The organism is Streptomyces antioxidans (assembly GCF_000968685.2).
GTDB lineage: Bacteria > Actinomycetota > Actinomycetes > Streptomycetales > Streptomycetaceae > Streptomyces > Streptomyces antioxidans.
The window spans coordinates 55,650-112,232 of sequence record NZ_LAKD02000076.1; the positions used below are offsets into that span (position 1 = coordinate 55,650).

51 protein-coding genes (2 of these 51 running past the window's edge) are annotated in these 56,583 nt (G+C 71.6%); 16 read left to right on the forward strand and 35 right to left on the reverse strand.

Going from position 1 to position 56,583, the window contains the following annotated elements; translation table 11 throughout:
- Positions 1-740 carry the final stretch of an ABC transporter permease gene (locus tag VT50_RS26200; RefSeq protein ID WP_046085578.1) on the forward strand. The gene continues 1,792 nt to the left of window position 1, outside the view, so the window shows 740 of its 2,532 coding nt (coding positions 1,793-2,532); the start codon falls outside the window, past its left edge; the stop codon is at positions 738-740.
- Positions 741-927: 187 nt separating this feature from the next.
- Here the strand turns inward: VT50_RS26200 and VT50_RS26205 are convergent, their stop codons facing one another.
- Positions 928-1,482: a TetR/AcrR family transcriptional regulator gene (locus VT50_RS26205; RefSeq protein ID WP_046085598.1), complete on the reverse strand. Its 555-nt coding sequence runs from the start codon at positions 1,480-1,482 to the stop codon at positions 928-930.
- Between the two features lie 51 nt (positions 1,483-1,533).
- Positions 1,534-2,007 carry a nuclear transport factor 2 family protein gene (locus tag VT50_RS26210; RefSeq protein ID WP_046085579.1) on the reverse strand — a complete coding sequence of 158 codons (474 nt, stop codon included), beginning with the start codon at positions 2,005-2,007 and terminating at the stop codon, positions 1,534-1,536.
- Positions 2,008-2,264: 257 nt separating this feature from the next.
- On the opposite strand from VT50_RS26210, the gene VT50_RS26215 reads away from it, so the two are divergent.
- Positions 2,265-3,596 carry an FAD-binding oxidoreductase gene (locus tag VT50_RS26215; protein WP_240529317.1) on the forward strand — a complete coding sequence of 444 codons (1,332 nt, stop codon included), beginning with the start codon at positions 2,265-2,267 and terminating at the stop codon, positions 3,594-3,596.
- Here the strand turns inward: VT50_RS26215 and VT50_RS26220 are convergent.
- Both VT50_RS26220 and VT50_RS26225 read right to left on the reverse strand, forming a co-directional pair.
- Entirely contained in the window at positions 3,580-4,920 is a 1,341-nt protein-coding gene (locus VT50_RS26220; RefSeq protein ID WP_046085581.1) for an MFS transporter, read from the reverse strand. The genes VT50_RS26215 and VT50_RS26220 overlap by 17 nt on opposite strands.
- A gap of 239 nt (positions 4,921-5,159) precedes the next feature.
- Positions 5,160-5,951 carry a thioesterase family protein gene (locus VT50_RS26225; RefSeq protein WP_046085582.1) on the reverse strand — a complete coding sequence of 264 codons (792 nt, stop codon included), beginning with the start codon at positions 5,949-5,951 and terminating at the stop codon, positions 5,160-5,162.
- A gap of 108 nt (positions 5,952-6,059) precedes the next feature.
- Between VT50_RS26225 and VT50_RS26230 the strand changes: the two genes are divergently transcribed.
- Positions 6,060-6,716: a YceI family protein gene (locus VT50_RS26230; RefSeq protein WP_046085583.1), complete on the forward strand. Its 657-nt coding sequence runs from the start codon at positions 6,060-6,062 to the stop codon at positions 6,714-6,716.
- Between the two features lie 104 nt (positions 6,717-6,820).
- On the opposite strand, the gene VT50_RS26235 is transcribed toward VT50_RS26230, so the two are convergent.
- A complete protein-coding gene (locus tag VT50_RS26235; protein WP_046085584.1) occupies positions 6,821-7,195 on the reverse strand; it encodes a winged helix-turn-helix transcriptional regulator in 375 nt (124 codons plus the stop codon).
- A gap of 143 nt (positions 7,196-7,338) precedes the next feature.
- On the opposite strand from VT50_RS26235, the gene VT50_RS26240 reads away from it, so the two are divergent.
- The 3 genes from VT50_RS26240 to VT50_RS26250 all read left to right on the forward strand — a co-directional run bounded on the left by VT50_RS26240 (position 7,339) and on the right by VT50_RS26250 (position 11,770).
- Positions 7,339-8,307, forward strand: a complete 969-nt coding sequence (locus tag VT50_RS26240) for an NADP-dependent oxidoreductase (RefSeq protein ID WP_046085585.1) — start codon at positions 7,339-7,341, stop codon at positions 8,305-8,307.
- An 85-nt stretch (positions 8,308-8,392) separates the two neighbouring features.
- Positions 8,393-9,667 carry a glucarate dehydratase family protein gene (locus tag VT50_RS26245; protein WP_046085586.1) on the forward strand — a complete coding sequence of 425 codons (1,275 nt, stop codon included), beginning with the start codon at positions 8,393-8,395 and terminating at the stop codon, positions 9,665-9,667.
- 240 nt (positions 9,668-9,907) lie between these two features.
- On the forward strand, positions 9,908-11,770 hold the full coding sequence (locus VT50_RS26250; protein WP_079343890.1) for a glycoside hydrolase family 9 protein: 1,863 nt from the start codon (positions 9,908-9,910) through the stop codon (positions 11,768-11,770).
- Positions 11,771-11,868: 98 nt separating this feature from the next.
- Here VT50_RS26250 and argG read toward each other — a convergent pair whose 3' ends face one another.
- The 9 genes from argG to VT50_RS26295 form a co-directional block, all read right to left on the reverse strand.
- Complete coding sequence (argG, locus tag VT50_RS26255; RefSeq protein WP_046087966.1) at positions 11,869-13,317, reverse strand: argininosuccinate synthase; 1,449 nt, start codon at positions 13,315-13,317, stop codon at positions 11,869-11,871.
- Between the two features lie 127 nt (positions 13,318-13,444).
- On the reverse strand, positions 13,445-15,637 hold the full coding sequence (locus VT50_RS26260) for a discoidin domain-containing protein (RefSeq protein WP_046087967.1): 2,193 nt from the start codon (positions 15,635-15,637) through the stop codon (positions 13,445-13,447).
- Between the two features lie 55 nt (positions 15,638-15,692).
- The gene (locus VT50_RS26265; protein WP_046087968.1) at positions 15,693-17,291 is read right to left on the reverse strand and encodes a glycoside hydrolase family 13 protein; all 1,599 of its coding nucleotides are present in this window, start codon (positions 17,289-17,291) and stop codon (positions 15,693-15,695) included.
- 30 nt (positions 17,292-17,321) lie between these two features.
- Positions 17,322-18,197 (reverse strand): carbohydrate ABC transporter permease, encoded by an 876-nt coding sequence (locus tag VT50_RS26270; protein WP_046087969.1) that lies wholly within the window; start codon positions 18,195-18,197, stop codon positions 17,322-17,324.
- Complete coding sequence (locus tag VT50_RS26275) at positions 18,194-19,150, reverse strand: carbohydrate ABC transporter permease (protein ID WP_046087970.1); 957 nt, start codon at positions 19,148-19,150, stop codon at positions 18,194-18,196. Before VT50_RS26275 ends, VT50_RS26270 begins: the two co-directional genes overlap by 4 nt.
- A 4-nt stretch (positions 19,151-19,154) precedes the next feature.
- The gene (locus tag VT50_RS26280) at positions 19,155-20,498 is read right to left on the reverse strand and encodes an ABC transporter substrate-binding protein (RefSeq protein WP_046087971.1); all 1,344 of its coding nucleotides are present in this window, start codon (positions 20,496-20,498) and stop codon (positions 19,155-19,157) included.
- Positions 20,499-20,682: 184 nt separating this feature from the next.
- Complete coding sequence (locus VT50_RS26285; protein WP_206269486.1) at positions 20,683-21,699, reverse strand: LacI family DNA-binding transcriptional regulator; 1,017 nt, start codon at positions 21,697-21,699, stop codon at positions 20,683-20,685.
- A gap of 120 nt (positions 21,700-21,819) precedes the next feature.
- On the reverse strand, positions 21,820-22,251 hold the full coding sequence (locus tag VT50_RS38650; protein WP_046087973.1) for a hypothetical protein: 432 nt from the start codon (positions 22,249-22,251) through the stop codon (positions 21,820-21,822).
- Positions 22,252-22,341: 90 nt separating this feature from the next.
- On the reverse strand, positions 22,342-23,196 hold the full coding sequence (locus tag VT50_RS26295) for a LysR family transcriptional regulator (RefSeq protein WP_046087974.1): 855 nt from the start codon (positions 23,194-23,196) through the stop codon (positions 22,342-22,344).
- Between the two features lie 68 nt (positions 23,197-23,264).
- Here VT50_RS26295 and VT50_RS26300 point away from each other — a divergent pair, with 68 nt between their 5' ends.
- Positions 23,265-24,206: an EamA family transporter gene (locus VT50_RS26300; RefSeq protein ID WP_075200437.1), complete on the forward strand. Its 942-nt coding sequence runs from the start codon at positions 23,265-23,267 to the stop codon at positions 24,204-24,206.
- 139 nt (positions 24,207-24,345) lie between these two features.
- Here VT50_RS26300 and VT50_RS26305 read toward each other — a convergent pair whose 3' ends face one another.
- The 5 genes from VT50_RS26305 to VT50_RS26325 form a co-directional block, all read right to left on the reverse strand.
- Entirely contained in the window at positions 24,346-25,131 is a 786-nt protein-coding gene (locus tag VT50_RS26305; protein ID WP_420822226.1) for a nucleotidyltransferase domain-containing protein, read from the reverse strand.
- Between the two features lie 149 nt (positions 25,132-25,280).
- On the reverse strand, positions 25,281-26,387 hold the full coding sequence (locus tag VT50_RS26310) for an SDR family oxidoreductase (protein WP_078840822.1): 1,107 nt from the start codon (positions 26,385-26,387) through the stop codon (positions 25,281-25,283).
- Between the two features lie 35 nt (positions 26,388-26,422).
- Positions 26,423-26,875 (reverse strand): MerR family transcriptional regulator, encoded by a 453-nt coding sequence (locus tag VT50_RS26315; RefSeq protein ID WP_053048671.1) that lies wholly within the window; start codon positions 26,873-26,875, stop codon positions 26,423-26,425.
- A gap of 33 nt (positions 26,876-26,908) precedes the next feature.
- Positions 26,909-27,775, reverse strand: coding sequence for an MFS transporter (locus tag VT50_RS26320; RefSeq protein WP_078840823.1), 867 nt, complete (start codon positions 27,773-27,775; stop codon positions 26,909-26,911).
- Positions 27,776-27,841: 66 nt separating this feature from the next.
- Entirely contained in the window at positions 27,842-30,241 is a 2,400-nt protein-coding gene (locus VT50_RS26325; RefSeq protein ID WP_046087977.1) for a beta-L-arabinofuranosidase domain-containing protein, read from the reverse strand.
- A gap of 143 nt (positions 30,242-30,384) precedes the next feature.
- On the opposite strand from VT50_RS26325, the gene VT50_RS26330 reads away from it, so the two are divergent.
- The gene (locus VT50_RS26330; protein WP_046088007.1) at positions 30,385-31,173 is read left to right on the forward strand and encodes a class I SAM-dependent methyltransferase; all 789 of its coding nucleotides are present in this window, start codon (positions 30,385-30,387) and stop codon (positions 31,171-31,173) included.
- Between the two features lie 171 nt (positions 31,174-31,344).
- Here the strand turns inward: VT50_RS26330 and VT50_RS26335 are convergent, their stop codons facing one another.
- On the reverse strand, positions 31,345-32,547 hold the full coding sequence (locus VT50_RS26335; protein WP_046088008.1) for an FAD-dependent monooxygenase: 1,203 nt from the start codon (positions 32,545-32,547) through the stop codon (positions 31,345-31,347).
- Between the two features lie 152 nt (positions 32,548-32,699).
- Here VT50_RS26335 and VT50_RS26340 point away from each other — a divergent pair, with 152 nt between their 5' ends.
- Entirely contained in the window at positions 32,700-33,212 is a 513-nt protein-coding gene (locus VT50_RS26340) for a MarR family winged helix-turn-helix transcriptional regulator (protein WP_046087978.1), read from the forward strand.
- Positions 33,213-33,293: 81 nt separating this feature from the next.
- On the opposite strand, the gene VT50_RS26345 is transcribed toward VT50_RS26340, so the two are convergent.
- From VT50_RS26345 to VT50_RS26385, 9 genes are all read right to left on the reverse strand, one after another.
- Entirely contained in the window at positions 33,294-33,767 is a 474-nt protein-coding gene (locus tag VT50_RS26345) for an SRPBCC domain-containing protein (protein ID WP_046087979.1), read from the reverse strand.
- A 196-nt stretch (positions 33,768-33,963) separates the two neighbouring features.
- The gene (locus tag VT50_RS26350) at positions 33,964-34,710 is read right to left on the reverse strand and encodes a succinate dehydrogenase/fumarate reductase iron-sulfur subunit (RefSeq protein WP_046087980.1); all 747 of its coding nucleotides are present in this window, start codon (positions 34,708-34,710) and stop codon (positions 33,964-33,966) included.
- Positions 34,707-36,674 carry a fumarate reductase/succinate dehydrogenase flavoprotein subunit gene (locus tag VT50_RS26355; RefSeq protein ID WP_046087981.1) on the reverse strand — a complete coding sequence of 656 codons (1,968 nt, stop codon included), beginning with the start codon at positions 36,672-36,674 and terminating at the stop codon, positions 34,707-34,709. Before VT50_RS26355 ends, VT50_RS26350 begins: the two co-directional genes overlap by 4 nt.
- 2 nt (positions 36,675-36,676) lie before the next feature.
- Positions 36,677-37,405 (reverse strand): succinate dehydrogenase, encoded by a 729-nt coding sequence (locus tag VT50_RS26360; protein WP_075200439.1) that lies wholly within the window; start codon positions 37,403-37,405, stop codon positions 36,677-36,679.
- Between the two features lie 96 nt (positions 37,406-37,501).
- A complete protein-coding gene (locus tag VT50_RS26365; RefSeq protein WP_046088009.1) occupies positions 37,502-38,194 on the reverse strand; it encodes an alpha-ketoglutarate-dependent dioxygenase AlkB family protein in 693 nt (230 codons plus the stop codon).
- 41 nt (positions 38,195-38,235) lie between these two features.
- Positions 38,236-38,964, reverse strand: a complete 729-nt coding sequence (locus tag VT50_RS26370) for a 2OG-Fe(II) oxygenase (RefSeq protein WP_046087983.1) — start codon at positions 38,962-38,964, stop codon at positions 38,236-38,238.
- A 14-nt stretch (positions 38,965-38,978) separates the two neighbouring features.
- Positions 38,979-39,485: a methylated-DNA--[protein]-cysteine S-methyltransferase gene (locus VT50_RS26375; RefSeq protein ID WP_046087984.1), complete on the reverse strand. Its 507-nt coding sequence runs from the start codon at positions 39,483-39,485 to the stop codon at positions 38,979-38,981.
- Between the two features lie 162 nt (positions 39,486-39,647).
- Positions 39,648-40,268 (reverse strand): hypothetical protein, encoded by a 621-nt coding sequence (locus VT50_RS26380; RefSeq protein WP_079343891.1) that lies wholly within the window; start codon positions 40,266-40,268, stop codon positions 39,648-39,650.
- Between the two features lie 136 nt (positions 40,269-40,404).
- Positions 40,405-43,080, reverse strand: coding sequence for a SpoIIE family protein phosphatase (locus VT50_RS26385; RefSeq protein WP_046087985.1), 2,676 nt, complete (start codon positions 43,078-43,080; stop codon positions 40,405-40,407).
- A 66-nt stretch (positions 43,081-43,146) separates the two neighbouring features.
- On the opposite strand from VT50_RS26385, the gene VT50_RS41050 reads away from it, so the two are divergent.
- Both VT50_RS41050 and VT50_RS26390 read left to right on the forward strand, forming a co-directional pair.
- Entirely contained in the window at positions 43,147-43,272 is a 126-nt protein-coding gene (locus VT50_RS41050) for a hypothetical protein (RefSeq protein WP_276207325.1), read from the forward strand.
- 40 nt (positions 43,273-43,312) lie between these two features.
- The gene (locus VT50_RS26390) at positions 43,313-44,254 is read left to right on the forward strand and encodes a S1 family peptidase (protein WP_075200438.1); all 942 of its coding nucleotides are present in this window, start codon (positions 43,313-43,315) and stop codon (positions 44,252-44,254) included.
- Here the strand turns inward: VT50_RS26390 and VT50_RS26395 are convergent.
- On the reverse strand, positions 44,248-45,750 hold the full coding sequence (locus VT50_RS26395) for a PepSY-associated TM helix domain-containing protein (RefSeq protein ID WP_046087987.1): 1,503 nt from the start codon (positions 45,748-45,750) through the stop codon (positions 44,248-44,250). The genes VT50_RS26390 and VT50_RS26395 overlap by 7 nt on opposite strands.
- Before the next feature lie 252 nt (positions 45,751-46,002).
- Between VT50_RS26395 and VT50_RS26400 the strand changes: the two genes are divergently transcribed.
- The 3 genes from VT50_RS26400 to VT50_RS26410 all read left to right on the forward strand — a co-directional run bounded on the left by VT50_RS26400 (position 46,003) and on the right by VT50_RS26410 (position 48,487).
- The gene (locus tag VT50_RS26400; RefSeq protein WP_046088011.1) at positions 46,003-46,698 is read left to right on the forward strand and encodes a hypothetical protein; all 696 of its coding nucleotides are present in this window, start codon (positions 46,003-46,005) and stop codon (positions 46,696-46,698) included.
- A 164-nt stretch (positions 46,699-46,862) separates the two neighbouring features.
- On the forward strand, positions 46,863-47,516 hold the full coding sequence (locus VT50_RS26405; protein WP_046087988.1) for a sigma-70 family RNA polymerase sigma factor: 654 nt from the start codon (positions 46,863-46,865) through the stop codon (positions 47,514-47,516).
- A gap of 146 nt (positions 47,517-47,662) precedes the next feature.
- Positions 47,663-48,487, forward strand: a complete 825-nt coding sequence (locus VT50_RS26410) for a MerR family transcriptional regulator (protein WP_046087989.1) — start codon at positions 47,663-47,665, stop codon at positions 48,485-48,487.
- A 49-nt stretch (positions 48,488-48,536) separates the two neighbouring features.
- Here VT50_RS26410 and VT50_RS26415 read toward each other — a convergent pair whose 3' ends face one another.
- The 4 genes from VT50_RS26415 to VT50_RS26430 are packed head-to-tail and all read right to left on the reverse strand — an operon-like array spanning position 48,537 to position 52,966.
- Positions 48,537-49,952, reverse strand: coding sequence for a hypothetical protein (locus VT50_RS26415; RefSeq protein WP_046087990.1), 1,416 nt, complete (start codon positions 49,950-49,952; stop codon positions 48,537-48,539).
- 50 nt (positions 49,953-50,002) lie between these two features.
- Positions 50,003-51,556: a hypothetical protein gene (locus VT50_RS26420; RefSeq protein ID WP_046087991.1), complete on the reverse strand. Its 1,554-nt coding sequence runs from the start codon at positions 51,554-51,556 to the stop codon at positions 50,003-50,005.
- Positions 51,531-52,280 (reverse strand): hypothetical protein, encoded by a 750-nt coding sequence (locus tag VT50_RS26425; protein ID WP_046087992.1) that lies wholly within the window; start codon positions 52,278-52,280, stop codon positions 51,531-51,533. The genes VT50_RS26420 and VT50_RS26425 overlap by 26 nt, the downstream gene beginning before the upstream one ends.
- Entirely contained in the window at positions 52,277-52,966 is a 690-nt protein-coding gene (locus tag VT50_RS26430; RefSeq protein ID WP_046087993.1) for a hypothetical protein, read from the reverse strand. Before VT50_RS26430 ends, VT50_RS26425 begins: the two co-directional genes overlap by 4 nt.
- Positions 52,967-53,318: 352 nt before the next feature.
- Between VT50_RS26430 and VT50_RS26435 the strand changes: the two genes are divergently transcribed.
- On the forward strand, positions 53,319-53,996 hold the full coding sequence (locus VT50_RS26435; RefSeq protein WP_240529314.1) for a 4Fe-4S cluster-binding domain-containing protein: 678 nt from the start codon (positions 53,319-53,321) through the stop codon (positions 53,994-53,996).
- 205 nt (positions 53,997-54,201) lie between these two features.
- On the opposite strand, the gene VT50_RS26440 is transcribed toward VT50_RS26435, so the two are convergent.
- Complete coding sequence (locus tag VT50_RS26440) at positions 54,202-55,266, reverse strand: macro domain-containing protein (RefSeq protein ID WP_240529315.1); 1,065 nt, start codon at positions 55,264-55,266, stop codon at positions 54,202-54,204.
- A gap of 256 nt (positions 55,267-55,522) precedes the next feature.
- On the opposite strand from VT50_RS26440, the gene VT50_RS26445 reads away from it, so the two are divergent.
- Positions 55,523-56,583: the 5' end (the start) of a protein kinase domain-containing protein gene (locus VT50_RS26445; RefSeq protein WP_046087996.1), read on the forward strand. The gene runs 1,426 nt beyond the window's last position; the window shows 1,061 of its 2,487 coding nt (coding positions 1-1,061); the start codon lies at positions 55,523-55,525; its stop codon lies beyond the right edge, outside the window.

Sequence of the window (56,583 nt, forward strand, 5' to 3'; positions counted from 1 at the left end):
GAGGCAAGAGCCTGCTGATCGACACCTCCCTTGCCGACAGCTACGGATGGGCCACCGGACAGCGGGTTCCGGTGGTCTACGACGACGGCGTCCGGGGCTCACTGGAGATCGGCGGCGTCTACCACGACGACGAATACCTCCCGTCCACCATGATGCCGCTGGCCACGCTGCAGCCCCATCTGAAGGAGACCGAGGACGCCTCGGTCCTGGTGCGCACCAAGTCCGGTGACGGCGACACGGCACGCTACTCCCTCCAGCGCACCCTCGACCAGAACCCCGTCATCCAGGTGCGGAACACCGACGACCTGGCCGAGGCGGCCGGTGGCGAGGCCATCACCCTGCTCCTCAACGTCCTCTACGGGCTGCTCGCCATGGCGGTGGTGATCGCGGTCCTGGGAGTCGTCAACACCCTCGCGATGTCCGTGTTCGAGCGCACCCATGAGATCGGGATGCTGCGCGCGGTGGGGCTCCAGCCCGAGCAGACGAAGCGGATGATCCGGCTGGAGTCCGTGCTCATCTCGCTGTTCGGGGCCCTTCTGGGCATCGGCGCGGGCATCTTCCTCGGCTGGGCCGCGGGCGAGCTCGCCGCCGACAGCATCCAGGGGTACGAGATGGTCATCCCCTGGGGCCGTATCGCCGTGGCCCTCGTGGGCGCCGCGCTCGTCGGAGTGGTCGCCGGACTCTGGCCCGCCCGCCGCGCGGCCCGGCTGGACATCCTCACGGCCCTCAAGGCGGACTGAGGCCCCGTCGTCCCCGTGTGCGGGCGCCGCGCCACCGCGCGGCGCCGCTCAGGGGTTTCCGCAGGCCGCCAGCCCGGTCGTGCCGCCGTCCAGCCGCATCGTGGTAGGCGTCGCACAGGCGTCAGTACGGCGGGGGGAGCGCAACGGCCGTGCTCTCGAGGGCAATGGCTCGCCTTGAGGGCGCTGGCTATGCCGCCTCCAGCAGGACGCGTGCGGCCGCCTTCGCCCGAAGTGCGGGTTCGGCGCTGCCGGTGATCGCCGCGGTGGCGATGGCGCCTTCGGCCAGCAGGGCCAGGTGGTCGCCCAGCGAGGCCGGTTTGCCCGCGGCTGCCGTCAGCTCGCCGAGGTAGCGGAAGAACGCCTCCTTGTGTGCGCGGGCCGTCTCGGCGACGGCCGAGGAGGTGGCGCCGAGCTCCCCGAAGGAGTTGCTGAAGGCGCAGCCGCGGAAGTCCGGCTCGCCGAACCACTCGTGGAGCCAGTCGAAGACCGCCAGGACCCTCTCCTCGGGGGTGGCCTGAGCCTCGGCGTACGCGGCCAGCTTCCGGCGCCAGCGGATGTCACGCCGCCGCAGATACGCCTGTATGAGCTCACCCTTGGACGGGAAGAGCTGGTAGAGCCGCTTGAGGGAGACACCTGACGCGGAGCGGATCTCGGCCATGCCCACCGCCTGGATGCCCCGTCCGTAGAACAGGGCCTCGGCGGCGTCGAGGATCCGGGGCTCCGCGGTTTCGGGACTGATCATCTCGCCGATCTCCTGATGCCGTGCCGTGCCGTGCCGTGCCATGTCAGTTAGTCAGAGGCCGAGGTCGCTCAGCCCCGGGTGGTCGTCGGGGCGGCGCCCGAGCGGCCAGTGGTAGAGGCGCTCCGACTCCTCGATGGGGAGGTCGTTGATGCAGGCGTAGCGCAGGCGCATCAGACCGCTGTCGTCGAATTCCCAGTTCTCGTTGCCGTAGGAGCGGAACCAGTTGCCGGAGTCATCGTGGGATTCGTAGGCGAAGCGCACGGCGATGCGGTTGCCGTCGAAGGCCCACAGCTCCTTGATGAGCCGGTAGTCCAGCTCCCGCCTCCACTTGCGGGTCAGGAAGGCGACGATCTCCTCGCGCCCGGTGATGAACTCCGCGCGGTTCCGCCAGCGCGAGTCGACGGTGTAGGCCAGGGCGACCTTCTCCGGGGCTCGCGAGTTCCAGCCGTCCTCCGCCTGCCGGACCTTCTCGATGGCGGTCTCGCGGGTGAACGGGGGGAACGGAGGACGTGCGGCGTCGGTCATGTCGACTCCTCGACTCGGGGAGGGGAGAGAGAGGGGGGAGGGAGCGGAGAACGGGCGTTCTCGCCATCCGGCACGACACTAGGAGAACGATGGTTCTCACACAAGCACCGACCCGCCGCCATCCCGGTGGCAGGGGGTGGCGATCACGCCTTCCGATGGCGGTGGGTACCGTGCGAGCGGAAGCACCGTGCGCGACGACAGGGCAGGGGACCGGCGTGTTGATCGATGATCTGCGGCAGGAGCTGCCGGACGGCCGGATGGTCGAGGACCCCGGCGTCGCCGCCGGGTTCGTCCACGACGAGGCGGAGTGGGCGCCGTACGGCACACCCCGCGTGGTGGTGCGGCCGCGCACGGCGGCGGAGGTGCGCTCCGTGGTGCGGGCCTGCGTGACCCACGGCGTTCCATTGGTCACCCGGGGCGCGGGCACCGGTCTCTCCGGTGGCGCCAACGCCGTCGAGGGCTGTGTGGTGCTCTCCACCGAGGCCATGGACACCATCCACGAGATCGACCCCGTGGAACGTCTCGCGGTCGTCGGGCCCGGGGTGGTCAACGACGATCTGCGGGCCGCCTGCGCCGAGCGGGGGCTGTGGTACCCGCCGGACCCGGCGAGCGCGCCCTGGTCCACCATCGGCGGCAATGTGGCGACCAACGCGGGCGGTCTTTGCTGTGTGAAGTACGGCGTCACCCGCGACTATGTGCTCGGCCTTGAAGTGGTGACCGGCACCGGTGAGCTGGTGCGGCTCGGCCGCAGGACCGCCAAGGGCGTGGCCGGATACGACCTGGCGGGGCTGATGGTCGGCTCCGAGGGCACCCTGGGAGTGATCACCGAGATCACGGTGCGGCTGCGGCCCCGGCGCGAGGCGGAGCGCACGGTCGCCGGATACTTCTCCTCGGTCGTGGCGGCGGGGCGCGCGGTCGCCGCGATCGGGGCCGCGGGGCTCACCCCCTCCGCGCTGGAGCTGATCGACCGGCACTGCCTGGCGGCGGTGGACAAGTGGAAGAACATGGGCCTGTCCATGGACGCGGACGTGGTGCTCCTCGGGCGTACGGACGCACCCGGCCCGGCCGGGGACCAGGAGGCCGAGCGGATGCTCGCCTGTTTCGAGGAGGCGGGGGCGACCTGGGCCGCGCAGTCCACGGACCAGGAGGAGGCCGACGCGCTGTTCGCGGCCAGGCGGCTCGCCTATCCGGCGCTGGAGCGGCTGGGCCCGGTGCTCACCGAGGACGTGTGCGTGCCCAAGGCGGCCGTACCGGAGATGCTGGCGCGCATCGAGCGCGCCGCCACCCGCCATGACACGCTCATCGCCAACATCGCCCACGCCGGTGACGGCAACCTCCATCCGCTGCTGATCACCCAGCCCGGCGACACGGCGGCGCGGGAGCGGGCCCAGGCCGCTTTCCACGAGATCATCACCGACGCCATCGACCTCGGTGGCACGGTCACCGGTGAACACGGTGTGGGCCTGCTGAAGCGGGACGGTCTGGAGCGGGAGCTCTCCCCGGCCGTTCTGGACCTGCACCGCGCGGTCAAGGCGGCCCTCGACCCGCACGGCATCCTCAACCCGGGCAAGGTCATCGCCCGGAGCTGAGCGCACGTCCATCCTCCGCGCGGTGCGGCTCGTGGCGCATCGCCACGGGCGCCGTGATGGTGCGCGGTGCGATGTGGGCGCGCAGGGACACCACCGTCAGCAGGGCCAGGGCCGTGCCCACGAGCGGCACCGTGAACGCGGCGCTGGCGCCGAAGCCGTCCGCCACCTGTCCGCCCGCCGTCACCGCCGCGGCCTGCCCCAGCGCGACCGAGCCGGTCAGCCAGGTGAACGCCTCGGTCCGGGAGGCGGCCGGGACCAGCGCGTCCACCAGGGTGTATCCGGTGATCAGCGCCGGTGCGACGCACAGGCCCGCCAGCAGTCCCAGCCCGCCGAGCGGCAGTGGCGCTGACACCGCCCACAGCGTCGAGCAGATCAGCGTCAGCGCGGCGTAGGCGGTCAGCAGCCGCCGTCGCGGGGAGGTGCGCCAGGCGATGGCGCCGCAGGCCGCGCCCGCGAGCATGTTGCCCGCCGCGAAGACGCCGTACAGCACGCCGTTCAGGCCCGGTTGACCCTGCTCCTGGGTGAAGGCGGTCAGGGCAACCTGCATTCCGCCGAAGACCGAGCCGACGCCAAGGAAGGCCACGGCCAGCACCCGTACACCCGGTACGGACAGGACCGTGGTGCGCCGGTCCCGCGCGTCCGCCCGCACCGGGCGCGGCGGTGGCGCGGTACGGCGCCGGGCCGCGAAGAGCAGCCCGCCCACCAGGGTCAGCGCGGCCTCCGCGATCAGGCCGGAGGCCGGGTGCACGGCGGTGCTCAGGGCGGTGGCGAGCACCGGGCCGATGACGAAGGTGAGCTCGTCCGTCACGGACTCGAACGCGGCGGCGGTCGCCAGCAGCGGATGGCCACCCGGGCACGGCCCGGATCCGCCCGGCGCGCCGTCCCCGAGGACGGCCGCCCAGCGGGCCCGCACCATGGGCCCGATCTGCGGGACGGAGGCGCCCGTCGGCACCGCGGTGGCGATCAGCGACCACAGCGGCGCGTCGGCCAGCGCGAGCGCCGTCAGCAGGGTCGCGGCCGCCGCGTGGAGCAGCACACCCGGCACCAGGACCGCACGCTGCCCGTGGCGGTCGGCCAGCTTGCCGCTCTGGGGCGCGAACAGCGCCATGGAGACGCCGGTGACGGCCGCGACCGCACCGGCGACGCCGTACGACCCGGTGGTGTGGCGCAGCAGCAGCACGATGCCGATCGTCAGCATCGCGAACGGCTGCCGGGCGGCGAACCCGGGGAGCAGGAAGGTCAACGCGCCCGGGGTGCGCAGCAGTTGCCGGTAGCCGACGCGCGGTGCCGGGGGAGGGGTGTCGCTGGAGACCGCGGATGCCACGGCCGACGCCTTTCCGCCGCCTGGTAGCGCACCCGGGCCGCGCGCGGCGGAGTGCGCCGAGAGCTGTCCTCTCGCGCTGGACCGGGGTAGATACCGGGTCCGGGCCGAGCAGGGGGCTTTGGGGACCGCGGCCGCCGAGCGGTCGCGCCAGCTCTGCGTCAGGCAGAGTGGTTCGTTGCTTGCGGCCCATCGTACAGGGGAGCCGCCCCCGCGCCGGTGGTGGCATGCGCCGTGGGCGGTCAGCCGCCGGGCAGGGGCCGGACGGTGAGGATCTGCTGGGCGTGGCCGACCGGACCGCGCAGGTCGTGCAGCACGGTGCTGGTGATGCCCTGGCCGGTGCCGCCGAAGGTGACCGTGGTGTCAAGACCGGTCCAGCGGCCCTCGGGCTGCCGGTGGAGATGGATGGTCAGGTCGACGTTGGGGAACATCCAGGCCGTGGGCGACTGCCGTACGGCGATGCCGTTGGCGGTGTCCACGAGCGCGATGTACGAGGCCAGCGGGGTGCTGGTCTGCCCGGCCACGAGGTCGAGCGGGGTGGAGACCCACAGGGTGGCGCGCCCCGGCTCGCGCGGTGCGAGCGGCCGGGAGTCCAGGGAGGCGATGTACCCGCCGGGCCACAGCGAGGCCATCGACCAGGGGGCGAGCTGTTCGGGAGGGGTGAGCCGGTCCCCGGCGCCACCGGCCACGGCCGCGGTGTCCACGGCGGCGAGGAGCCAGGCGCGGGCCCGGACCACGGGCCGGTCGGCGATGAGCACCACGGCCTCGAGGAGTTCGATGGTGCGGCCGGGCCGGACGGTCTCCACCCGGATCTCGCACTCGTCGAGGGCGAGCCGCCCGAGGATGTCGAAGCTGATCCGGCTGAGGAGCAGCCCGGTGTGCGGACGGGTGGCGAGGTGGCGGTCGACGGCGTGGACGATGAGCCCGCCGAGCGGGCTGAAGTGCTGCTCGTCGGTGCTCCAGGCGCCGCTGACATGGGAGGTGGGCTTGTAGTGGTGCTCGTCGATCGGCTCGTAGTAACTGTCGGTCGTCAACGGGGACTTCTCCTCGGGTACCGTCGCAGACACTTATTTAAGATCCTTGAGTATCTGCCCTTGATCAAGGGTTGCGTCATCCTCTAAGTTGAAATAACAACGGGTGGCATGAACCTGTTCAGCCGCAGTACCTCCCGCCGCGCGATCGCCAGCGCCGCACCGGCGGCCCCTCCTGTCCGGGCGACGCCCGGCGCCGTCGCCGTGCCGGATTCCGGCCTCGCGGCTCTCACCGGAGAGTGGATCGTGGACCCGGCGCACAGCCGGATCGGTTTCTCCGTACGGCACGCGATGGTGAGCACGGTGCGTGGCGCCTTCATGGAGTTCGAAAGCCGACTCTACTTCGACGGCCGGGACCCGCGCCGCTCCCGGGCCGAGGTCCTGCTGTCCACCGCCAGTGTCCAGACCGGTGTCGAGCAGCGCGACGACCATTTGATGGGCCGGGACTTCCTGGACGCCAGAACCTACCCGCACATCCGGTTCATCAGCACCGCCGTGGAGATCGCGGGCCCGGACGTCTACCGCATGGTCGGGGACCTCACGATCAGAGACATCACCCGCCCCGTCGTCCTGGAGCTCACCTACATCGGACATGTCACGGACCCCTTCGGCTACCAGCGGGCGGGTTTCGACGGCACGACCACCATCAACCGCTCCGAATGGGGGCTGACGTACAACGCCAGGCTGGCCGAGGGCGGTGCCCTGGTGAGCGAGAAGGTCCGGCTCCAGTTCGACATCGCCGCCATCCGCACCGCCCCCACCGCCTGACAGGACCCGGACCGGGGCGCCCTCGTTCGTGGGAAGGGCGCTGAGGGGGGCCGGGCGGCGGCAGCACGGAAGGGGACCGGCGCCGTCACACCGGTTTCGCGCCGTCACACCGGTTTCGCGGCCGTGGCGGTGAGATCCAGATTGTCCTCCACCCACAGACGCAGATTCCTGAGCGGGACGGACGCGCTGTGGCCCAGGGAGGAGAGCTCGTACTCCACATGGAGCGGAACGGCCGGGTAGACGGTCCGCTCCACCAGCCCGGCGTCCTCGAGGCGCCGCAGGGTCTGGGTGAGCACCTTGGGGCTGACCCCCTGAAGTCGTCGCTGCAGCGCGCCGAATCGGAGGGGGCCGTCCTCCAGGGCGCCGATGGCCAGCGCCGACCACTTGTTCGCCAGCAGGTCCAGCATGGCGCGGCACGGGCACTGGGCCTCGTACACATCATGATGGGCATGCTGGCCCGTGTGGCATCGCGTACTCATGGAGGAAACCTTCCGGGCCGCTTCGTACTACCCAAAAGGTAGCAGTGTCCCTTGTGGGTAACCAGGTCCCCGGGGTTAGCGTGCGAGCGCGTTCGGACAGCGGGCGTGGAAGAGGAAGACTCGGATGAGCTCAGGAGGCACACATGTCCAGGTCCACGATGCGTGCGGTGGTACAGGACGCGCTCGGCGGCCCGGAGGTGCTGCGTGTGGCGGAAGTCGCACGGCCGGAGCCGCTGCCCACCGAGGTGCTGGTGCGGGTGCGCGCCGCCGGTGTCAACCCGGTCGACTGGAAGACCCGTCAGGGCGGCGGTATGGCGGGCGTGCTGGGCGAGCCGCCGTTCACCCTGGGCTGGGACGTCTCCGGTGTGGTGGAGGAGGTCGGGTTCGGGGTCACCACGCTGGCTCCCGGGGACGAGGTGTACGGGATGCCGTGGTTCCCCCGTCAGGCGGGTGGCTACGCCGAGTTCGTGACGGCCCCGTCCCGTCAATTCGCCCGTAAGCCCGCCACGTTGAGCCATGAGGCCGCGGCCGCCGTGCCGCTGGCGGCGCTGACGGCCTGGCAGATCCTGGTGGACACCGCGAAGGTGGAGGCCGGTCAGCGGGTTCTGGTGCACGCCGCCGCCGGTGGCGTCGGCCACTTCGCCGTCCAGTTCGCCCGGCACCTGGGGGCGTGGGTCGTGGGGACCGCCCGGGCGAGCCGCCACGAATGGCTCGGCCGTCTCGGAGCGGCGGAGCTGATCGACTACACCGAGCAGCGCTTCGAGGACGCGGTGGAGAACGTCGATGTGGTGATCGACCTGCTGGGGGAGGGGCACGACGCCACCAGCACCCGGTCCTTGGAGGTGGTCACGAAGGGGGGACTGCTGGTGGCCGTCCCCGGTGGCGTCAGCCCCGAGCTGCGGGAGGCCGCGGACGCCCGCTCCGTGCGCACCAGCCCCTTCCTCGTCGAGCCGGACGGGGCCGCCCTGACCACCATCGCCGGACTGATCGACCAGGGCGCGGTCGAGGTCGAGGTCGCGGACGTCTTCCCGCTGGAGGAGGCCGCCCGCGCCCACCGCCGTGGGGAGGACGGCCACACCCGGGGCAAGCTGGTGCTCCGCACCGGCGCCTGACAGCCGACGTTACGCCCCACGGCGGGGCGGCCCCTTGATAGATTTCACACACCTAGCAGCCGTTCAACCATATGAATGGGCGTCGATGTCTGACGGAGCACCCCTGCGGATCACGGATGTCACCGTCACCCCGGTCGCCTTCCGCGATCCGGCCCTGCTCAACTCCGTCGGCGTCCACGAACCCTTCGCGCTCCGCTCGATCGTGCGGATCCACACCGACGCGGGCCTGACCGGGCTCGGCGAGACCTACGCGGACGAGCGCCACCTGGAGCGCCTGGCGGCCGTGGGGCACGAGATCGCCGGGCTGGACGCCTTCGCCACCGAGGAGCTGCACCAGCGCGTGAAGCGGGTCATCGACCGCGTGGGCGGCTCCGGCGGCTCCGGGCTCACCGGCATGATCACCACCAGCAGCACCGTCGACCGCGTCGTCTCCCCGTTCGAGGTGGCGCTCCTGGACATCCAGGGCAAGGCCATCGGCCGCCCGGTCAGCGATCTGCTCGGCGGCGCCGTGCGGTCCGCCGTCCCGTTCAGCGCGTACCTCTTCTACAAGTGGGCGGCCCATCCGGGCCAGGAGCCGGACGAGTGGGGCGAGGCCCTTGACCCCGACGCCATCGTGGCGCAGGCCCGCCGGATGGTGGACGGCTACGGCTTCACCGCGATCAAGCTCAAGGGCGGTGTCCGGCCCCCGGAGGAGGAGATCGAGGCGATACGGGCGCTGCGCCGCGCCTTCCCCGGCCATCCGCTGCGCCTGGACCCCAATGCCGTCTGGACGGTGGAGACCTCGGCGAGGGTCGGGCGCGCGCTCGGGGGCGTGCTGGAGTACCTGGAGGACCCCACACCGGGGATCGACGGCATGGCCGCGGTCGCCCGTGAGGTCCCCATGCCGCTGGCCACCAACATGTGTGTGGTCGCCTTCGACGAGCTGGCCCCCGCGGTGGCCGCCGACGCCGTCCAGGTGGTCCTCTCCGACCACCACTACTGGGGCGGACTGCGCCGCTCCAAGCTGCTCTCCGGCATCTGCGACACCTTCGGCATGGGCCTGTCCATGCACTCGAACTCGCATCTGGGCATCAGCCTGGCCGCGATGACCCACCTCGCCGCGGCCACCCCGAACCTCACCTACGCCTGTGACACCCACTGGCCGTGGAAGACCGAGGACGTGATCGTGGACGGCGCGCTGACCTTCGTGGACGGCGCGGTGCCCGTGCCCCGCGCCCCCGGGCTCGGCGTGGAGCTCGACCCCGACGCCCTGGCGCGGCTGCATGAGCAGTACGTCCGGTGCGGACTGCGCAACCGCGATGACACCGGGTACATGCGGCGCTTCGTACCGTCCTTCCGGGCGGACCTCGCCCGCTGGTAGCCCGCCACCACCGCGGCTCACCTCCCGCGATACCTCGATTGAAGGAGGCCGACCCCGGTCACCTGGTGTACCCGGATCTCGGCTAGGCGTACGAAGCCGCAGGCCAGGACCTCTTCTTAGCCTCTGGGGGACGGAAGAAGTCGCCGACCCCGGAAGTGCTGAGTCTTGTCTGCTCCTGCTCCTGCTCCCGCTCCTCGCGCACGGATCACCCCCGACCGGACCGACCGCCGCCGCCGGCGCATGGTGGCCGCGGCGGTCGTGGCCGGACTGACCCTCGGAGCCCTGGCCGCGCCCGCGGCGGGCGCCGCGGACCACCACGCGCGGTACGCCGCGGGGACGGCCGCTCCCCGGGTCGACACCGGCTCTCCGGTGCGGGTGAACCAGGTCGGCTATCTGACCCACGGCCCCAAGAAGGGCACCGTGGTCACCCCCGCCACCAAGCCGCTGACCTGGACGCTCCGGGCCGCCGACGGCACCCAGCGGGCGAGCGGGACCACCACTCCCGCGGGCGTGGACCCCAGCTCCCGGCAACACGTCCAGACCTTCGACTTCAGCGAGGTCACGGACGCGGGCAAGGGGTACACCATCGCCATCGGCGGCAAGAAGAGCGAGCCGTTCGCCATCGGCGACCACCTCTACGACTCGCTGCGCGGCGACGCGCTCGCGTACTTCTACCACAACCGCAGCGGCATCAAGATCGACGCGGATCTCGTGGGCTCCGAGTACGCCCGCCCCGCGGGTCATGACAGGGCGGCCCCCCACCGGGGCGACACCGACGTCCCGTGCGTCAAGGGCGGGTGCGACTATCGCCGCGATGTCGCCGGTGGCTGGTACGACGCCGGTGACCAGGGCAAGTACGTCGTCAACGGCGGCATCTCGGTGGCCCAGCTGATGTCCGCGTACGAGCGCACCCAGACCACCAAGGGCGCCGACGCCGCGTCGCTCGGCGACGGCAGGCTCCGGGTGCCCGAGCGCGGCAACGGCGTCCCGGACATCCTGGACGAGGCCCGCTGGGAGATGGAATTCCTGCTGCGCATGCAGGTGCCGCAGGGCAAGCCGCTCGCCGGGATGGCGTTCCACAAGGTGCACGACAAGCAGTGGACCGGATTCCCGACCCGGCCGGACCAGGACAGGCAACAGCGCGAGCTGCACAAGCCGTCCACCGCGGCCACGCTCAACCTGGCGGCGTCCGCCGCGCAGAGCGCCCGGCTGTTCAAGTCCTACGACCCGGAGTTCGCCGCCCGCTGTCTGCACGCGGCCCGGACCGCGTGGGACGCGGCCAAGGCCCATCCGAAGGTCTTCGCCAGCGACAAGGACTCCACGGGCGGCGGCGCCTACGGCGACCGGTATGTCGGCGACGAGTTCTACTGGGCCGCGGCCGAGCTGTTCATCACCACCGGCGACCACGGCTACGCCAAGGCGGTGCTCGACTCGCCGCTCCACCGCGACCCGGGCGCGCTCTTCCCGCGCGGCGGCGCCATGTCCTGGGCCTCCACCGCGGGCCTCGGAGCGCTGGACCTGGCCACCGTCCCCAACAAGCTCACCGCACAGCAGCGCGCCGAGGCGCGCGCGATGGTGACGAAGGCCGCCGACCGCTACGCCGCGGACTCCGCGAAGTCGCCCTACGGCGTGCCGTACGCGCCGAAGGACGGTCAGTACGAGTGGGGCTCCAACAGCCAGGTGCTCAACAACATGGTCGTGCTCGCCACCGCCCACGACCTGACGGGCAAGCCCCGCTACCTCGACGCGGTGCTCCGCGGCATGGACTACCTGCTGGGCGGCAATCCGCTCAACCAGTCCTATGTCACCGGCCACGGCGAACGGGACGCGCACAACCAGCACCACCGCTTCTGGGCCCACCAGCGCGACCACCGGCTGCCGCGTCCGGCGCCCGGTTCGCTGGCGGGCGGCCCGAACTCCGGGCTGCAGGACCCGGTGGCCAAGAAGAAGCTGAAGGGCTGCGCCCCGGCGATGTGCTACACCGACGGCCTGATGGCGTTCTCCACCAACGAGATCACCATCAACTGGAACGCGCCACTGGCCTGGGTCGCCTCGTACGTCGACGGTCTGGGCGGCGGCACGGCGGAGCGGCCCGGGCACTGACCGGCCCGGCCGCGAGCTGACCCGGCCCGGCCACAACACGCCGCCGCCCACCCGCGTGCTCGGGCGCGGGTGGGCGGCGGACCAGGGAAGCGGGGAGGTCAGTCGGCGCCGAACTCCATCGCGGCGCGGTCGAGCAGCATGTCCTGCCCGGACACGTGCCCGTCCGAGGCGATCGCCTCGGAGGCGCCCTGCGGCATCGCACCGATCAGTCCGGTGGAGGCCGCCTGTGCGGCGCCGATCAGCGCCGGATGCGAGCTGCCGACCATGCCGAGACCGGCGTACTGCTCCAGCTTGGCGCGCGAGTCGGCGATGTCGAGGTTGCGCATGGTCAGCTGGCCGATCCGGTCCACGGGGCCGAAGGCGGCGTCCTCGGTCCGCTCCATGGAGAGCTTGTCCGGGTGGTAGCTGAACGCCGGTCCCGAGGTGTCCAGGATGGAGTAGTCCTCACCGCGCCGCAGTCGCAGGGTCACCTCGCCGGTGATCGCCGCACCGACCCAGCGCTGCAGCGACTCGCGCACCATCAGCGCCTGCGGGTCCAGCCAGCGGCCCTCGTACATCAGCCGGCCGAGGCGGCGCCCCTCGCCGTGGTAGGTGGCGAGGGTGTCCTCGTTGTGGATCGCGTTGACCAGCCGCTCGTACGCCGCGTGCAGCAGCGCCATCCCCGGCGCCTCGTAGATGCCCCGGCTCTTGGCCTCGATGACGCGGTTCTCGATCTGGTCGGACATGCCCATGCCGTGGCGCCCGCCGATGGCGTTGGCCTCCAGCACCAGATCGACGGCGGAGGCGAACTCCTTGCCGTTGATCGTCACCGGGCGGCCCTGCTCGAAGCCGATCGTGACGTCCTCGGCCGCTATCTCGACGGACGGGTCCCAGAACCGCACGCCCATGATCGGCTGGACGATCTCGATACCGGTGTCGAGGTGCTCGAGCGACTTGGCCTCGTGGGTGGCGCCCCAGATGTTGGCGTCGGTGGAGTACGCCTTCTCGGCGCTGTCCCGGTAGGGCAGGCCATGGGCGAGCAGCCACTCCGACATCTCCTTGCGGCCACCGAGCTCGCTCACGAAGTCGGCGTCCAGCCACGGCTTGTAGATCCGCAGGGAGGGGTTGGCCAGCAGGCCGTAGCGGTAGAACCGCTCGATGTCATTGCCCTTGAAGGTGGAGCCGTCGCCCCAGATCTGCACATTGTCCTCGAGCATGGCGCGCACCAGCAGGGTGCCGGTGACCGCCCGCCCGAGCGGAGTGGTGTTGAAGTAGCTGCGGCCGCCGGAGCGGATGTGGAACGCCCCGCAGGCGAGGGCCGCGAGCCCCTCCTCCACCAGGGCCGCGCGGCAGTCCACCAGCCGGGCGACCTCCGCGCCGTACGTCGTGGCGCGCCCGGGGACCGAGGCGATGTCGGGCTCGTCGTACTGGCCGATGTCGGCGGTGTAGGTGCAGGGCACCGCGCCCTTGTCGCGCATCCACGCGACCGCTACCGAGGTGTCGAGGCCGCCGGAGAAGGCGATCCCGACGCGTTCGCCGACAGGGAGGGAGGTGAGAACTTTGGACACAGCAGGAGTATGCAGTCTTACGCATGATCATGCAAGGCTCCCTGCTAATGACCTTGATCTACACCTCGTTCCCCGCGCTCCGCCGGGCCGGGAACCGGGGCGCCCGGGCGGAGCGCGGGGGTGAGGGTCACGAGGTCAGATACGCCTCCACCTCACTGACCTGGGCCGCGGGCCAGCCCGTGTTGCCGGTCACATTGAGCCTCACGTAGCGCACACTGGTGCCGCCGGGGAGGGCGACGGTGACCTTGTTGCCGCTCGCCGGGTCGAAGCGGTAGCCCTGCGGGCCCACCACCGTCGCGTACGAGGAGCCGTCGGTGCCGCCCAGCACGGACAGGGTCTGGGTACGGGCCTCCCACGCCGTGGCGGGCGGCAGCTTCAGCACCAGTCGGCGGACCGCCTGGGCGGAGCCCAGGTCCACGGTGAGGGCCTGCGGAAAGGCGTTGTTGGCCGACTCCCAGTAGGTGTTGGCGTCGCCGTCGACCGCCTTGCCCGGGGTGTAGACGTCCTGGGAGCCGGTCGCGGTCGCCGGACGGCCCTTGGCGAGGTTGCGGCCCGGGTCGGGATCCGGGTTGCCCTGGCCGGGCTGGGGCCAGGAGGAGCAGTCCTCCCAGGTGCTGCTCCAGCCGGAGTTGCCGCCGCCGTCGTTGAGGCTGAAGGTTCCGGAACCGGCCGGGAAGGGGCAGTTGTAGACGCCCGCGGCACCGACGCTGGAGGCCGTGACATCGCTGAACTTCGCCGCCCCCTGCGCCTCGGCCTGGACGACGACCGTTCCGGGGTTGGCCACGGTCGCGCCGGACACATTGACGTTCTTGACCGGGTAGCCGCTGCCGCCGCCGGAGACGAACTCGAAGGCGCTGTACGGGCTGTCGGTGATGGTCGTGTTGGTGATGTTGACGGTGGCCTCGATCGCGCTGTCGTAGGAGTCGACGCGCAGGGCACCCATGGGGTGGTTCCAATTGGGGTTCATGGCGCCCGCGCGGACCAGCGTGTTGCCGTCGACCGTGATCGTGCCGGCCAGCGGATGGAACGGGTCCAGGAACTTCTGGTTGGAGATGGCGATACCGCTGCCGAGGGCGTTGGTGTCGGAGATCAGGTTGTTCTTGACCGTGATGTCCGTACCGCCGTAGATCGCGATGCCATTGGCGAGGTTCGGCTGTGAGATGGTGTTGCTCTCGAAGCTGCTGTTGGTGTCCGGGGCGTTCAGCGACCACATGGCGAGCGAGTCGTCGCCCTGGTTGCGCAGGAAGTTGTTGCGGACCCGCACGCCCTTGGCGGAGCCGTTGAGGTTGAGGCCGTCGGCGGTGGTGTCGAGGATGCGGTTGTTCTCGACCACGAGGTTGTCGTTGTTGCCGGTCAGCCAGAGTCCGACCTTCAGGTGCTGCAACCACATGCCCGACACGCTGGAGCCCGGGCCGAGCGAGCCGTTGACGAAGTTGTCGGGGTTGGAGTCGACGCGCTCGGTGACCTCGCCGATCACCGCGAAGTCCTTGATGTGGACGCTGCCGGACGAACTGGTCTGGTCGATGAACCGTGAGGTGTGCACGATGGAGTGCCAGCTGCCCGCGCCCTGGAGGGTGACGTTCTGGACCCCGTTCAGCGAGGAGGTCAGCTTGTAGTCGCCCGGCGGGATCCAGACCACTCCGCCCTGCGCGGCGGCGATGGCGTCCCGGAACGCCTGGGTGGAGTCGCCCTGCCCGCTGGGATCGGCGCCCTTGGAGGTGACGGAGACCGAACCGGAGGGCTGTGTGGCGGCCCCCGCGACCTGCTCGAAGTCGGCCACGTCCACGGTGACCTGGGTGCTCGCGGCCTCGACGGCGACCTTGTCACCGGCCTGGACGTTCTGGCCGAGCAGCACCCGGGCGTTGTCGTAGAAGTGGTGGGTCTTCGCCCCCGCGATCCAGCTGGTGTCCACGTACGAGTACTTGGACGTGACCGCGATGGTCTTGGCCAGCTTGGTGCCGTTGACATAGACGTTCAGCGTGCCCGACTGCCCGTCGGGCACGTTGTAGGCCACGTTCACGGCGTTGGCCGCGCGCGGGACGGTGAACTCCACGCGCTGGCCGGAGGAGAGGCGGACGGCCTGGCGGCCGGACGCCTCGGAGGCGAGCGTGGCCTGGGTGAAGTCGGGGCCGATCTTCGTCCCCGTGGTGCTGGCCGACTCGGCCTCGACCGAGGTGAACGGCAGCGAGGCACCCGCGGCCGCGCGTGCGTGTGCGGCCGTGGGGGTCAGGGTGACGAGCATGCCGCCCGCGAGGGCGACGGCCACGCCGATCGCCGACAGGCGTGTGGTGGATGCCGATGCGGTACTGCTGCGGTGCATGTGCCGATCCCTTCGTGGTGGGGGTGGTGGGATAGCGCGGTGCGGTGGTGGCGGCTCAGCGGAGCAGCCAGGCCGCGGTGTCCTGTGGCAGGTGGCCCCGGTCGTCCAGCGGGCCGCTGGTGAGCAGAAGCCGGGAGCCGCCGTCCAGCTCGGCGGGGGTGGCCGCGAGGTTGACCACGCAGACCAGGCCGTCCGTACGGGCGAAGGCCAGGACACCGTCGGCCGAGGGGAGCCAGGTCAGCGGCCCGTCGCCGAAGCCGAGGGTGGTGCGGCGGATGCGGATCGCCGCACGGTAGAGCCCGAGCATCGAACCCGGGTCCGCCAGCTGCAGATCGGCCGCGTACGCCGCCCAGTGCGACGGCTGCGGCAGCCACGGCTCCCCGTGCGAGCCGAATCCGGCGTACGGCGCCTCCGCCGCCCACGGCAGCGGCACCCGGCAGCCATCGCGGCCCGGGTCGGCGCCACCGGAGCGGAAGTGCATCGGGTCCTGGATCCGGTCGCGGGGGATCTCGGCCTCGGGCAGGCCCAGTTCCTCCCCCTGGTAGACGTAGACGGCGCCGGGCAGGGCCAGCGACAGCAGGGCGGCGGCCCGCGCCCGCCGGGTGCCGAGGGTGAGGTCGGTGGGTGTGCCGAAGGCCTTGGTGGCGAAGTCGAAACCGGTGTCCTCGCGTCCGTAGCGGGTCACCGTGCGGGTCACGTCGTGGTTGCACAGCACCCAGGTGGCCGGCGCGCCCACCGGGGCGTGTTCGGCGAGGGTTTCGTCGATCGACGTCCGCAGCCGCCGGGCGTCCCAGGGGCAGGCCAGGAAGGAGAAGTTGAAGGCGGTGTGCAGCTCGTCGGGGCGCAGATAGCGGGCGAAGCGCTCACTGTCCGGCAGCCACACCTCGCCGACGAAGACACCGCCGTACTCGTCGGCCACCCCGCGCCAGGAGCGGTAGATGTCATGGAGCTCATCGAGGTCGACATACGGATGGGGATCGCGGCCCTCGACGAAGTCGGGCAGCCGGGGATCCTTGGCCAGCAGGGCGGCCGAGTCGATGCGCACCCCCGCGACACCCCGCTCGAACCAGAAGCGCAGGATGTCCTCGTGTTCCTGGCGTACGGCCGGATGGGCCCAGTTGAGGTCCGGCTGCTCGGGGGCGAACAGATGCAGATACCAGTGGCCGTCCGGCAGCCGGGTCCACGCCGGGCCGCCGAACTCCGAGCGCCAGTCGTTGGGCGGCAGTTCACCGTGGTCCCCGCGGCCCGGGCGGATGTGGAAGAGCTCGCGTTCGGCGCCGCCCGCGAGGGCTCCGCGCCACCAGGGGTGCTGGTCGGAGACGTGGTTTGGCACGATGTCCACGATGGTGCGGATGCCCAGCTCACGGGCCTCGGCGATGAGCTTCTCCGCCTCGGCCAGGGTGCCGAAGGCCGGATCGATGGCGCGGTAGTCGGCGACGTCATAGCCACCGTCCTTCATGGGCGACTGGTACCAGGGGCTGAACCACAGCGCGTCGACGCCGAGTTCGGCGAGGTACGGCAGCCTGGCGCGGACGCCCGCGAGGTCGCCGGTGCCATCGCCGTCCCCGTCGGCGAAGCTGCGTACGTACACCTGGTAGATGACGGCGGAGCGCCACCAGTCGTGCGGTGTCCGGGCAGGGGTGGGCTGGGCCACGGTGGGAGCCTTTCTGTCGAGGGGGCGGTGTCAGCCCTTCGTGCTGCCCGCGCTGATCCCGGCGATGATGTGCCGCTGGAAGACGAGGAACAGCGCGACCATCGGGATGCTGGCGATGACCATCGCGGCGATGAGCACGGTCAGTTGGATGTTCTGCGACAGCTGGACGAGCGCCACGCTGATCGGCTGCTTGCCGGTGTCGGAGAAGACCATCAGCGGCCACAGGAAGTCCTGCCACACCGCAACCAGCGCGAAGATCGACACCACGCCGAGCACCGGACGCGACATGGGCAGCACGATCGACCACAGGGTGCGCAGCCTTCCGGCGCCGTCGATCTCGGCGGCCTCCAGGACATCGCGCGGGATCTGGTCGAAGAACCGCTTCAGGAGATAGAGGTTGAAGGCGTTGGCGACGGCGGGCAGCCAGATCGCGAGCGGGTCGTTGAGCAGGCTGGTGTGGATCAGCGGCAGATCGGCGACGGTCAGGTACTTCGGCACGACCAGTGCCTGGGCCGGGACCATCAGCGTGGCCAGGATGCCACCGAGGATCACCCTGCCGAAGGCGGGCTTCAGCTTGGACAGGGCGTAGGCGGCGGCCGTGCAGAAGACCAGCTGGAACATCCAGGCGCCGGTCGCCTGGATCACCGTGTTCCACAGGTGCCGCGGAAGTTGCATCAGGTCCCAGGCGTCGCCGTAGCCGCTGAGGTGCCACTGCTCGGGGACGAGGGTCGGCGGGGTCTTCGCCACCTCGTCCGGCGACTTCATCGCACCGGTCGCCATCCAGTAGACCGGGAAGAGGAAGGCGATCGTGAACAGCACCACCACGGCGGTGAAGACCGTCCAGTAGACGGCCCGGCCGCGGGGGCGGGCCAGGGCCGCGGGGGAGACGAGGGTACGGGTGCTCATGAGCCGTCCTCCCCGGAGCGGGTGAGCCGCAGATAGAGGGCGGAGAAGGCGCCGAGCAGCACCAGCAGCATCACGCTCAGCGCACAGGCGCCGCCGAAGTCGTTGTAGAGGAAGGCGTACTTGTAGATCAGGTAGAGGACGGTGACCGTGGCGTTCTCCGGGCCGCCGCCGGTGATCACGAACGGCTCGGTGAAGACCTGCATCGTCGCGATGATCTGCAGCAGCATCAGCATGAGGATCACGAACCGCGTCTGGGGGATCGTGACGTGGCGGATCCGCTGCAGCAGGCTCGCGCCGTCGAGTTCGGCCGCCTCGTACAGCTCGCCCGGGATGGACTGCAGCGCCGCCAGGTAGATCAGGACGGTGCCGCCCATATTGGCCCAGGTGGCCACGATGACGAGGGAGACCAGGGCGGTGTCGGCGCCGTTGGACCAGTTCGAGGTGGGCAGGTGGGCGAAGCGCAGCGCCTCGTTGGCCAGCCCGGCGCCGGGGTCGTAGAACCACTTCCACAGCAGGGCGCTGACCACCGGCGGGATCATCACCGGCAGATAGACCACGACCCTGAAGAACGCCCTGGCGTGCCGGAGTTCATTGAGCACGAGGGCGAGCAGGAACGGGATGGCGAAGCCGATGAGCAGCGCCAGCAGGGTGAAGGTGAGGGTGTTCCGCCAGGCCGCGGTGAATTCCGGATCGTGCAGGACCCGGGTGAAGTTGGCGGTGCCGACCCATTCGGGGGACGAGCCGGGGGTGTACTTCTGGAAGGCGATCACGACCGCACGGATCGCCGGGTACCAGGAGAACAGTGCGAAGCAGATCAGGCCGCCGAGCAGAAAGCCATAGGCCCTGACCTGGTCGGTGAGACGGCGCCGCCCCCGACCCCCCGCCGGGGGCGGCGCCTGCACCGGGTGGACGGCGATCGCCTCGGCGGGCGGCCGCGCAGCGGTCTTGGTCATCGGGTCAGCCCCGGGCCAGAATGCTGTCAATCTTGCCGGAGGCTTCCTTCAGGAGCTGGCCGACATCGGCGTCCTCCTTGGTGAGGACGGCGGAGACGGCGCCGTCGAGCACGGAGTAGATCTGCTGGGCGTGCGGCGGCTCGATCTTCATCCGCAGCTTCTGGTTGCCGTCGAGGAAGCTCTGGTAGTTGCCCACGGGGACATTGGCGTTGGCCTTCTTGATCCGCTGGTCCTTGGCGTCGGCGGCGCCGGTGAACAGCCGCGGCTCGGGCAGGCCCACCGGGGCGTGCCGCTTCTTGGCGCGGACGTAGTCGCCGAGGAAGCCCTGGCCCGGGGTGAGGAACATGTGGTCGAGCCATTTGAGACCGGCCCGGATCTGGGCGGGCGAGTCCTTCTTCTGGAACATGTAGCCGTCGCCGCCGATGAGCGTGCCCTTGCCACCGGGCATGGGGGCGATGGCGAGATCCTTGTAGTTGCCGCCCTTCTCCTTCACCAGGATCGGGAGGTTGTCGGGGGCGGCGAGGTACATCCCCAGCTTGCCCGAACCCATCAGCTGTTGGGCGTCGTTGATGACCAGGAGCTGTTTGCTGCCCATCGAGTCGTCCGTCCAGCGCATCTCGTGGAGGTTCCGCAGGACGGCGCGCGCCTCGGGGGTGTCGATGGTGGCCTTCTTGCCGTTCGCGCTGACGACGTCGCCGCCCTGTGAGTACAGCTCGGCGGTGAAGTGCCAGCCGCCCTGGTTCTGCGCGCTGTAGTCCGCGTAGCCGACCGTGCCGCCGCCCAGCTTGGCGATCCTCTTGGCGTCGGCGCGGACCTCCTCCCAGGTCATCGGCGGCTTGTCGGGGTCGAGTCCGGCCTTCTCGAAGAGCTTGCGGTTGTAGATCAGACCCATCGAGTAGCCGGTGCGCGGGATGCCGTAGATCTTGCCGTCGACCGTGTAGATGTCCCGCAGCTGCTTGCTGAGCGTGGGGTAGCTCTTCAACTCCTTGACGTACGGGGTGAGATCGGCCGCCTGGTTGATGTCGACCACGTGCCGGGCGTCGGTGAAGTACGTGTAGAAGACGTTCTCCATCTGGCCACCGGCCAGCTTGGCGTCGAACGTCTTCGGGTCCTGGCACGGGAACGCGTCATGCGCGACGACGTCGATGTCCGGGTTCCGCCTCTCGAAGGAGGCGATGTCCTCCTCGAAGAACGTGCGGTCGACCTTGGCGCTCTTGGGCGGCATGCAGTTGACCGTGATGCGCGTCTTTCCGTCCGCCGACCCGTCGTCCGACCCGCCGCAGGCGGTCAGGGCGAGGGAGAGCGTGCTGAGCGCGATGAGAGTGCGGCAGAACCCGGTGCTTCTCATGGGTGGACCCCTCTGTACAGGAGCAGGGAAGCCCCACGGCCGCGAGCGGGGCGCACACAACCGTGAGTGCGCCGCACACTCAAGCACCGTCAACAGGACGCCGCAAGATGTCGCGTAGATTCTGTAATTATTCAACTGTGCTGCGAATACGGTGGATTGAGCCTGCCGACCGACTGCCGACCGCTTACGACGGGCCCCCATCTGACCCCCGCGGCGCCTGGGCGGTGGAGCCGCGCACCACCAGCTCCGGCTCGAACAGCAGCTCCTCCGCCGGTACGGCCACCCCGCCGATCTGCGCGTTCAGCACCTCCACCGCCGCCCTGCCCATGGCCTCGATGGGCTGGCGGACGGTGGTCAGCGGCGGCTCGGTGCAGTTCATGAACGCGGAGTCGTCGTAACCGACCACGGATACCTGCGACGGCACGCCCAGCCCCCTGCGGCGCGCGGCCCGTACCGCGCCCAGGGCCAGCGGGTCGCTGGCGCAGATGATCCCCGTGACGCCCCGGTCGATCAGCCGGGAGGCGGCGGCGTGGCCGCCCTCGATCGAGAAGATCGCCCGGGCCACGAACTCATCCGGGAGATCGTCGGCGACCGCCCGCGCGGCGGCCAGCTTGCGTGCTGAGGGCATATGGTCGCCGGGCCCGAGCACCAGCCCGATCCGCTCATGGCCCAGCGAGGCCAGATGCCGCCACGCCTGCTCGAGGGCCACGGCGTCGTCGCAGGAGACGCCCGGGAAACCGAGGTGCGCTATGGCCGCGTTGACCAGCACCACCGGAATATTGCGCTCGGCCAGCAGCCGGTAGTGCTCGTGCGGGGCGTCGGCCTGCGCGTACAGCCCGCCCGCGAACACCACCCCGGAGACCTGCTGTTGCAGCAGCAGGGCCACGTAATCGGCCTCCGAGACCCCGCCCTTGGTCTGGGTGCACAGCACCGGAGTCAGTCCGAGCTGTGCCAGCGCCCCGCCGATGACCTCGGCGAACGCCGGAAAGATGGGATTTTGCAGCTCGGGCAGGACCAGCCCCACCAGCCGGGCCCGGTCGCCCCGCAGCTGGGTGGGCCGCTCATAGCCGAGGACGTCCAGCGCGGACAGCACAGCCTGCCGGGTGGCTTCGGAGACCCCGGGCTTGCCGTTGAGCACCCGGCTGACCGTGGCCTCGCTGACACCGACCTTCTTCGCCACTTCAGCAAGTCGTCGCGTCATGCACGCAAGCGTAGCGCAAGAAACGCAAGTCGCTTGCGTAACAGGGGTGGAGAAGGTGTGAGACGCGGTTTCGACCGCGTCAGTCGGATGAAGGTCGTGGGTGCTGTGCGACCGCGGACGTCAGGAGCCGAGCCGACCGCCGGTCAGCCGGGCCAGCGGGCCGCGGCGACGAGCCGCCCGCCTGCGCAGGACGACCGCGGTGGTGGCGCCCGCCGCGGCGGCACCGGCACCGGCGACGGCGGCCAGGACCTTACGCGTCTTGATCATCACCCAGGCCGAACCCGCCGCCGCGGCCGCCTTCTTGGGCGCCTCGGCGGCCACGGTGCGACCGGTGGTCACGGCCTTCCCGGCGGCCACCTGAGCCTTGTCGGCGGCGACATGGGCGGTGTGCGCCGCGGTCGTCGCCGCTCCGGCAGCGGCGGTCTTCGCCGTGCTCTCCGCCTTGCCCGCGGTGTCCTTGGCCTTTTCCGCGGTCTCCTTGGCCTTGGTGGCGGTGGCCTTCGCGTTCACATGGGTGCTCTGGGCAGTGTGTGCGTTCTTTTTCTCGGTCATGTTGACCGCGTTACCACTCGACCCGACAGCAAACCCGGGCCGAGTGTCCCGGATTATCCGGAACGGTCCGTATGGGTCGGCGGGCAGGGGTCAGCCATTGCGGTAGAGGGCGGTGAGCAGCTCGACCGCGGGCTGGGTGGCGGGGTGCGGGTCGTCCCGCCACCAGGCGAGGCGTACCGCGATCGGCTCGGCGTCGCGGACCGGCCGGTAGGCGATTCCGGGCCTCGGGTACTGATTGGCGGTGGACTCCGCCGTCATGCCGACGCAACGGCCTGCGGAGATCACGGTGAGCCAGTCCTCCACGTCGTGGGTCTCCTCGGTGGCCGGGCGGGAGTCGGGCGGCCACAGCTCCGCGGTGGTGGTGCCGGTCCTCCGGTCGACCAGCAGGGTGCGCCCGCTGAGGTCGGCCAGCCGGACCGAGCGGCGCCTGGCGAGCGGGTCGTCGGCGGCCACGGCGCACAGCCGCCGCTCCAGCCCGACGATGGCGGAGTCGAAGCGGCGCTCGTCCAGCGTCCTGCGTACGACGGCCAGGTCGCAGGCGCCCTCCGTCAGCCCCGCGGTGGCGGAATTGACGCGGACGAGGTGCAGCTCCGTCTCGGGGTACGCCTGCGCCCAGCGGCGCTGGAAGGCGGGGGTGTGACGGCCCAGCGCCGACCAGGCGTAGCCGATCCGCAGATGGGCGTGGCCCGATACGGCCTCCCGGACCAGCCCGTCCACCTCGGCCAGCACCCGCCGTGCGTGTGCCACCACGCGCAGCCCGGTGCCCGTCGGGGTCACCTCGCGGGAGGTCCGCCGCAACAGCCGTGTGCCCAGGGCGCGTTCGAGCGCGGCCAGGGTCCGGGACACGGCCGCCTGGGAGACGCCGAGCGCGATGGCGGCGTCGGTGAAGGTGCCCTCGTCGACGATCGCGACGAGGCAGCGCAGTTGCCGCAGTTCCACATCCATGCGCCTAGCGTATGCATGGAGCGGCGAACGCATTTTGCGCATGTACGGGCCGGGCGCACGATCGACGCATGCGACTCGCCCCCGCGTCACGCACCCCTTTCGCACAACCGACGGAAGCCGCCCACCGGCCCGCGCCGACCTCGGCCGACTCCGGCCCGGCCCCTGGTCAACAGCCGACGGGACGGCGGTCCGCCGGTGTGGCCACCATGATCGGCAGCGGGCTGTCCAACCAGACCGGCGCCGCGATCGGATCCCACGCCTTCCCCGTCATCGGCCCGGTCGGGGTCGTCGCCGTCCGCCAGTACGTGGCCGCGGCCGTCCTGCTGGCCGTCGGCAGGCCCCGGCTGCGCGGCTTCACCTGGTGGCAGTGGCGGCCGGTGGTGGGGCTCGCCGTGGTGTTCGGCACCATGAATCTGTCCCTGTACAGCGCCATCGACCGCATCGGCCTCGGGCTGGCGGTGACCCTGGAATTCCTCGGCCCGCTCTGCATCGCGCTCATCGGCTCACGTCGCCGGGTGGACGCCTGCTGTGCGCTGGTCGCGGCGGCGGCCGTGGTGACCCTCATGCGTCCGCGGCCCTCGGCCGACTACCTGGGCATGGGGCTGGGGCTGCTGGCCGCCGTGTGCTGGGCGTCGTACATCCTGCTCAACCGGACCGTGGGGCGGCGGGTTCCCGGCGCCCAGGGGTCGGCGGCTGCCGCGGGGATCTCCGCGCTGATGTTCCTGCCGGTCGGGATCGCCGTCGCCGTCCACCGGCCGCCGACCGTGAGCGCCGTGGCGTACGCCATCGTCGCGGGCGTCCTCTCCTCGGCCGTGCCGTACCTCGCGGACCTGTTCACGCTGCGCCGTGTGCCCGCCCAGGCGTTCGGGCTCTTCATGAGCGTCAATCCGGTCCTCGCCGCACTGGTCGGCCGGGTCGGCCTGGGGCAGCACCTGGGGTGGGCGGAGTGGATCAGCGTCGCCGCCATCGTCGCGGCCAACGCGCTGAGCATCCTCACCCGGCGCGGCTGAACGGCCGGGGCAGGGCTCGGCGCGGCTGGAAGACCGGCGGGGGAGGCCCCGGCGCGACTGAGCGACCAGTGGGGCGGGCCCGGCGCCCCGGATGGCCCGGACCCGGGGGCGGAGGCGCGCTCCGCCCCCGGGCCGTCGCTCAGCCCGCGGCCGCGAACAGCGCTTCTGCGGCGGCGATCGCCTCGGCCAGGGCCGCGGGCTCGGGCCGCAGCCCCGCCACGACCGTGTCGATGGCCCGCAGATCCGCCCGCTGGAGGAGCCGCTTCTCGTTGGTGACCCACTCACCGCGGGCCGCCAGCACCGCGTGTGCCGTCTGCAGGGCGGCGGTCGCCACCGCCCCCGCGACCTCGGTGGCCTGGCCATGTGCCGCGTACGCGGCCGAGGCGTACCGCAGGGTCAGGGCCGCGCGCTCCCGCCACACCGGGGGCGCCGCCTCGCGCAGCGCCTGCGGGTACTTGGGGCGTGGCAGGGTGCCCCGCAGCACCTGGTTGAGGGCGAGTTCGGCCACCACCAGATAGCTGGGGATGCCCGCGAGGTGGAACATCAGCGGCTCCCAGTGGAAGCGGCCCCGCCGCGACTCGGCGAGTTCGTGTTCCACCACGTCGAGGTCGCGGTAATGGATGTCCACGCGCCGTCCGCCGATCGTCAGCCAGGCGCCCCCGTTGAAGACCCCGCCGCCCCACTCGCCGAGCTCGGAGACCTCGCCCTCCCAGCCCACCGCCCGCAGCGCGGCAGGGTCGAAGCCGCCCCGGTAGTACAGGGCCAGGTCCCAGTCGCTCTCCGGGGTGTGGGCGCCCTGCGCGCGCGAGCCCCCGAGGGTGACGGCGCGCACGGCGGGCAGGGCGGCGAGCCGCCCCGCGACATCGTCGGGGAACGTGTCGTCGGCCATGTCGGGGGCCACGTCGGGGAACGTGTCGTCGGTCATACGGATCCGATCGTGCGAAGTGGATGACGGGTGCCGGGGGCACACCGAACGCACGCCGGAGCACGGGCTCCGACGGCGGCGTTCCTAGGGATCGGTGTGCCGGGTCATCACTCCATGACGCCGACCTTACCGCCCCCGCCAGGGGCGGATCAGCCCTTCACCAGGCCCAGACGGAACAGGCTCTCCGCGGTGTCGAGGACGGTCGTCACCGGGTCGCGCGGGGTCCAGCCGAGTACGGAACGCGCCTTCTCGGTGCGCAGGACCGGTACCCGCTCCGTCACGCCGACCGCTCGCCGCGCGCGTTCGTCGTCGAACTCCCGCGTGGGCACCCGGGCGGCGCGCTCGCCCAGGTGCTCGGCCAGCACCCGGGCGATCCACAGAAAGCTGACGGCCCGCTCGCCGCTGGCGAGGAAGCGCTGTCCGGCCGCCGCGGGATGTGTCATGGCACGGAGATGGAGCTCGGCGACATCGCGTACGTCCACCAAGCCGAAGTGTGCGCGGGGAACGGCCGACATCGCCCCCTCCAGCATCGTCCGGACGTGTTCTGTCGAGGCGGACAGCCGGGGGCCGAGCGCCGGACCGAAGATTCCGGTCGGGTTGATCACCGTCAGTTCGAGGCCGTTTCCCTCCTTCGCCACGAAGTCCCAGGCGGCCAGCTCCGCGATGGTCTTCGAGCGGATGTAGGGCGGGTTGTCGTCCTCGGGGCCGGTCCAGTCGTCCTCGTCGTACTCGTCACCGTCCTTGTGGCCGTATCCGACCGCGGCGAACGAGGACGTCATCACGACCCGCCGCACACCGTGGTCCCGTGCGGCCCTCAGCACACGAAGGGTGCCGTCCCGCGCCGGGACGATCAGCTCGTCGGCGTCGTCCGGCTGGACGGAGGGGAACGGTGACGCCACGTGGTGGACGCGGGTGCAGCCCGCCATCGCGTCGTCCCAACCGTCATCCGTGGTCAGGTCGGCGGTGACGATGTCGAGCCGCCCGCCGGGATCGACACCGGAGGCCGCGATGGCCGACCGGACGCTCGCGGCGGCGCTCGTCGTGGGACCCGTGGCCGGACCGTGTGCGCGGACCGTGGTGCGGACCCGGTGGCCGCCGCGCAGCAGGCCACTGATCACATGGGCGCCGAGGTAGCCACTGCCTCCTGTCACCAGGATGAGTTCGCCACCACCGGCGCCACCACCGGCCTCGGCACCGGCCTCGCCCTCGCCCTCGGCACTCGTGTCAGCGGACGTGGGGATCGTCTTGCCTTCCATGGGGTGTTCTGGATTCCCTTCCCGAACGGTTTCCGTCACAGCGCGTCCATGACGCGCGTGACCTCGTCGATCGCCCGCCGCTCCGCGTCGGTGTCGGCGCGCTCCCGCGCGTCCCACATCTCCGCCTTGAGCCGCAGATAGCGCAGCCGTACCTCCATGAGCGCGATCTCCCGCTCCAGGCGGTCCGCGTTGCGCTGAAAGAGGTCGCGCAGGGGAGCCGCGCCGTGGTCGCCCCCGTCGAGGTGGCCGAGGTAGGCGCGCATGTCCCGCATGCTCATGCCGGTGGATCTCAGGCACCCCAGTGACCTGATCGTCTCCACCACGGAGGGGTGGTAGCGCCGGTGGCCACTGTCCGGGTCGCGGTCCACCGGGGGGATCAGGCCGATCTTCTCGTAGTAGCGCAGTGTCGGTTCCGAGAGGCCGCTCAGCCTCGACACCTGCTGGATGGTCATCGGGGAGCCCCGGACCTCTGTCCTCATCGCTGTCATAGGTCGAGCATCCGACACTTGAAGCGCTTGAGGTCAAGCGCGCCGATCGGCCTTCGAGGGAACGGGGGACGGGGGAGTGGGCGCACCCGGGCGCTTCCCGGCCGTGGCGATGGGGATGTCGCGCATGAGGAGCAGCGCCCTGAGGGCGAGCAGCCCGGCCACGCCGCCGCTTCGGGCGACGGTGGGGCCGATGGCCGTGGCGGTGGGCGCGGCCGTGCCGGAGTGGCCGATCAGGGACTGGGCGCAGGCCAGACCGACCGCGCCACCGATCTGCTTGGTGAGCGCTGAGCCCGCGGTGGCGGTGCCCATGTCGGTGGACGGGACGGCGTTCTGGGTGGCGATGGCGAGCCCGCCCATGGCCGGTCCGGCGCCGAGACCGATGGGCAACAGCAGAACGGACGTCAGCGCGGGAGGTGTCGTGGTCCGCAGGGCCATGAAAGGGGCGGTACCGGCGGCGAGCAGCCCCGCGCCGATCAGGAGGACCGGTTTGACGTGCCCGCTGCGCAGCACGGTGGCGGCGGTGAGCCGGTTGCCCAGGGCCATGCCGATGAGCAGGGGGAGCAGCAGCAGTCCGGAGGTGGTGGCCGAGTGGCCGCGGATGTGCTGGAAGTACAGCGGCAGGAAGATCCCCACCGGCAGCGCGGCGACCTGGAAGAAGAATCCGGCGGTGAGCAGGGCGGTGTAGGTGCGGTGCCGGAACAGCCGCAGGGGCAGGACGGGGACGGTCGCCCGCCGCTCGACCGGTATGAGCGTGGCGAGCAGCGCCAGACCGCCCAGCAGACCGCCCAGTACGGCCGGGTCCGTGCGGGAGGGCGGACGGCTCCGACGGCTGGCACACCGCGTGGCGGGCCTGGACCGGCCCGGCCGCCGGGGCGGTGTCCGCCGGGCGCTGAACGGCAGACGCGGAGACGGCGCCGGGCGGACACCCGGCGCCGCGCTCCGCGGCCCGGCCCGTTCAGGGCCCGATCACATCAGCCGCCACAGGTGGTCATCGGTTCCGTTGTCGTCGTACTGCACCACCTGGGCGCTGTTGGCGGTGGACATCCCGTCGACCCCCAGCACCTTCTGGCTGTTCTGGTTGAGCACGCGGAACCAGCCGTCGCCGTTGTCCACCGTCCGCCAGAGGTGATCGGCCGTGCCATTGTCCTCGTACTGGACGACGATGGCGCTGTTGCCGGTGGACATCCGGTCCACGCCCAGGACCTTTCCGCTGTGGCCGTTGCGGATCAGGAACCAGCCGTCGCCCCGGTCGATCCACTGCCAGGCGTGGTCGCCCGTCGGTGTGTTGTCGAACTGCACCACACGGGCGCTGTTGGCCGTGGACATCCCGTCGACCGCGAGCACCTTGCCGCTGTGCTTGTTGAGCAGACGGCGGAAGGGCGGCTCCGGGGTCCACGCCCGGCCGTCCGGCGACGCCGTCGGAAAGCAGGTGATGCGCAGCCGGGCGGCGCCCATGGGGATGAGGGTGACCGTCTCCGCCGGTGCGTCGGTACGCGCCGGGCTCTGTTGCAGTGGGGTGACCACCTGTTCGTCGTCCGAGACCCACTCGGCGATCCGGCGCGCCTTAGCGGTCATGCGGACCGGGGTGCCCTCGTGGGTGAAGGGGTTGGCGGCGAGCGGACCGCCGTCGCGGGTGAGGACGGGGAGGGCCCCGGGGGCGAGGCCGTAGTTCCACGGTGTGGTGGCGTGTACGTCGTACTCGGGGAAGGCGTCGGTGCCGCCGTAGCGCACGAAGTCCTCGCCGATGCGCAGGGAGTACGTCAGCGGGCCGTGGTCGACGCTGACCGCGCCGTGCCGCGCCGGCCAGGTCCGCAGGGCGGTGCGCTGTGGCAGGCGGATCGTCACCACATCGCCGTCCGCCCAGTCCCGGTCGACCTTGACGAAGGCCGGACCGCCGCGCGCGGCCACCGCCCGGCCGTTGACCTCGATCCGGGGATCCTCACACCAGCCGGGGATCCGCAGATGGAGCGGGAAGGCCACCTTCTCGGGAGTGGACAGGGTGAGGGTGATGGTCTCGTCGAACGGATAGTCGGTGTCCTCGGCGATGGTGACCGCCGTACCGCCCGCCACCTCCGCGGTCACCTCGCACGCGGCGTACAGGGCGGCGGCGAGCCCCTTGTCGGGCGTGGCCAGCCACAGCTCCTCGCTGAAGTACGGCCAGCCCATGCCGTAGTTGTGCGGACAGCAGCGGTACTGGTCGACGCCCGGCTGGTAGGACTGCATCGCGAAGCCGTTCTGGAACTGCCCCTGGGACTTGACCGTGTTGTTCAGATCGACGCTGTTCGCGCTGGTGATGTAGTGGGTGCCGGTGCCCTGGGGGTCGAGGGCGGCGGGCAGCGTGTTGAACGCCAGGTCCTCGCAGCGGTCCGCCCACACCGGGTCGCCGGTGATCCGGGTCAGCAGCTCATGGCTGGCCATGAATTCGACGATGCCGCAGGTCTCGAAGCCCTGCCGGGGATCCCCGAAACCCGGGCGGTAGTTCTCGTCCCCGGCGAAGCCACCGCCCGGGAACTGGCCGTATGCGCCGAGCACCGACGCATAGGCGCGGTAGGTCGCCTCTCTGAGCTCGGCGGAGCCGGTCAGCTGGGCGTACTGGGCGGGCTCGCGGAAGCCCTGGGCGATATTGACGTTGTGCGGGGTCGGGATGTTGTCGACCCAACTGGCGCCGTACGTATGCATCTTCTGGACGAGGTCGAGGAGGAACGCCTCGCCGGTGCGGCGGTGGAGCCACAGCGCGGTGTCGATTCCGTCGCCCCAGCGGTAGGAGACCCAGCTGGTGTCGAAGGCGCCCGGGCCCTGCGCGTTCATGAAGCGCAGGAAGCGGGTGAGGAAGGGGACGACGCGCTGGTCGCCGGTGAACTCCTCATGGGTGCGCAGGGCCATGAGGAGGGGGAGGAACGGCCAGAAGTCGGGGCCGCCGTTGAGGGATGTCCGCAGCGAGCGCGGCCCGAAGAAGCCGTCGCCCTGCTGGGTGGCGAGGATGGCGTCGATCCAGCCGCGGGCGTTGGCGAGCGCCGCCCGGTCGCGCGTGGCCACGGCCAGCGGGACGTAGCCACGCAGCCAGTACGGCACCTCCTCCCAGCCGTCCTGGTCCGGATGGGTCCACCCGGTGGCGTTGACATCGAGGAAGTGCGAGCGCTCCTCGTACCGGCCGCAGAGGCCGTGGAGTTGGAGGCGCAACTGCTCGGCCAGCCAGCCGCGCGGGGTGACGCTCCCGGACGGGAGCCGGTCGAAGGCGTCGGGCAGCGGGGCCCTCGGCCGCTTGGCCGGGGATGCCACGGCCTCCGTGGCCAGGTGTCCCACGAGCGCGGGGGCACCGAGGGTGAGGGCACTGGTGCGGAGGAAGCGACGTCGATCGAGGGGCATCGTGCGGCTCCTGTCGGTGGGGCGCCGAGGAAGACGGGTGGTGCCGTGCCTGACATCGTTGTCGGGCATCACAGCACGCCAGCGGCGCGCTGTCCATAAGTTCGGCGGGCCGCCCTGCCCCGGTGAGCCCTATGCTGGGCGCGATGTCCGCACCTCGGGTACCTCAGGGCCAGGGCCCCACCTTCCGCGAACTCGTCGTCCAGGCGCTGTCCTCCGTCGAGCGCGGCTACGATCTGCTCGCCTCAAAGTTCGACCACACCGCGTACCGGACGTCGGCCCCGGTGCTGGACTCCGTGACCGGCGCCCTGCGCCCGCTCGGACCCTTCGGCAGCGGCCTCGACGTGTGCTGCGGAACCGGCGCGGGCATGGGCGTGCTGCGCCAGGTGTGCCGGGAGCGGATCACCGGCGTCGACTTCAGCGCGGGCATGCTCGCCGTGGGCCGGGACCAGGACCAGGACCAGGACCGGAACCGGGACGGGGACCGGGATCGCGTCCGGCCGGTGCCGGGCGGCCCGCGCACGGACTGGTTGCGCGCCGACGCGCGCGCCCTCCCGTTCGGGCCGGTCTTCGACCTGGCGGTGAGCTTCGGGGCGTTCGGCCACTTCCTGCCGCGCGAGCGGCCCGGGCTCTTCGCCCAGGTCCACTCGGTGCTCCGGCCGGGCGGCCGGTTCGCCTTCCCGATCGTGGCACCGGCCCGCCCGGGATCGCGGCCCTACTGGTCGCTCCTGGCGTTCGACACCGCGATGCGGGTGCGCAACGCGGTGTGGTGGCCGCGGTTTGTGATGTACTACCGGACCTTCCGGCTCGGGGATGTGTGGAAGGAGCTGATCGGAGCAGGGTTCGAGGTCGAGCTGTATCCGCTGGAGGACCTTGGCCGCCGGGCGGACGGCAGCCCGCGCTGTCGGCTGGTGGTGGCCACCCGGCCGGGGTGAGCGGCCCATGTGCGGAGGGGCTGTCGCCCGGTATGAAGTCGGGGCTGGGTGGGAACTCCCGCTCGGCACGGAGCTGTTGCCCAGCGTGAGGTCCGGGCCGTACGGGAGCCGTCGCCCGGCACGGAGCCGTTGCCCGGCGCGAAGTCCAGGACATGCGACGCGGTGCCGACCTCAGGGGGCGTCGTGGCCGTCGTAGCCGGGGAGTGCCAGCGCCGAATGCGCCTCCCGGCCGCCACTGCTGAGCACGGCGGAGGGCTCGCGCAGTGCCTTGTCGCGCCGGGCCAGGTCCTCGGCGGTGCGGGGGGAGATCCCGGCGCTTCCTTCGCCCGCGAGGGCCTGGTTCTTCTCGGCGAACGGCCGCAGGGTGCGCTCGTATCCCTCGAAGGCGTCGCCGTGGTGGGCGTGTGTGGCCAGTTCACCGGCGAGGACGTACGCGCCGACCAGCGCCAGGCTCGAGCCCTGGCCGGAGAAGAACGACGGTGCGTAGGCGGCGTCGCCGACCAGCGCGACCCGGCCCGTGGACCACCGTGGCATATGGATCTGGCTGACCACGTCGAAGAAGAGGTCGTCGCTGTCGTGCATGGCGGCGACCATGCGCGGGACCTCCCATCCGTAGCCGGAGAACACCTCGGCCACGAGGTCGCGCTGGGCGGCGGGGTCGCGGAAGGCGCCGAAGGGCGGCTCGGGGCGCAGGAAGCTGAGGAAGGCGTGGACCCGGTCGTCGTCGCGGGGCGCGTAGAGGACGGCGGTCCTGCCCGGGACGTTCCAGGTGCGCCCCTCGTGTGCGAGCCCCAGGTGGTTGGGCATGGTGAATCCGGCGAAGCAGTGGTCGAGGTAGCGGTGGTAGCCCTCCTCGGGGCCGAAGGCCAGGCTCCTGGTGCGCGAGTGGATGCCATCGGCGCCGATGACCAGGTCGAAGGTGCGCCGGGCACCGCCACGGAAGGTCACCTCCACCCCGCCGCCGTGGTCGTGGAGGGTGGCGATGGAGTCGTTGAAGAGGACGTCGACGTCGTCGCGGATCGCACCGTAGAGGATTTCGGCCAGCTCTCCGCGCGGGATCTCGAGGTCATGTCCTTCCTCGCCGCCGGAGATGGCCTCGGGCCGGAGGGCGGCTACCGGCTCGCCCTGCTCGTCCACGAAGGAGATCCGGCGGACGCCGACGTGGGCGTCCCGGAGCTGGGGGAGCACCCCCATCCGCCGGACGACCTCGACGGCGGTGCCGCGGATGTCGATGGGGTAGCCGCCACCGCGCAGTGCGGCCGCCTTCTCCACGAGGGTGACCGCGAAGCCGTGACGGCGGAGCCAGTAGGCCAGTGCGGGACCGGCGATGCTGGCGCCGGAGACCAGGACCGTACGCCGCGGCGTGATGTTCATGGCGCCCATGGGCGCTCCTCTCCGGCCCCCTGCGGGAGGGCCCGGTCGCATACCTAACTCAGGTATCCTTTTTCATGGCGTGAAAGGCCCCGGAGGTGCGGGGTCGATGAGCAAGACTATATACCTAACTTAGGTAGATATGGAGGCCGGGCATGACCGCCGAGGGACCGGGGGCCGGACAGGGCGACGACGGTGAACACGATCTGCTGGCCATGCTGCCCCGGCTGACCCAGCTCAGCGGCGCCGTGAACCGGGGCCGGGTGACCGAGCGCGCCATGGAGGCCGCCGGCGTATCGGTGGACCGCCCCGCGATGTCGGTGCTGGCCGCCCTGCATGTGGCGGGCACCCCGCTGCGGGTGGGGGAGATCGCCGCGCGGATGCAGGTGGTCGGGCCCCATGTCACCCGGCAGATCAACGAGTTGGCGCGGAGAGGGCTGGTCCGCAGGGTCACCGATCCGGACGATCAGCGCGCCCGGCTCATCGAGCCGACCGCCGAGGGAGCCGCCGCGACCGAACGCTATATGCGGACCGTCCTCGGATGGTTCAGCGACGCCCTCGACGGCTGGAGCCCCCATGACCGCGAGCTCTTCGGCCGACTGCTGGCGCGCTTCGTGGACGACCTCACGGCCCATCTGAGCTCGTTTGACGACGACCGGGCCGACTGAGCGTATGGGCATGGGACCGTCCGGGCGGACATCGGGCGGCCGTCCGGGGCGGCACCGAAGCCATCGCCCCGGCCGGACCCCCTACCGAGGCGCCCCGCCCGTCTCGACGAGCTCGGCCAGTTTGTCCAGGGCCATGCGCTGCCCCAGCTCGCTGTCGGCGGACGGTACGGCGTCGGGGATGCCCTCGTGCAGGAGGTGGACGTCCGTGCCGCCGCCCGCCGCGTCGGTGAGCGTGGTCGTCATCGTCATCGGGGAGCGCATGGCGGGGTCCGTGGTCTCGAACTCGAGCACCTCGACCACCTGCTCGTCCGGCACCAGCCGGGTGAACCGGCCGTGGTAGGTGTCCGTATGGCCGCCCGACTTGCCGGTGCTCGCCGGGTCGTCGTAGACGAGGGAGATGCGGAAGGCGCCCCCTTCGCGGGGGTCGAACTCGTGCACCCGGCTGGTCATGCCCTCGGGCACCCGCCAGGCTGCGATGGCGCTCGCGTCGAGGAGCGCCCGGTAGACGGCGGCGCGCGGAGCGTTCACCCGTCGGGAGAGTCGCATGGTGTACATGCGGCTCAACCTAGCGGCTGGGCGGTGGGTACGGCGGCCGATGGCACCGGAGCCGCCGCCCCGGATGCGCGGGCGGCGGCGGAGGTCTCGCGTCCGGAAGGACCTCCGCCGCCGGGACACCCCATCCACGGAGCGTTGTCGAGGGGGTGCCGTTCTGGGGGAGTGCTGCCAGCGGGGAAGGGGCCAGCGGGAGGGGTCAGCGCTTGACCTTGCGGGTCGCCCGCAGCCACTCCTTGTTCATCGCGGTGATGGAGAACAGGGGGATGCCCTTGGGGCAGGCCGTGGCGCACTCACCGGCGAGGGTGCAGCCGCCGAAGCCCTCGGCGTCCATCTGGGCCACCATGTCCAGCACCCGGGTCTCCCGCTCCGGAGAGCCCTGGGGCAGCACATTGAGGTGGTTGACCTTGGCCGAGGTGAACAGCATCGCCGCACCGTTCGGGCAGGCCGCCACGCAGGCGCCGCAGCCGATGCACTCGGCGTGCTCGAACGCGAACTCCGCGTCCGCCTTGGGCACCGGAGTGGCGTGTGCCTCCGGTGCGGCCCCGGTCGGGGCGGTGATGTAGCCACCGGCCTGGATCACCCGGTCGAACGCGGAGCGGTCCACCACCAGGTCCTTGATGACCGGGAAGGCGGAGGCGCGCCACGGCTCGATGTCGATGGTGTCGCCGTCCTGGAAGGACCGCATATGGAGCTGGCAGGTGGTGGTGCGCTCCGGGCCGTGGGCGGCGCCGTTGATCACCAGGCTGCACGCACCGCAGATGCCCTCACGGCAGTCGTGGTCGAAGGCCACCGGCTCCTCGCCCTTGACGATGAGCTCCTCGTTGAGGATGTCGAGCATCTCCAGGAAGGACATGTCCTCGGAGACGCCATCGAGCTCATACACGGCCATGGCACCGGGGGTGTCGGGGTTCTTCTGGCGCCAGACGCGCAGGGTGAGCTTCATGCGTAGCTCCGCTGAGTGGGGTGGACGTGACTGAAGGTCAGCTGCTCCTTGTGGAGCACGGGGGCGGCGCCGGTGTCGGTGAACTCCCAGGCCGCGGCGTAGGAGAACTCCTCGTCCTGGCGGGCCGCCTCGCCGTCGGGGGTCTGGGACTCCTCGCGGAAGTGGCCACCGCAGGACTCGGTCCGGTGCAGGGCGTCCAGGCACATCAGCTCGGCCAGCTCCAGATAGTCCACGATCCGGTTGGCCTTCTCCAGCGACTGGTTGAACTCCTCGCCGGTGCCGGGGACCTTGAGCCGCCGCCAGAACTCCTCGCGGATCTGCGGGATGCGGTCCAGCGCCTTGCGCAGCCCCTCGTCGGTGCGGGCCATTCCGCAGAACTCCCAGACCAGCTCGCCGAGTTCACGGTGGAAGGAGTCGGGGGTGCGGTCCCCGTCCACGGCCAGCAGCCTGGCCAGCCGGTCCTCGGTCTCGCGTACGGCCTCCACGGCCGCCGGGTGCGAGGCGTCGACCTCGTCCTTGTGCGGATTGCGGGCCAGATAGTCATTGATGGTCGAGGGCAGGACGAAGTAACCGTCGGCCAGGCCCTGCATCAGCGCCGAGGCGCCGAGCCGGTTGGCGCCGTGGTCGGAGAAGTTGGCCTCGCCGATCGCGAACAGCCCCGGCACGGTGGTCTGCAGGTCGTAGTCGACCCACAGCCCGCCCATCGTGTAGTGGATCGCGGGGTAGATGCGCATCGGGACCTCGTACGGGTTCTCCGCCGTGATCCGCTCGTACATGTCGAAGAGGTTGCCGTACTTCTCCTCGACCGCCTTGCGGCCCAGCCGGGCGATGGCGTCGGCGAAGTCCAGATACACGCCCTGGCCGCCGGGGCCGACACCACGGCCCTCGTCGCAGACGTTCTTCGCGGCGCGGGAGGCGATGTCGCGCGGCACCAGATTGCCGAACGACGGGTAGATCCGCTCCAGGTAGTAGTCGCGCTCGTCCTCGGGGATCTCGGCGGGCGGACGGGTGTCGCCCTTCGCCTTGGGCACCCAGATCCGGCCGTCGTTGCGCAGCGACTCGCTCATCAGGGTCAGCTTGGACTGGTGGTCCCCGGAGCGCGGGATGCAGGTCGGGTGGATCTGGGTGAAGCAGGGGTTGGCGAAGTAGGCACCGCGCCGGTGCGCCCGCCAGATGGCGGTCGCATTGGAGTTCATGGCGTTCGTCGACAGATAGAAGACGTTGCCGTAGCCGCCGCTGGCCAGCACCACCGCGTCGGCGAAGTACGTGGAGACCTCGCCGGTCACCAGGTCGCGGGCGACGATGCCACGCGCCCGTCCGTCGACCACGATCAGGTCCAGCATCTCGGTGCGCGCGTGCATCTCCACATTGCCCGTCGCGATCTGGCGGGACAGCGCCTGGTAGGCGCCGAGCAGCAGCTGCTGACCCGTCTGGCCACGGGCGTAGAAGGTGCGGGAGACCTGCACACCGCCGAAGGACCGGGTGTCCAGCAGGCCGCCGTACTCGCGGGCGAAGGGCACGCCCTGGGCCACACACTGGTCGATGATCTCCACCGAGATCTGCGCCAGGCGGTGGACATTGGACTCGCGGGCGCGGAAGTCGCCGCCCTTGACGGTGTCGTAGAACAGCCGGTGGATCGAGTCGCCGTCGTTGCGGTAGTTCTTCGCCGCGTTGATCCCGCCCTGGGCGGCGATGGAGTGGGCCCGGCGCGGCGAGTCCTGGTAGCAGAACTGGACCACGTGGTAGCCCTGCTCGGCCAGGGTGGCACCGGCGGCGCCGCCGGCCAGCCCGGTGCCGACCACGATGATGGTGTGCTTGCGGCGGTTGGCCGGGTTGACCAGCTTGGCCTGGAAGCGGCGGGTGTCCCAGCGCTCGTTGACCGGCCCTGAGGGGGCCCGCTCGTCCTGGACCGGTTCGCCGACGGTGTACTCGGTGTATTCGCTGTACTCGCTGTACGAGGTCATGGTCAGCTCACCACTCCGGTCATGACACCGACGGGGATGGAGATGAACCCGGCGGTGAGAACGATGGCCAGGGCGTTGGCGATGGCCTTGAGTCCACGGTCACGGGTGCGGTTGCCCGCGCCGAGGGTCTGCGCGGCGCTCCAGAAGCCGTGCCGGACGTGCATGCCCATGGCCAGCATCGCCACGATGTAGATGGCGTTCCCGTACCAGGTGGAGAAGGTGTCCACCACGTTCTGGTACGGATGGCCCTCCTGGAATCCGCCGGAGTGGGTGGTGCCGGTGGTGAGGTCCAGGATGTGCCAGACGATGAACAGGCCCAGGATCACCCCGCCCCAGCGCATGGTCCGGGTGGCGTAGCTCATCCGTGGCTTGGTGTGGACGTACTTCTGCGGGCGGGCCTTGATGTCGCGTCGGCTCAACTGGTAGGCGGACACGGCGTGCAGGACCACGGCGGCCAGGAGCACGAGGCGGGCGATCCACAGGCCCCACTCATGGTGCAGGACGGGGGCACCCATGACCCGCAGCCAGTGTCCATAGGCGTTGAACTCCCCGGGGCCGAAGAAGATCTTCATGTTCCCGAGCAGGTGGGCGCAGAGGTAGCCGATCATGATCAGACCGGTCGTCCCCATGACGATCTTCTTGCCGAGGGTCGAGTGCCAGAAGGTGAGCGCCATGGACGGCCGCCGCTCCGCCCGCGTCGGACGCTGCTCGGGCCGCGTTGTCAATGCCATGAGCACGACGGTAAAACCGGGCGGGTCAAAAGAGCCAAGATATGATTCTGATGCTATCGATAGGTGATGCCTATCTAAGGGTGCTTGAATCCGTCTCTAAGGGTGCTTGATTCCGTCGCGGGGCGGCGTCGGATCGGCCAGGCCGGTGACCCGCATGGTGATGTTCAGCCGTCCGGACGTCAGTCCGGTGGCCGGGTCACCGGTGCCCGGCAGGACCTTGGGGACGGCGTGGTACGCGTAGCGGGAGGGGCCGCCGAAGACGAACAGATCCCCGGAGGCGAGTTCGAGGTCGGTGTACGGCTTGGTGCGGGTCTCCGCGTTGCCGAAGCGGAACACGCAGCTGTCGCCGATGGTGAGCGAGACCACCGGGGCCGATGACCGCTCGTCCTTGTCCTGGTGCATGCCGAGTTTCGCTCCGGCGTCGTAGAAGTTGATGAGCGCGGTGTCGGGGGTGTAACCCTCGGCGGCCGTCGTGTCGTCATATGCGTCGGCCAGCGCACGACGGCCCAACTCGACCATCCAGTCCGGGAATTCGGCGACCCGCGCGCCGTTCACATCGTCGGCGGTGCGGGTGTACGCATAGGGCCGCCAGTGCCAGCCGATGCACACCGTCCGCACCGACATGACGCCCCCGCGCGGCAGTCTGGTGTGCCGGATCGGGACCGGGCCGGTGGCCCAGCCCCGGCAGGCGACGACCAGCTCCCGCTGCTGCTCGAGGCTGAGCCAGCCCGGCACATGGACGGCGCCGGGGGCCACTTCGAGGCGTGGGCGGGGGATCAGGGCGTTCATACGGGGATTCTCCACGGACGAGGACTCGTCGCCGGGAGACATCAGCTGGCGTCGTGGAAGACCAGCCCCAGCGCATGGCGCCGCCCGGAGCGTACCGTGCTGACCCCGTGCCGCATGACCCCGGCCGACCAGCCGCGCTTGGTGGCCACGGGACGGTCACGGGTGGTGAAGATCAGGCCGTGGCCCTGCTGGAGGACGGTCGCGGTGCCCCTGGACTGGGCCCGGGGCCGCTGCTCGACCAGCAGGAACTCCCCGCCCGTGTAGTCCGTGCCGTAGGCGTCCAGCCCGATCACCACCTGGAGTGGGAAGAGCAGATCGCCGAACACATCGCGGTGCAGGGCGTTCCAGTCGCCGGGGCCGTAGCGCAGCAGGATCTGCGCGGAGCGGTCCTGTCCGGCCTCATGGCACATGGCCAGCCACTTCTCCAGGCGGTCCGGCCAGGGCGCCGGGCGGCCGAGCCGTTCCGCCCAGTCACGGGCGATGGTCAGCAGCCGCGGATAGAGCGCGGCGCGCAGCTCGGCGACCGGTTCCGGCAGGTCATGGGTGAAGTAGCGGTACTGACCTGAGCCGAAGCGGTGGCGGCCCATGTCGATCGTGCTACGGAACCGCTCGTCCCGCTCGTAGAGCCCGGCGATGCGGGCGCACTGCGCGGGGGTCAGCAGCCGTGGCGTGAGCGCGCACCCGTAGGTGTCCAGCTCCTCGGCCAGCCGTGTCCAGTCGGCCGCGGCCACGCGCTGGTGGAGGCGTGCCGGGTCGGTCGTGGTGCTCATCGGATGTGCTCCGCTCAGACCGTCTGCAGGGCGCCTTCGTGGACGAGGAGCCGCTCCTTGCGCGCCAGCCCGCCCGCATAGCCGGTCAGCGCGCCACTGGCGCCGATGACACGGTGGCAGGGCCGGACGACCAGCAACGGATTGCGGCCGATCGCGGTGCCGACGGAGCGGACCGCGGTGCGCGGGGCGCCGATCTGCCGGGCGATGTCGCCGTAAGAGACTGTGGTGCCGTACGGAATGGACTCCAGCGCCTGCCAGACCCTGCGCTGGAACTCCGTACCACCCTCGACGCACTGGATGTCGAAACGGGTGAGCTCGCCGTCGAAGTAGGAGCGCAGCTGGGAGACGATCTCGGTGAACGCCCCGGCGTCCTCGCTCCAGCCGTCCTGGACGACGGCTCCGCCCTTCTGCCCGGGCACGGACAGCGAAACGAGCGCGGTACCCCCCGTCGCGGTGGTGGACCTCTCGCCCACCAGCAGCAGCTCGCCCAGCGGGCTGTCGATCGTCGTATGGACCGTCATGGCTGTGGTCCCTCTCTTCTTCTCGCCGTTCTGTCGTGCGCTGCTCCCAGCATGCGTCTCTCGGCCCCGGAAAGCTGGCGGGATTCGGACATGGCGCTTCGGCCGTGTCCGGCCCTGGCGGGCGGCCGTGTCCGGCCCTGGCGGGCGTCGCGCGCCCTCGCGTCAGCGGACGCCGACCCGCCCGTTCGAGAAGTGGCCCAGCGCCTGGTCGATATCGCCGAGGGGCTCGCGGAGGGCGTAGATGACGAACCGCAGCCGCGTTCGGCCCTTCCGGGTGCGGTGCGTGCGCATCCGGGCCTCGGGCTGGTCCAGCCCGCTGACCCCGGGGGTGGCCGCGGACACACCGGGGATGAGGTCGACCCGGACCGTGCTGACGCCCTGCCCCGTGACCCGCACCCGGGCGATCGCGGACCAGGGGAGGACTACGGGGTCGGGGGCCGCGTCGATGGTGCAGCGCAGGCCCTCGGGGGAGAGACGCAACGCCACGGGGGACACGTCCTTCACCGCCCAGGTCCGCTTCAGGCGCCGTAGGGCGGTGAACCGGCGCCTGGCGTCGTAGAGGAGGAGCGCCACCGGCCAGGCGAACATCAGCGCCCAGAGCCGGGAGGCGCCTGGGCCGAGGGCGGTGAGGAGGAGGACCATGGCCGCGGCGATGACGGCGGCACCGCCCACCCCGGCCCACGCGGCCATCGGCAGGGTGCGCAGCAGGGAGGCCCGCACGCGGGAGACCGCCTCGGGGTCGGACGTCACGGTGTACTCCTGGCGGTCCTGTCCCTGGTGCATGATCACAGTCTCGATTACGGGGGCGGGGAAAGCCAAGCCCCCTCCCGGTGGTTGGCCGCTGGGCTCGCCAACTCCCGAAATTCCGTGACGGGTTGGGGTTCCCGCAACGGTTGCCGGGGTGGGTGGGGTGCCGCGTTCAGGAGTCGTCCAGGGAGGTTTCGGCCCAGATGACCTTGCCGTCCGCGGTGTAGCGGGTGCCCCAGCGCTGGGCGAACTGGGCGACGAGGAAGAGTCCGCGGCCGCCCTCGTCGGTGGTCGTGGCGTGGCGCATATGGGGTGCGGTGCTGCTGCCGTCGGAGACCTCGCAGATCAGTCCGCGGCCGCGCAGCAGGCGTATGTGCAGGGGAGGGGCGCCGTACCGCAGGGCGTTGGTGATCAGTTCGCTGATGATCAGCTCGGCGGTGCACACGGCGTCCTCCAGATCCCACGCCCGGAGCCGACGGGCACAGGCGGAGCGCTGCGGGGCGACCGCCGCCGGGTCGAACGGCACGTCCCACTCGGCCACGTTCTCCGGGTCGAGCAGACGGGTGCGGGCCACCAGAAGGGCGACATCATCGCTCGGGCGGGGTGGCAGCACGGTCTGGAACAGGCTTCGGCAGGTCTCTTCCGGGTCGAGGTCCGGCTCGGCTGCGAGAGTACGGCGCAGCAGGCCGAGACCGGTGTCGGTGGTGCGGTCGTGGCCTTCCAGGAGACCGCTGGTGTAGAGCACCAGACGGCTTGCGGCAGGCAGCGGGAGGGCGACCGCCCGGAAGGGTTCCCCGCCCTGGCCCAGGGGCGGGGAACCGGGCACCGCCGGGATGTCCACGGTGCCGTCGGGGCGGACCAGCGCGAGGCCAGGATCGCCGGCCCGGGCCACGGTGAACTGGCCCGACACCGAGTCGTGGATCGCGTACAGGCAGCTGGCGCCCGTGACCCGGGTGCCGTGCTCATCGGCGTCGTGTTCCAGGTCGAGACGGGTGACCAGCTCGTCCATGTGGGAAAGGAGCTCATCCGGGGGCACGTCCCGGGCCGAGAAGTTCTGCACCGCGGTGCGCAGCCGGCCCATCGTGGCCGCGGCGTGCAGGCCCTGTCCGGCCACCTTTCCGACGACCAGCGCGACCCGGGCGCCCGGGAGCGGAATCACATCGAACCAGCTTCCGCCCGCCCCGCCCGGCGCGGGCAGATAGTGGGCCGCCACCTGCGCGGCGCCCTGCTCGGGCAGTCCGCCGGGAAGAAGGGTGCGCTGCAGGGCGGTGACCATGGCGTGTTCGCGGGCGTAGCGGCGGGCGTTGTCGACGGACACGGCGGTGCGCACGGCCAGCTCCCCGGCGATCGCCAGATCCGTTTCGTCGAACGGCGCACGGTGCCGCGCCCGCCAGAAGGTGGCGAGGCCCAGGGTGACACCGCGGAACCGCAGCGGGACGGTGATCAGCGAGTGGATCCCGTGGTCGAGGAGGCGCCGGGCCTCCCCGGCCGGCCACCCGCCGGTACTGGTCGGACCGGCCTGGAGGAGGACGGCGGCTCCGGTCTTCACGGCCCGGCTCTGCGGAGTGGAGGGGGCGTAGACGACCGGTTCGCCCACCCGGAAGAGGGGGGCTTCGGCGGGGGTCCCGCCGACGGCGGTCCGGTGCGGCGCCAGGGGCTCGTACGGCGGCTCTGGCTCCTCGCCACGCAGTACGGGGTCCAGCAGTTCCACGGCGGCGATATCGGCGAACCGGGGGACGGCCACGTCCACCAGCTGCTCGGCGGTGCCCGTCAGTTCCAGGGTGGAACTGATCCGCACACCGGCGTCGGACAGCAGCTTCAGCCGCTCGCCCGCCTCCACCGCCCGGTCGGAGAGCACCCGCAGCGCGGTGGTGTCCCGCAGCGTCACCACGCTTCCGGCAGGGGCGCCCGCACGGTCCGTGGACCGCATGTTGACCGACAGCAGCCGCTCCCCGCAGGGGTGCACCTCGTCCGTGACCCGCCGTCCCGACGTGAGCAGCTCGGTCAGCCGGGGTTCGAGGCCGAGCGCCCCGATGTGGCGTCCCTCCGCGTCCGGAGCCAGCCGAAGCAGCTCCCGGGCCTCGTCGTTGACGAGCAGCAGCCGCTTGTCCGCCGTCAGGACCAGCACTCCCTCGCGGACCGAGTGCAGCACCGCGTCATGGTGTTCGTACATCCGCGTCATCTGCGCGGCGCCCAGCCCGTGGGTCTGCCGGCGCGCCCGCCTGCTCAGCAGCGCCGCCCCGCCGGTGGCCAGGGCCAGCGCCCCGGCACCGCTGCCGAGCAGCATCGGCAGCCGGCGGTTCACCGTGCTGTGCACGTTCTGGATCTTGACCCCGACCGACACTCCGCCGAGGAGGGTGCCATCGGCCCTGGTGACGGGGACCGCCGAGACGACGGACGGGCCCTGGCTGGCCCGGAAGGTCTGCGAGATCGTCTTTCCGCGCAGCTCCTCCCGCACCAGCGCGGAGGGTCCGACGATCCGCTTGCCGATCAAGGACCGCTCGGGGTGGGTGAAACGGATGCCACGGGTGTCGAACACGACGACGCTGTCGACGCGGGAGCCCTTCCGTGTCGCCTCCGCATGCGCCTCCAGTGCGGCTGTCGGTTTGTCGCCGCTCAGGGCCTGGGCCGTGCCGGGGGCGTGTGCGAAGGTCTGGGCGACCGCGAGCGATCGCCGACGGGCGTCGACCGTGGCGTGACCCCGGGCATCGGCGGCGACGGCCGCCACCGCGGCGGCCACCAGAACCAGGATCAGCAGAAGCTGCAGGATGAACGCCTGCCCGGCGACGCTGCGCAGATACGGCAGGAGCCCCAGCCGCCTCCGGGTCGGACGAGCATGTCTGCTCATAACGGCATTTATAACACTTCTCTCGTCGTGGTCGGCGGGGAGTCCGCGGTGCCGCTTGATCGATCAATGCGTGTGCCGATCAAAGCGCTGGCGGACGTGCGGATCGGCATGCGGATCATCGTGCTGATCAAGGGCGGTCGACGAGGGTGCGGGGAGGTGGGTTACGCGTTCGCCCGGCTACGGGCACAATGAGACGGCTGGACCAACTACCGCCCCTTTCAAGGAGGTTCGGGTGAGAACAGCACGCCGTACCAGAAGACGTGGCCGGTTCGGACTGATCGCCGCGGTGTCCGGTCTGTTCGCCACGGCGGCCCTCGGGACTGTCGGCACGAGTGCGGCCGCCTCGTCCGCGTCCGCCGCTTCCTCGGCGTCCGCCGCTTCTTCCGCGGCCACCGCCACGTCCCCGTCCGCCTTAGCCTCTGTGGCCGCCTCGGCCGTGGAGTCCCTGGATGTGCCGGGCACCGCCTGGACCGTGGACGAACGCACCGGAACGCTGCGTGTCCTCGTTGGCTCCACGGTCCGGGACGCCGACCGGGCCAGGCTCGACCGCACCGCCGAGCGGTGGGGCGGCGCCGTCACCGTCGAGCGGCTGGACGGCCCGCTGCGGGCCCTCCTCTCCGGAGGCGACGGGATCTACTCCGCCGCGGGGGTGCGCTGCTCCGCGGGGATCAATGTGCAGAGCGGCGCCACGTACTACTTCGTCACCGCGGGACACTGCACCGATGGCGGCGCCACCTGGTACACCGACTCCGATGCCACCACCCCGGTCGGCCCGACCACCGGCACCAGCTTCCCGGGCGATGACTACGGCGTCGTCCGGTACGCCAACACGGCCGTTCCGCACCCCGGCACCGTGGGGACCGTCGACATCACCGGGACCGCCACCGCCCACGTCGGCCAGCAGGTCTGCCGCCGGGGTGCCACCACCGGTGTCCGGTGCGGTGTGGTCACCGCGCTCAACGCGACCGTCAACTACGGCGGCGGTGACATCGTCTACGGCCTGATCCAGACCAATATCTGCGCCGAGCCGGGCGACAGCGGCGGCCCGCTCTACGCGGGCGACAAGATCATCGGCATTCTCTCGGGCGGCTCGGGGGACTGCACCTCCGGAGGCACCACCTACTACCAGCCGATCCAGGAGGTGCTCAGCGCCTACGGCCTCACCGTCTACTGATACCGCCCACCGCGCCGACGGGCGATCCCGCCGACGGCGATGTCGACGGCCAGGAAGGCGGCAAGAGGGATGCCGAGGAGCGGTAGCCAGTAGCCGATCACGGCGGTGGCCGCGGCCAAGGGGAGGAGGACATGCACCGGCACCCGCCGCCAGGCGCCGCGGGGGACCGGGCGGCCGAACGCGGAGGCGCGGCCGCGCTGCCACCACATGCGGTAGCCCCAGACGATCAGGAGGATCAGCGCGAGCGCGAGAGCGGCCAGGGCGATCTGGTTGACGAGGCCGAAGAGGTTTCCGGTGTGGAGGTCGATGCCCCAGCGGGTGAGCTTGGCGAGCACCGGATAGTCGGCGAACCGCTGGACATCGGTCACCTCGCCCGTGGCCGGATCGATGGCCACCGAGTCCTGCTTCTCGGGCCAGCTGCGCTGGATCTGGCTGACGACATACGCACTGCCGGGCTCGGCGGGCGGCACGATCTCGACCGGGTCGTCCAGGTCCTCGGCGCGGGCGGCCCGCAGAACGGTGTCCAGGCCCACATCGGCGGTGTGCCCGGCCCTCTCGCCCGTGCCGCCCATGTCCATCCCCGGCATCGAGCCGGATCCCATGTGGTGTCCGGCGTGTTCGCCGCCGCCGACGGTGGCCGAGACGGCCGGGGTGGTCTGGCCGATGGCGGTGCGCAGGTCCTCCACATGGGCACCCGCGTAGGTCGACCAGGTCAGACCGGTGGCGGACAGGAACAGCAGCCCCAGCGCCACCCACAGCCCGACCGCGCCGTGGAAGGACATGGTGCGCTTGCGACCGGTGGCGGCGCGGTCGGGCAGGGCGACCGCCCGCGGCGTGCGCCTCTTACGGCGACGGCTGAGCCAGAGCACCACACCGCCGAGCGCGATGACCCACAGCCAGCTGGCCGCGAGTTCGCTGTAGAGGCGGCCGGGCTGCCCGAGGTGCAGATCGCGGTGGAACTCATCGATCCAGGTGCGCAGCGGAAGGGCGCCGCTGGAGCCGTACTGCTCCAGCGCGCCGCGCGTCTTCCCGGTGTACGGGTCGACGAAGACGGCCAGCGTGTGATCGGGATCGACGCCCTTGACGCCGGAGAGCAGCACCCGGGTGGTGGCGCCGTCCTCCGGGGAGGGCCGCACGGCGCTGATCTCACCCTCCGGGTGTGCCGTGCGCGCGGCCGCCACCTGCTGGGAGATGGGCAGTTCGCGGTCGCCCACGGGGACGCGCAGCTCATGTCCGTAGACCAGCCTCTCGGCCTGGAACGATCCGGCGTACAGCAGCCCGGTCACGGCCGCGACCAGCAGGAACGGTGCGACCAGTACCCCCGCGTAGAAGTGCAGCCGGAGCACCAGCGGCCGCAGGGCGGCCCATACGGACCCACTCGGCCCGGGTCTGGTGGGTCCGGTGGGTTCGCCGGGCCCGGTGGGGGAGTGCTGCTCCCTGTCCGCGGCACCGTCCGGGGAGTCGCCCGTGGCCGGGGCGAGGGGTTCAGCGGACATGGACGACTCCTGGTTCGGGGGCAACGGCGGGAGGCGGACGCATTGCTGCCCGCGCCGGTTGAGTCGTCGGCGGAACGCGCGGCCGAGTTCCGGGCATCTTCTGTGAGCTGGCTCACATGGGGTTGGGTGGAGGCGGTCACGGGCCGGGCTTGTCATCCGCGTGCCGATGATGGGGCCACGGTGCTTGTCACACCGGTGATGAAGATTGAGCCGCCGTCACGCACACCGGCCACGGCTGGCACCATGGCTGCCATGTCCGCCGGGCCACCGTTCCGCCTCGCACGAGCCGCCGTGTTCGCGGCGGTGTGCGTCGTGGTGACGGCGCTCGGACACGCGCTGATGTCCGGTGACACCCTGCCGGTGTGGTCCGTGGCCGCCGCGTTCGCCGGGACGACGGCCGCCGCGTGGTGGGTCGCCGGGCGGGAGCGCGGAGCGCTGGTCGTGACCGGTGCGACGGTGGTCGCGCAACTCGGCCTGCATATGGTGTTCCGGTGCGCGGAGGCGACAGTCGCCCCCGTGGCGGGGAGCGCCATGGGCGACGGGGCGCGGGGGACGCGGGACACGGGCGCCGCCCCGATGAGCGGCGGCGCCATGGGCCATATGCACCACGGTGCGGACGCGATGTCCGCCACCGCGCCGTCCATGGGCCAGTTGCCGTGGCCCTGGGCGGGTCCGGGTGGCCCGGGCATGGCCATGGTCCACCTTCTCGCCGCGCTGATCTGCGGGTTGTGGCTGTGGCGCGGTGAGCGGGCCGTCTTCCGGCTCGGCCGCGCGCTCGCGGCCCTGTTGTTCGTCCCGCTCGTTCTCGTCCTGCGGATCCTGGGCGCGAGCGCCACTCCGCCGCCCGCGTGGCCGTCCGCACCGGCCACCGCCCGCCGGTTGCGCGGAGCCCTGCTACGGCACGTCATCCTTCGCAGAGGGCCACCGGCGCGGTTCGCCACCCGCTGAACCGCCCGTCCTTCCCCCGCCCTGGTGGACGGGCGGAGCACCGGCGCCTGCCCGGCGTCGGTCCCATCCGTCGGCACCACCGCCGCTCGCCGCCCCGCCACGTCCTCGTGTGCCGGTGGCGCCTGCCGGTGTGCCGTCCACCGCCTTCCGAAGGACGTTTGACGATGCCTTCTCCCACCCTGTCCGCCACACCGAGAAGAGCCGTGCCGCCCGCCGCCGTCCACGGGCACGGCTTCGCCACCGCGGCGCACGACCGCCAGGTCACCGAATGGGCCCTGGCCGCCCGTGACGGCGACCGCGACGCGGTCGACCACTTCATCCGCGCCACCTACCGCGATGTGCGCCGCTTCGTACTCCATCTCACCGCCGACCCCCACGGCTGCGAGGACCTGGCCCAGGAAACGTATGTGCGGGCGCTGACCGGGCTGTCGCGCTTCGCGGGCCGCTCATCGGCCCGTACGTGGCTGCTGTCGATCGCCCGTCGGGTGGTGGTCGACCGCTACCGCACGGCCGCCGCCCGTCCCCGCACCCTGGACGCGGACGACTGGCAGGAGGTGGCCGAACGGGCGCAGCCCGCCGGGCTCCCCGGGTTCGACGAGGGGGTGGCGCTGATGGATCTGCTGGCGGCGCTCGCCCCGGCGCGCCGTGAGATGTTCCTCCTCACCAAGGTGCTCGGCCTGCCGTACGCGGACGCCGCCACCGCCACCGGCTGCCCCATCGGCACCGTACGCTCCCGTGTGGCCCGCGCCCGCGAGGACATCAGCGCACTGCTGGCCGCGGCGGAAAGGGCCGCGGAACCGGTGCGGTTGGCGGGCTGAGCCCACGCGACGATGCGGGGCGCGGCGGGCGGCGGGCCCTCAGCGGCCGCCTGCCGCGCCCGGCTGTGGCGGTGGCGTACGGAGCGGACGTCTGCGAGCGCACACTTGACCCTCACACCGTGTGAGGCGCTGAACTCGGAGCCGTCATGTTCACCATCGGAGACTTCGCCCGGCACGGCCGCGTCTCGGTCCGGATGCTGCGCCACTACGACGCCACCGGACTGCTGCACCCGGCCCATGTCGACCCCGCCACCGGATACCGCTCCTACTCGGCCGCCCAGCTCAGTCGGCTGAACCGGATCATCGCGCTGAAAGAGCTCGGCTTCACCCTCCAGCAGGTGCGGGACATCGTGGACGACAAGGTCGGCACCGAGGAGCTGCGCGGCATGCTGCGGTTGCGGCGGGCCGAACTGGAGGCCACGGTGGCCGCCACGGCGGCACGGCTGGTGCAGGTCGAGGCGAGGCTCCGGTCGATCGAGAGCGAGGGGCACATGCCCACGAACGACGTCGTCATCAAGGCCCTCCCCGCGGTGCGGGTGGCGGAGCTCACCGCGACCGCCGCGGGTTTCGACCCCCAGGAGATCGGCCCGGTCATCACACCCCTCTACGACGAGCTGTGCCGACGCCTCGCCACGGCGGGCATCACCCCGACGGGCCCCGGTGTGGCGTACTACGAGGACGCCCCGGAAGGCGGCGGCGCCGTGACCGTCCACGCCGCCATGCAGGTCTCCGCCCCGCTCCGGGACGACGAGGACCTGAGGATCCTCGATCTGCCGCCCGTCGACCGGGCCGCGACCATCGTCCACCGTGGCCCGATGGACGCGGTGGTGCCCACGGCCCAGGCCCTGGCCCATTGGATCGACGGCAACGGCTACCGGTCGGCCGGATACCCCCGGGAGATCAGCCTGGAGTGCCCGGAGAACCGCGACGAGTGGGTCACGGAGCTCCAGGCACCGGTGCTCCAGGTCTGATGGCGGACGGGTCGTAGCGGAACGACGGGCCCGCCGGGCGAGGCGGTCGTCAGGAAGCCTGTGGGCGGTTCCCGCTACGGGGGCGACCCGCCCCGGGCGGTTCGGTGCGCGGGTCCGCCCCCAGCCGCCTCAGCTGTTCGAAGTCGGCCGTGTCCATCCTCTCCAGGATCTGCAACTGCCGTGCCAGGGCGTCGGTTTGGCCCTCGGCATCGTCATGCCGCCGGAGCGCCGCCGCCGTGGTGATGTGGAAGCGGGCCAGGGCCACCTTCAGACTGCGGCTCTCCAGGATCATCCGGTAGCGGGTCTCCTCCGCCAGCGCGTCCTGCACCGAGCGGACCGGCCGGGCGAAGAACAGCGTGACGATCTGCCCGACACCGAGCGCGCCGAGCACCGCGGGGCTCTGCCACCCGATGCGGTCCGGGAGGAAGACGCCGACGAGCGACAGCAGAAGTGCGCTGGCCAGCAGGCAGGTGCCCAGCCCCAGCAGGAACTTGCTGGCGAAGCCCACCGTGTGCTGCGCCCGTCGGAGGCGTTCGGCGGTCTGGATGCGGTAGTCCCGCATCCTGGCGTCCTCGTAGGACAGAATGCCCTGCTTGTCCTGGATGTAGGAGGAGTAGCCCACGAACTCCGCGTCCCCGCCGCGGGAGAGACGCCGGTCGTCGTCCGGCCGCGAGCCCAGGAAGCGGGCCAGCTCCGCCAGACCGGTCATCACCTCGGTGTGCAGCACCCGCTGGCAGAAGTCCAGTGCCGTCAGATGGCGCTCCAGGGTCCTGCTGGCGGTGAGCGCGTCCGAGACGACGAGCTGCCGCACGTCGTAACGGGAGCGGATACCGGTCAGCAGCAGCTGGACCTTGATGTCGGTGAGGACACCGATCACCACGACATGCGTGGTCTCCTGCCGTCCGTCACCCAGCAGACCGTCGAGCAGCGTCGTCAGCGGCGCCGGTTCGCTGAGGTCGGGACGTCCGCCGGAGCTGTGCTGGAAGTCGAAGAGGGTGTTGGACCGCACATGGTGGACCCGGAGTCTCCCGCCCCAGCCGCTCCCGGCGTCCGCGGGCGCGCGCAGCTCCGGGGCCAGCAGTTCCGTGAGCCCGTCGACGTAGGCCGCTCCCCAGGTGCCCGCCTCGCAGTGCGCCCCGTACTGCCTGCGCTCCAGGTCGTACGCCTCTCCCGGGACATGCCAGTCACGGATGTTGATCAGGTGCAGAACGCCGTCGCCGTGGCCGCGCGTCCGGGAGCCGACGGTGGCGTCGAGGAAGCGCGCCAGTGGCGAACGGCGCAGCTCCGCCTCGGACAGGACCCGGCGGTGGCCCTCCGTGCGGAGGGACGCACCGCTCTCGCTGTCCAGCAGCAGCTTGGAGACCGCGCTGTCCGGCAGGGACAACTGGCAGTCCAGATTGAGGAAGAAGTCGTTCTGCAGACACTGTGTGATGAGTACGTACTGCGACGGTGCCGAAGGCTCCATCCGCTGCCCCCCGTGGGTCCGAGTGTGCCCTTACGGTGTGCCACGCGTGCTCAGCGCGGCAGCAGCGGCCACTGGCTGGACAGCCGCATGGCGGCCTCCGTGACCGCCGGATCGCCTGACTCCATGGCCACGCCGTCCAGATAGGCGTGGGCCGCCGCCTCGTACAGCTCGTCGACCGCGTAGAGCCGCGCCTCATGGGCCGCTCGGCGGGCGTCCGCCCGGGCGCCCATGGTGGCCTCGGCCTCCCTGGCGCGCTCGGCGCCCACGAGATCCGTCTCGATGTCCCGCTCCAGCTCCCGCAGCCGTTCGGACGTGGTCCGGTACGCCGCCAGATACGGATGCTCCTCGCCCAGCCCGATGAGGAAGGCGATACCGCCGGAGAGCAGCAGCAGCGCGATGAACATCCAGGACACGCTGTGCGGGTCCAGGTGCAGGGACTCGATGAGGCTCGGCGGGTCGCTCACGCTGTCCCCGACATCCGCCGCCACATCGGGCGGCAGATCCAGCGGGGGCTCCTCCCGGAACGCCACCTTGGCCCGCAGATCCCCCAACGCCCAGGCCCCGTACGCCCATATGCCCAGCAGGGCGAGGGCGGGCACGGACGACAGCCGGACCGCACCGGTGGCGGAGCGGCGCCGCAGGATCCAGCCCGCGATATGCGGGGCGAGGACCATCGCCACCGCCACGGCCACCATGAGGCTGTAGGAGAGCAGAGCGGCGAACCGCCCGACACCGTGGAGATTCTCGAACACCGAGTAGTAGACGGGCAGTTCGACCACGATCAGGGCGGTGAGCACCCCGAACTTCATCCAGCGCGGCATACCCGGGCGCGCCGCCGCGCCCTCCCATGCCGCCCTGGTGGACAGGGCCCGCTCGGCCGCGTCCGCCTCCGCCACCGGATCGTGGTCGGACACCGTCTGCCAGTCGGGGTGGCCGCCGGGGTTTCCCGGCCCGTCGTCGTGGCGCGTGGCGCCCGGCCGTCCGGGACCGGTGGCGTACTTGGCATCAGTGGCATCAGTGGCGTCGTTGGCTCCGGCGGGCATACGGGCGCGCAGCCACCGGCGCTCGAAGCCGCCCCGTACGGTGTCGCGGAAGGTCTGCCACCGGTCGGCCCGCCGGGCCAGCCGGTCCAGTTGGGCGGTGGTGACCGTCTGCCGCCGCTCCAGGACGGCCCGCCACCGACCCGCCCGCTCCAGCCGCACTCCGGCGGCGGTGGCGGCCGCCCGCACCCGGCTCGCCTCCAGTGCGCCGTCCTCCTCGGCCCGCGCCTGCTCCTCGGTGAGCCGGTGTCTGACCTTGTTGCGCAGACTGGCCAGTTCGGCGAAGTAGGACACCCGGTCGGGGCTGGCCAGCACCCAGGGGTCGAAGACCTTGTGCGTGGCCGCCGAGGCGCCGTGCTTGCGCGCCCGGTCCAGCAGCCAGGCGCTGTCACCGGCCCGGATCACATCCGAGGCGATGGGCTCGGGCTGCGGCAGCGCCCCGTCGGGGAACCGCCGCGCGGCCGTCCGCCCGCCGCGGCGCCCGCGGTCCGGGTCGGCCCCGCGGCGGCGCGGCCTCAGCCGCCGCGGGGCCCCGTCGTCACCGGCGGTAGGTGGTGTGGACATGTGCCTTCACCCTCCCCTCCAGAAGCTCCGTCCAGAAGGAGTTGAACTGCTCGTACCGGGAGGTGTCGGTGCCGTACTTCATGCCGTAGCCCACCGGGTAGACATCGGCGCCGGACAGCTCCGGGCTGCCGTGCGACCTCAGGAAGTCGTCGATGACGGTCCGGCGGCTCGCGGCGGTGGACAGGTCCTGCCGCCCCAGTCGGAAGTCGGTGTCGCTCTGGTCGAAGTCGCTCACCACCAGGACGTCGAACGACGCGTCGGCGCCGGACGGCTTGGACAGCCCGATGCGCGACAGGCCCCCGAGCACATCGGAGCCGGGCTCCTCCTTCTGGGCGCAGCGCAGCAGCTTCAGGGCGTTGGAGAGCGCCACCGCGCGCAGGGTGGTGCGGGTCCGCTCGCGGTCGGCGGTCTTCGAGGTGTCCGGATCCAGGTCCAGCGGGCTGACCTGGCACTTGGACGCCTCGGACACTTTGGTGATGGGGGCGAAGGACGTCTTGCGGCACTTCCTGTCCGCCAGGAACGTCTGCAGGGTGGCCTTGAGTTTGGCCTCCGCGTCGAAGCCGGTCCGGGAGGCGTCCGCCGAGCCGGAGCCGTCGACCACGACGCCACAGCTCTGGGAGTAGCGTGACGGCCCGTCGGCTCCGCAGGCGGTGGCGCCTGCCGCGAGGGCGAGTGCCAGCGCGGCGGTGAGCGCGCGCCGACGGCTGCGGGTCTGGGCGGTCATCGCGCGGTCCTCCCGTCGACGCGGTCGGCGGTGTTCTGCCGCTCGAGTATGTGCAGCGCCCGGGAGGTGGCCGTACGGGCGCTGTCGTCGTCGGCCAGCAGCCAGACGTCGGGCCGGTACCAGGACCCGTCCAACTCCACCCGGCCGGGCAGCCAGTCCCCGGGCGGGCGCCGGGGGAGCCGGGAGAGCTGGGGGTGGGTCTCGCGCACCGCGTCCCAGTAGCAGGCCAGTCGCTGATTGGCCTGGTCGACCACGGCCTGGGCATGCGACCGGCACCGGTCAACGCTGGTGCGCCACTGGCCCATCCAGTGGCCGTACCGCGCGAGCGCCGCGGGCCGGGGGTCCTCCCGGACGTCGTACTGGGTGACCACGCGCACCGACTCCGCGCGCAACCTGCTGAGGAGGGCGTGCTCCCGCCCGATGAGGGCGGCGCGCATCTGCTCGGTGGCCCGGCGGACGCCGGTGCGCACCTCCATCACATACGGGGTGATCAGCAGCTCGGGGGCCGGTGGCTCGATGGGCGGCGGTGGTGTCTTGCCCCGCTGCTCCTCGGGCGGGGCCGGGAGCGGGATGCGGGGGACGCCGCGGGCGCCGTCGCGCCTGCCCCGCCACCGGGCCGCGAAGCGGGCGGTACGGCCGAGCCTTCCCCGGCGCACCACCCCGTTGACACTGTCAGTTGTGATCATGGAAATGGATCCCCCGATTTCCCCGGTGCGGAAATTCCCGCCCCGGGCAGCCGCATTGCGGGCAGCCGCATTGCGGACACTCGAATTCCGCTTTCTTCCGCAAAGCCGATGCCGATGCCGATTCGATTCCTTGGCAGACCGTATCGATGAGGTCGTACCCGGGAATGCTCCCCATAGGACACGATCCTGAAAACGCCCGGAAGTCGACCGGAGAACGCCCTCGCCGACGCCTGACGCCGGGTCATACTGGAACGGTTCCGGGGCCACGCCCCATTGATCATGAATCGCGGAACACGGCCTCGGGGGAATGGGAGATGGGTCGGTGGAAAACGTTCCAGGGTGCGCGGAGCCCATGCTCCGGATCAGTCAGACGCACTTTCCGGTGGAGACCCTGGGCCCTGGGCGGCGCCTGGGCATCTGGTCCCAGGGGTGCGGACTGGCCTGCCCCGGCTGTATGTCCCGGCACACCTGGGATCCGTCGGGCGGCGCCTCCCGTACGGTGTCGTCCCTGCTCGGGCTGTGGCGCGGGGCGTTGGCCCGGGGCGCCGACGGGCTGACGGTCAGCGGCGGCGAGCCGCTTGACCAGCCCGCCGCCCTCGGGGCCCTGCTGGCCGGGGCGGCGCGGGCACGTGCGGAGGCGGTGGCACCGGGCGGCCCGGCGGCGGGCCGCGAGATCGACATCCTCCTGTACACGGGATACGAGGAGGAGGAAGTGGCAGCCGACGCGGCGCGCTCCGCCGCCGTCCGCCACGCCGATGTGCTGGTCACCGGGCGCTTCCGGACGGCCGAGCCCACCGCCCTGGTGTGGCGCGGCTCGGCGAACCAGCGCATGCGGGCGCGCACGGCGCGGGGGCGGGCGCGCTACCAGGAGCACATGGCCCGGACGGAGAGCGGGCCGCGTCTGCAGATGGTCGAGGGGGACGGCGATGTGCGGCTCTACGGAGTGCCGCGGCGCGGCGAACTGGCCGCGCTGGAGCGGCGGTTGCGACGGGCGGGGATCGCCCTCACCGGCGCGAGCTGGCGCCCCTGAGCGGGGAGACCAGCCCGGCCGGTGCGGTGCGCGGCGGGCCGTCCGGTACGGCGTACGGTCGCCCGGTCGGCAGGGCGCGCGGCGGGCCGGGCAGCCGTGGCCGGGCGCGTGGTGGGCCCAGCAGCCGTGGCCGGGGGTGCGGCGGGCCGCGCGGCCGTGGCTCCGGTTGCCGTGGCCCGGGCCGCCATGGTCCTCGCCGCGGTGCTCACGGCGCGCCCACCGCCTCGGCGATCTCTCGGCTGCGGACCACCAGGTGCACTCGCCAGCGCCCGTCCCGGGCGAGTTCGTCGCGGATCGCCCAGCGCAGCCAGGTCGCGCTGACCCCCGGTGCCAGGCCGCCCCGGCCCGCGCCGAGCAGTGGGAAGCAGATCGAGGACAGGGCGGGCTCGTAGCGGTCGCGCTCGGCCCGGGCGAGCGCGAAGCACGCGCCGACCGCGCGGGCGATGCTCTCCGGGCGGACCTCGTACGTATCGTCCAGCGGTGTGGCCACCGCGGCGTGGTAGATCCGCCGGACGCCGCGCGCCGCGAGCGCCCCCGGCGAGGTGGGCACCACCGTGCCCGGCCGGATCGGCAGCCCGGGGCGGCCATGGGCGCGCAGCCACGCGGCCAGTTCGCGGGCGAGCACATCATCGACGATCTCCCCGGCGGGGTCGCGTACGGCGGCGGCCAGCCGCAGCGCGCCGGAGACGGTGGGACGGAAGGTCTTGGACATCTCCAGGTAGACGTTCTCCGAGGAGACCAGCACCTCGACGTCCCGCAGCAGTTCGATGGGCGAGACATGCAGGGTGAAGCTGCTCCGCGCGTCCACCGGCACACTGCCGACCCGCAGCGGAGGTTCCTGGCCGATCGGGCCGCTCGTGCCGGTCCGCGAAAGCGCGCCCTGCCCGGCCGTGCCCTGCGCTGTCGTGCTCGGTGCGTCGGAGCCGGAGCCGGAGAGGTGCGGCGGCTCGCGCAGGACGGTCAGTACGGCCTCGGCGAGCTGCTGGATGACCTGCGGTTCCTGGTGCTTGCGGAATCGCTCGGAGGTGACTCCGTACACCGCGGCGGCCGTCTTGCGGCGGTCATGGGCGGGCGCGCCCCGGCGGTCGGGGAGCAGCCCGAAGGTATGGGCCGCGGCCCGGCCGAGCAGGTCCCGCTCGCCGAGGCGCCGTACCGCCTCCCTGAGCAGCGCCTCGATACCGGCCGGTGCGTCGTCGGAGCCATCGCAGAAGCCGCCCGCCACGGCCGCGGCGCGCAGCCCCGGCCGATCGATGCCGCGCAGATCTGGCAATCCGGGTCTGCGTATGCCTTTGAGTTCTTCCAGGAGTTGATCGTATGTGGGCAAATTTGACTCAAATGGCTCCTGACTCATGGTCACCAGGCTAGCGACCGGCCGGGAAAGAGGAAATCGGCCTCCCGGTTGCCGTTCCCTGCCGGGCTTTGTGCCGCGTACCGCCGGTAATTCACATCGTGCTGGAACAGATTTCCGATTTCCGGAGCTCCGCTTTCTTGATCCACAACGCCCGCCCCCGCACGAGGTGACCTTTGTGACCCATCCGACCCATCCGCACGAGCAACCGCCCCCCACGGAATACGAGGACGCCGAGGAGTACGGGGTTTCCGGGGAGCCCCAAGAGCGGGGGCGCGCACACGACGCCGGGCCGCCGCCCACCGAACACGAGGAGCCGCCATCCTCGACGGCCGCCGCGTCGGCCGGGCCGACCGAGGACGAGATCCCCTCGGCGTCCTCGGAGCAGGCCGCGGACGGGGGTCGCGACCTGCGCGGGGACACCGGAGCGCTGCCCGTCTCGCTGCGCGGCCGGTTCCGGCTGAGGGCCGTACTGCGCCGCCCCGGCCATCCGCACCAGGCGGCCGTCTACCGGGTCGAGGATGACCGCGGCAGCCACATCCTGAAGTGGTACCACCGCGGCCACGCCCCGGACCGCCGGGTGTGGGAGCCGCTGCGGGACCGGCCGCGCCGCCACCTCACCCACTTCACCGAGACCAGCGACACCGGGGCCGACGGCCATCCGTACGACCTGGCGCCCTCCTACGGCGATACCGACCTGGCCGGATATCTGCGGGACAATCCCGGCCCGGCCGACCCGGTGCTCATCCACAGCGTCGTACGGCAGCTGCACGAGGCCCTGACCACCCTGCACGAACTCGACATCGTGCACCGGGACCTCAGCCCCGCCAACATCGTGCTCGGCAGCCTCGACCCGGCCGCCCCGGACCTCGTCCTCGTGGACTTCGCCGTCTCCGCCCACGAACCCGCCGAGCGCTACACCCGGGACGAACGCTGGGTCGGCACCGCCCTCTATATGTCCCCGCAGGCGTCGCTGCGCCACCAGTTGATCCATCCGCCCGCCGACTGGTGGTCACTCGGCATGATCGTGGCCGAGATGGCCGGGGGACGCCACCCCATCCGGTTCACCGACAACGACTTCGTCCGTGAGGAGATCAGCTCCCGCGCCCCGGATCTGTCCCTGGTCACCGACCACCGGCTGCGGCTGCTGTGCCGGGGGCTGCTCACCCGCGACCCCGACCATCGCTGGGGCACCGACGAGGTGGCGCAGTGGCTGGTGGGCGGCTCGCCGCCGGTCGC

Coding starts and splice junctions, on each gene's coding strand:
- VT50_RS26270 (WP_046087969.1), bottom strand. CDS start 18,197: ATGAGCACCCGTACCCTCGTCTCCCCCGCGGCCCTGGCCCGCCCCCGC.
- VT50_RS26280 (WP_046087971.1), bottom strand. CDS start 20,498: ATGAGAAGCACCGGGTTCTGCCGCACTCTCATCGCGCTCAGCACGCTC.
- VT50_RS26240 (WP_046085585.1), top strand. CDS start 7,339: ATGTCCAGGTCCACGATGCGTGCGGTGGTACAGGACGCGCTCGGCGGC.
- VT50_RS26235 (WP_046085584.1), bottom strand. CDS start 7,195: ATGAGTACGCGATGCCACACGGGCCAGCATGCCCATCATGATGTGTAC.
- VT50_RS26405 (WP_046087988.1), top strand. CDS start 46,863: ATGCCTTCTCCCACCCTGTCCGCCACACCGAGAAGAGCCGTGCCGCCC.
- VT50_RS26205 (WP_046085598.1), bottom strand. CDS start 1,482: ATGATCAGTCCCGAAACCGCGGAGCCCCGGATCCTCGACGCCGCCGAG.
- VT50_RS26345 (WP_046087979.1), bottom strand. CDS start 33,767: ATGTACACCATGCGACTCTCCCGACGGGTGAACGCTCCGCGCGCCGCC.
- VT50_RS26230 (WP_046085583.1), top strand. CDS start 6,060: ATGAACCTGTTCAGCCGCAGTACCTCCCGCCGCGCGATCGCCAGCGCC.
- VT50_RS26385 (WP_046087985.1), bottom strand. CDS start 43,080: ATGAGCAGACATGCTCGTCCGACCCGGAGGCGGCTGGGGCTCCTGCCG.
- VT50_RS26435 (WP_240529314.1), top strand. CDS start 53,319: ATGCTCCGGATCAGTCAGACGCACTTTCCGGTGGAGACCCTGGGCCCT.
- VT50_RS26365 (WP_046088009.1), bottom strand. CDS start 38,194: ATGAACGCCCTGATCCCCCGCCCACGCCTCGAAGTGGCCCCCGGCGCC.
- VT50_RS26410 (WP_046087989.1), top strand. CDS start 47,663: ATGTTCACCATCGGAGACTTCGCCCGGCACGGCCGCGTCTCGGTCCGG.
- VT50_RS26295 (WP_046087974.1), bottom strand. CDS start 23,196: ATGGATGTGGAACTGCGGCAACTGCGCTGCCTCGTCGCGATCGTCGAC.
- VT50_RS26250 (WP_079343890.1), top strand. CDS start 9,908: ATGGTGGCCGCGGCGGTCGTGGCCGGACTGACCCTCGGAGCCCTGGCC.
- VT50_RS41050 (WP_276207325.1), top strand. CDS start 43,147: ATGCGTGTGCCGATCAAAGCGCTGGCGGACGTGCGGATCGGCATGCGG.
- VT50_RS26330 (WP_046088007.1), top strand. CDS start 30,385: ATGTCCGCACCTCGGGTACCTCAGGGCCAGGGCCCCACCTTCCGCGAA.
- VT50_RS26360 (WP_075200439.1), bottom strand. CDS start 37,405: ATGGCATTGACAACGCGGCCCGAGCAGCGTCCGACGCGGGCGGAGCGG.
- VT50_RS26380 (WP_079343891.1), bottom strand. CDS start 40,268: ATGCACCAGGGACAGGACCGCCAGGAGTACACCGTGACGTCCGACCCC.
- VT50_RS26305 (WP_420822226.1), bottom strand. CDS start 25,131: ATGACCGACGACACGTTCCCCGACGTGGCCCCCGACATGGCCGACGAC.
- VT50_RS26430 (WP_046087993.1), bottom strand. CDS start 52,966: ATGATCACAACTGACAGTGTCAACGGGGTGGTGCGCCGGGGAAGGCTC.
- VT50_RS26420 (WP_046087991.1), bottom strand. CDS start 51,556: ATGTCCACACCACCTACCGCCGGTGACGACGGGGCCCCGCGGCGGCTG.
- VT50_RS26415 (WP_046087990.1), bottom strand. CDS start 49,952: ATGGAGCCTTCGGCACCGTCGCAGTACGTACTCATCACACAGTGTCTG.
- VT50_RS26340 (WP_046087978.1), top strand. CDS start 32,700: ATGACCGCCGAGGGACCGGGGGCCGGACAGGGCGACGACGGTGAACAC.
- VT50_RS38650 (WP_046087973.1), bottom strand. CDS start 22,251: ATGACCGAGAAAAAGAACGCACACACTGCCCAGAGCACCCATGTGAAC.
- VT50_RS26395 (WP_046087987.1), bottom strand. CDS start 45,750: ATGTCCGCTGAACCCCTCGCCCCGGCCACGGGCGACTCCCCGGACGGT.
- VT50_RS26260 (WP_046087967.1), bottom strand. CDS start 15,637: ATGCACCGCAGCAGTACCGCATCGGCATCCACCACACGCCTGTCGGCG.
- VT50_RS26425 (WP_046087992.1), bottom strand. CDS start 52,280: ATGACCGCCCAGACCCGCAGCCGTCGGCGCGCGCTCACCGCCGCGCTG.
- VT50_RS26335 (WP_046088008.1), bottom strand. CDS start 32,547: ATGAACATCACGCCGCGGCGTACGGTCCTGGTCTCCGGCGCCAGCATC.
- VT50_RS26350 (WP_046087980.1), bottom strand. CDS start 34,710: ATGAAGCTCACCCTGCGCGTCTGGCGCCAGAAGAACCCCGACACCCCC.
- VT50_RS26285 (WP_206269486.1), bottom strand. CDS start 21,699: ATGACGCGACGACTTGCTGAAGTGGCGAAGAAGGTCGGTGTCAGCGAG.
- VT50_RS26210 (WP_046085579.1), bottom strand. CDS start 2,007: ATGACCGACGCCGCACGTCCTCCGTTCCCCCCGTTCACCCGCGAGACC.
- VT50_RS26355 (WP_046087981.1), bottom strand. CDS start 36,674: ATGACCTCGTACAGCGAGTACAGCGAATACACCGAGTACACCGTCGGC.
- VT50_RS26375 (WP_046087984.1), bottom strand. CDS start 39,485: ATGACGGTCCATACGACGATCGACAGCCCGCTGGGCGAGCTGCTGCTG.
- VT50_RS26370 (WP_046087983.1), bottom strand. CDS start 38,964: ATGAGCACCACGACCGACCCGGCACGCCTCCACCAGCGCGTGGCCGCG.
- VT50_RS26400 (WP_046088011.1), top strand. CDS start 46,003: ATGTCCGCCGGGCCACCGTTCCGCCTCGCACGAGCCGCCGTGTTCGCG.
- VT50_RS26310 (WP_078840822.1), bottom strand. CDS start 26,387: ATGGAAGGCAAGACGATCCCCACGTCCGCTGACACGAGTGCCGAGGGC.
- VT50_RS26215 (WP_240529317.1), top strand. CDS start 2,265: ATGGTCGAGGACCCCGGCGTCGCCGCCGGGTTCGTCCACGACGAGGCG.
- VT50_RS26275 (WP_046087970.1), bottom strand. CDS start 19,150: ATGACCAAGACCGCTGCGCGGCCGCCCGCCGAGGCGATCGCCGTCCAC.
- VT50_RS26315 (WP_053048671.1), bottom strand. CDS start 26,875: ATGACAGCGATGAGGACAGAGGTCCGGGGCTCCCCGATGACCATCCAG.
- VT50_RS26245 (WP_046085586.1), top strand. CDS start 8,393: ATGTCTGACGGAGCACCCCTGCGGATCACGGATGTCACCGTCACCCCG.
- VT50_RS26300 (WP_075200437.1), top strand. CDS start 23,265: ATGCGACTCGCCCCCGCGTCACGCACCCCTTTCGCACAACCGACGGAA.
- VT50_RS26325 (WP_046087977.1), bottom strand. CDS start 30,241: ATGCCCCTCGATCGACGTCGCTTCCTCCGCACCAGTGCCCTCACCCTC.